Raw genomic sequence first — 56,937 nt, forward strand, 5'->3', positions numbered from 1 at the left:
TTGAAATATGGATCTATTTTCATTACTTCGAGGCGCCCCTGCACATGCTTCAACTGTGGAAGCAGGGGCATCTCATGCGCTCGTCTTATAGCTGGGTGCCGGTGCGGTCTCCACGGTATTTGTCCTGCTTGGAACGGGACTGAAGCACCTCCCCGGTCATTGGATCGACATAGAGTTTGACTGATTCACCGTTGGGGCCGATAGCCTTGATTTTGTAGCCATAGTGCTCACGCTCGATTTCGTAGATATCATTAAAGCCGGCGGCGGTCACCTTGGCGTGGATCGCGGGTATTCCCAGCCAAGTGTCAGTCACTGCGGCTGGCATCTTAGCGCTATCGGTTGCTGATTGGGCAAAGGCGATCCCGCCAAAGGTTGCGGCGGTCAGGGTAATGGCTAAAATCGCATGTGATGCTTTCATGATTAAATCTCCAGTTGGGTAGTGTGTATGGCGATCGAAGTATCGACCGTGAGCACAGTATTAAATAACGCAGCTGAATTGATCCTGAAAAAAACTACCCAAGTTAAGGCAACATGGAAATAGCCGTTCAAGTTTGTTTAGGAAAAATGGGGTTGCCCTGAAATATACCGATCTATCGAGTCTGCCCCATTGAAACCATAAGAGCCGGCCACGGTGTATCAGCTGATCCAGCGCCGCCTGACGTTGCCCAGGCTGATGGCGAACAGCCCCAGACAGAAGCCGCCCAGGATGATCAGGTCGAGGGCGACCGGCATGGCGTGGCCGCCGTGCACCGCGCCATGTAGCACGTCGGCGCCATAGGTGAGGGGCAGCAGGTAAGCGAGGGGCTGCAGGAGCGCGGGCAGATCGGCGATGGGAAAGAACAGCCCGCAGAGAAAGATCATCGGGAAGCGGAAAAAATTGGAGAAGGTCTGGGCCTCGAACACCTCGCTGACCGCCACGGCGATGAACAGGCCGAGAAAGGTGGAGGCCACGGCAATCAGGAAAACGGCGCTGATGAATGGACCCCAGTTGACCTGGGAGAGGTCGGCCAGAAAGGCGGCCATGATAACCGGAACGAAGGCGTTGGCCACGCCGAACAGGATGGCGCCCCCAGTCTTCGCCAGCATCAGCAACTCCAGCGGGATGGGGGCGAGCAGCAGCCGCTCGAAGGAGCGGTGCTTCTTCTCGAAGGTCACCGTCACCGCCAGCATGGAGGTGGTGCCGAACAGGATGGAGATCGCCACCACCCCCGGCAGCAATGCCAGGATACCTTCCAGGCCGCTACCGGACTTGATGAAGAACATGCCGGTCCAGGCCAGGGGAAAGATGAGGCCCCAGCTGATGTTGGGCGGTTTCAGGTAGTAGGTCCGCATATCCTTGAGCAGGATGTTCCAGAAGGCGATCCAGGGTTTCATGGCTTGCCCCGCTCCCGCTGCATCACATCGGCCTCGATCCCGGTGACGCGAACGAATATCTCCTCAAGCGACGGCCGGATCCGGCGTGCCTCGGCCACCTCGATCCCCCGCTCTTCCAGGAAGCGGACGATGGCGCCCACCCGAACGGGTCCATCCGCCTCGACGCGGATCACGCCCGGCTCCGGGCAGGTGAATGCCCGGCCGGGAAAGGCGCCATCAAGTCCGTTCTCGATGCCGTTCAATGGCGTGTCGCAGGCAATCCGCACCACCTGTCTCGCCTGCAACGGCTTGAGCAGCTGCTCCAGCGTATCGATCCGCACGATACGCCCGGAGACAATGAAGGCGATGCGATCGCACAGCCGTTCCGCCTCCTCGATGTAATGGGTGGTGAGGAAAATGGTGGTGCCGCCGCGGTGCAGATCGGCAATGAGCTGGCGCACCTGCCGGGCACTGGCCACATCGATGCCGGTGGTGGGTTCATCCAGGAACAGGATGGCGGGCCGGTGGATGATCCCGGCGGCGATGGTGAGCTTGCGCTTCATGCCCTTGGACCAGCCGCCGAAGCGGCGCCCCGCCGCCTCACTCAGGCCGAATTCAGCGAGCAGCTCCCGCGCCCGGGCCTCCCGTTCACGTTTTGCCATCCCATAGAGCGCCGCGCAAAAGCAGAGGTTGTCGAAACCGCTCAGCTCTGGATAGAGATTGCTCTCGTCCGGCACCACGCCGATGAGATGCTGGGCGGCGCCGGTAAGATGCTGGGCGGCGCCGGGACGGTAGCGACAATCGATGCCGCCGATGCGGATGGCGCCCGCATCCGGACGGGCCAGGCCGGTGAGCAGGTTGATGGTGGTGCTCTTGCCCGAACCGTTGGGTCCGAGAAAACCGAACAGCTCGCCCTGGCGCACCCGGAAGGAGATCCCCGCGACCGCTTCAACCTCGGCGAAGCGTTTGGCGAGCCCTTCGACAATAATGGCGTCGCTCATCCGCGCCACCCTGTTCGCGCTACTCCCACTCCATCTCCTGGAAAACCTGCTGGGCGTTGCGTCCCTTGAGCAGCTCGTAGCCGGCCAGGTGGGCGAACGCCGACTGGTCGAGCCGGCCGATATCGGCAATGCCGCCCCCCGCCGCCATGAAGGCGCCGACCGCCTGGCGCAGGAAAACCAGATAGTCCCGGGTATCCCTGCCGGCCTGCGCCAGGTCGGTGGCCGGGCCGTGGCCGGGGATCACCACCCTGGGCTCCAGCGCGGCCATGGCGTCGAAGGCTGCGATCCAGCCGCGGCTGCTGGAGTGCTCCAGCACCCCGAGCATGCGCTCGACGAAGACCAGGTCACCGGCGAACACAATGCCCTCCCCGGGCAGCCAGACCAGGCTGTCGCCGGGGGTATGGGCGGGACCGGCAAGCTTGAGTTCGAAGGTGATGCCGCCCAGCTTGAAGCTCGTGTGCTCGGCGAAGGTCTCATCGGCGAAGACGGCCTGCGTGCCGGCCATTCCCTTTTCGCCCACCAGGTTGTCCAGCAGGAACAGCTGATCCCGCAGCCGTTTGCGTTGATCCGCCACCGCCGCCTCGCTGGCGATGATGCGCGCGCCGCGCTCCTTGAAGTAGCCGTTGCCGAGCCAGCGGTGATCCTGTCCGCCGCTGTTGATGACGATCCTGACCGGCTTGTCGGTCACCTGTTTGATCAGCGCGGCAATCGCCTGCGCGCCCCGATAGCTGCCACCCGGATCGATCAGCACCACGCCCTCATCGGTTACCACGAAACCGGAGGTGGAGTTGTTGCCGAGATTCTCCGCGGTGCGATTGCCCAGCGGGCCGACCACGGCATAGACGTGCCCGTCGACCTGTTGCAGTCGCGGCATCTCATCGGCTTGCGTAGCGTGGAGACCGGTCAGCAGGAGAGCCAGCAAGCCGACCAAAGATTTCAGGATGTAATTACTTCGCATGATCTTCCCATGGATTTGAATATGATTTGAATTCGGTCGCCCCGATGTTAGTCAGGAACGGGTGGGCGGGTTATGATTTGAGTCATATCCGAATGGCACTTACTTAAGCCAAGAACCACCGTCATCCCGGCGCAGGCCAGAGGAGTGGTGCAGGAGGAGTGGTACAGGGATGTACCGTTTACGGAGCCGAGGATGCCATGCACCGTTTACGGACCTAAGGATGGAATGACGAAAATCCTGCAATTCGCCTTAACTTAAGTAGTGTCCATCCAGCAACGCACGAAATTTAAATTGTCGTCACCCCGGCGAAGGCCGGGGTCCAGGGGATTCAACAAGTTACTGGATTCCGGCCTTCGCCGGAATGACGATTTCTGTAGTTTCTGGATAGGCACTAAGTAAGTGTCATTCGAGTCGTATCCAATCGTGACACGAGACGACTCTTACATAAGGAGAGCTAACGGCATGACGATTAACTGGGAAACAGTGGTCGGCGAACAGCCTGCCCTGGCAATACTCCCCACCCGGCTGCGCGAGATCGCCCGCCAGCGGCCGTTCGCCAAGGGAGAGACGCTTTTCCGGCAGGGGCAAAGGCCCGAGGTGATGTGGTGCGTACTGACGGGCGAGGTGCGTCTGGTCCGCCACTCGACGGAGGGCACCGAGATCATCCTGCAGCGTTGCTGCGGCGGTTTCATGGCGGAGGCGAGCCTGGATGCCGAGGCCTACCATTGCGATGCGATCGCCGCCGCCGACGGCCGGCTGCTCTGCTTTGCCCGGTCCGCCTTCCGTGCCGCGCTGGACGACGAACCGGTGTTCAATCGATCCTGGATCCAGTTGCTCGCCCGCGAGGTGCGCAGGCTGCGCGCCCGCAGTGAACGGCTCAGCCTGAACAGCGCCGCCGATCGGGTCCTGCACTATATCGAAGCGGAGGGCACTGACGGCGTGGTGGCATTGAACCAGCCGCGCAAGGTCTGGGCCGCGGAGCTGGGGCTCACCCACGAAACGCTCTACCGCACCCTGCGCCAGCTGCGGGAGGGTGGCTTTCTGGTGATCGACGAACAGCGGATCGCCCTATCCGCTCAAAAGAAATAGCGCGCCCGCAGTTCCACCCGCCAGTCGTTCTGGCGTTCGCCGAAGTCGCTGTTCCGCCCGCCGGTCAACAGGGCGGCCCGCCCGCGCAGCTCCAGGTTGTCGATCCCGGTGTAGCTGACCTCGGGGGTCAGGGAGGCGCTGTGGTCATGCGGATTGATAATTGCGGTGAGACCGGCGTTCCAATACAGGGCGTCGAAGGGCTCCTTCTGCGTCACCCGCAGATAGAGATAGTCGCGCATCGGTTGCGGCGTACCGAAGCCGGCCTTCTGGGCGGCTCCGGCGGCGGCGCGTAATGCCGGATCGCCGGCGGCCGCCCGCCCCAGATCATAAAAACCGCGCATCTCGCCGCCGCTGTAGCCGGCGCCGTTATGGTAGTACTCGACAATCCAGGTGGTCTCGTCCTCGGTGAGGTAGCGCAACCCGAGCAGCCAGTCCAGCGGCCGGGCGTCGCGCGTGCCGAGGCTGTTGTCGTCGTTCAGCACCGACACCGGGCGATCCTCGAACCAGGCAAGCTCGCCGTGAATCTCGAAGTTGCTGCTCAGGTTGCGCGAGAAGTCCAGGCCCAGGGCATCGGGGCGGCTGTCGCCGCTGCGCAGCAGGATGTCGATATCGGTGTCGCGGTAGAGCAGATAGAGTTTCAGGGCGATATTCAGGTCTTCGCGGCCGCCAAACTCATCATTGGTCTGGCCGTCGACCGGCAGCAGCACGGTGCTGAACGCCAGGGTCCTGAGCGCCCCGTCGAAGCTGCGCACGTAGTCCAGGCTGGCGAGGCTGAAGCCCTCCCGTGACAGGTCGGGATCGTTGGGGTCTTTCGGCCGTTCGAGAAAGGCCACCGGATTGAAGGCGTAGCCCTTGCCCCAGCGCAGGGCGCGCTTGCCGATCTCCAGGTTGCTGTACTCACCGGGCTGGGCCGCCAGATAGACCTCGTGGAAAGCGGCGTCATCTCGCGAAGAGATCACATCGTCAACGCTCTCCACCTGCAGCCGACCGTTCAGGCTGATCCGCTCCCAGCGGTAGAGCCCGGACAGCTCCAGCACGCCACGGTAGCGTTCGGCGGTGTCGGGGACACCGGCCGGGAAGCGCAGGGTGGCAAAGACCGCATCCCGATCCAGTCCCAGCCGTTCGGCGCCGAGCTCCAGGTAGCCGCTCAACTCCCAGGATTTCTTGCCGTACTGGCCGATGTCGAAGTCAAACTCCTCGGCCGCCAGCGGTGCGGCGGCCAGCAGCGCCGTCAGGCAGAGCGCCCTCCCCGGCCGCAGGATGTTCATTGGCGAAGCTCGCCCACCCGCGGCAGGAAGTTCAGGGTGAACACCTCGTCGGAAAATTCCCGCGGCTGGATACCGGAGAACAGCATCACCGACTGGTAGTCCTTGTAGAGCGGGCTGTCGGTAACCAGTTGCGCCGGGCGCACGATGCCGTTACCGAAATCCTGGAGCTTGCTGTAACGCAGGGTCTTGATCAGCAGGCCGCTGGCGGCGTAGGCCTCGATGGTCAGCGGCGTGCGGCTGGCCTTGTCCACCCACATCTTGAGTCGGTCATAAGCCACCGCCGTGCCGCGGGCCTTGAGCTCGAGGATGTACTGGTTATCCTCCTCACCGGCAGCACTCGCCGTGTATTCGGTGCTGAAGTCCAATTGCAGGATATCCGAGTTATTGAACACCCCGCCCACCACCGACTGCAGGCTGGTGATGCGGATCGGCTTGCCCACATTGGGGATGTAGAGCCACATGTTGTCGTCCAGGCGCAAGGTGGAGCGGCCCCGCTCGCTGGGTGGATCGAGAAACAGCGCAATCATCGCCGCCTCGCCCTTCTTGACCGTATAGAGCACGAACTCCTTGCGGCTGCCGTCCGGCTCGATATTGATCAGCTTGCGGTACATCTCGTAGGAGGCCGGCGCCATGCGCGAATCCACCTCGCGCAACACCTGTTCCGCGTCATAACTCCAGGCGGGCACAACCACGGCGCAGAGCGCGGTTAACAACAGCATCAGCGCGGCATTTTTTTTCATCATTCATCTCCGTTTTCAATCGAGAGGGGTCAGAGTCGAATGGCACTTACTTAACTCAAGAATCACCGTCATCCCGGCGCAGGCCGGGATCCAGACTGCTTAATGTTGGCAGTATTCCTGGATTCCGGCCTGCGCCGGAATGACGAAAATCCTGCAATTCGTCTTAAGTAAGTACCATTCTGGTCAGAGTCAAACCGGGTTAATTACTCAAGTTTCGGAGTTCATTTCACGAAGCCTGAATCGCTGAATCCTACAAGTACTACTCACCCAGTCTGTAAGTGATTGGTCTGCCTTGTTGGCCGATCTCGATGGCGCCTCGAATCCGGCCCCTTTTTCAGATTCAAGCCTGCCCTTGTTTGAGCGAAGCGAGTTTGGGCAGGCGCTGAAAATGGGGCCGGATTCGAGGAGACAAGCCATCGTGTGAGGCCGGCAAGGCAGAACAATCACCCCGCGAGTAATTACCTTGGCGCTTACTTCAGCCACCGTTTCAAACATGCCGCAGGGCGGTGATCGGGTCCATGCGCGAGGCCTTCCAGGCCGGTTGCAGGCTGGCGATCACCGCGACCAGCACCACGATAAGGCCGATCCACAGCACCTCGCCGACGGCGATGGCCGGGGCCAGCACCACCACCTCGCGGCCAAAGGCGAAACTCACCGGCCACAGGTTCAACGCATAGACCAGCAGCAGGCTCAGCGCGGTGCCGATCAGGGTGCCGACCAGGCCGAGCAGCAATCCCTCGGCGAGGAACAGCCCCAGGATGCGGTGTGGCGGCGTGCCGATGGCGGCAATGGTACCGATCTCGCGGATACGCTCGTACACCGCCATGATCATCACATTCATGATGGCAATCAGCACGATCCCCACCAGCATGATGCGGATGAACAGATCCAGCAGATCGATCATGCGCGCGATATTGGCGAACGGCGAGAGTTGGTCCCAGCTGTGTACGTCGAGCAGTGCCTGGCCCTGGGGATTGACCACCCCGGCCAGCGCGGCGCGCAGTTGCGCGGCGGTGCGCTGGAGGGTGTCGATATCCTTCAGCCGCACGGCGATCTCGTTGACCTCATTGTCCGCCAGGCGCAACAGGGTGCGGGCATCGTCCATGTGCAGATAGCCGTCGCGCCCGCCAGGGCCGGTCACCGCCTCCAGTATCCCCTGCACCACGAAAGTCTGCCCATTCACCGAGCCGTCGATATTGGTGGCGACCAGCACCACGGTATCCCCCGGATTGACCTTCATGCCCTTGGCCAGCAGTTCCGGGATCAGCAACTTGCCCGGCTCCACCAGGCCGTCGGCCATGCTGCCGGCCACCAGGCGCTCGGCCAGCAACGGCATCGCCGCCATCTCCCGTTCCGGAAGGATGCCATTCAGGCGGATGCTGGTGGTCTCGGTAAAGTTGCTGAACATGGCGCCGAACTTGAGCCGGGGCGAAACCGCCTCGACCTCGGGCAGGGCCTGGAGCGCCTGCTCTATCTTCTCCAGCGCCTTGGGCTTGATATTCAGATTGAGCGGCAGATTGTCAATGGAGGCGACGTAACCCTTGCGGTGCACCTGCAGATGGCCGAGCATCGAGTCGGTGATCTGACCCACCATGACCGCCTTGAAGGAACCGGACACCGAAACGAACAGCAGCACCGCGACAATGCCGAGGATAATCAGCCCGGAGGTAAGCAGGGTGCGGCGCCAGTAGCGCGCCAGATTGCGCGCGGCGAGTTTGAGTATCCGGTTCATCAGGCGTCTCCCCGGTGGTTGGTCAGGCGGCCGTCCTCGAGGGTAAACGTCACCTCGGCCTCGGCCATGATCTTGGGGTCGTGGGTGGAGAAGATAAAGGTGGTGCCGAATTCGTCGCGCATCCGCTTCATCAATTCGAGAATCCGGTAGGCGGTGTCGTGGTCCAGATTGGCGGTCGGCTCATCGGCCAATACCAGCTTGGCATGGGTGGCCAGCGCCCGTGCCACCGCCACCCGCTGTTTCTGTCCGCCGGAGAGCTGGTCGGGACGCTTGTCGGCCTGTTCGGTCATACCCACCGCTTCAAGCAGTTCGTCGACCCGCGCATGGCGTTTGTCGGCCGGCCACGCCTGCACCATCAACAACGGGTATTCGATATTTTCCGCCACCGAGAGCACCGGAATCAGGTTGAAGTCCTGGAAGATGAAGCCGATGTGTTCGCCACGAAAACGCGCCGCCGCGCGCCGGTCCAGACGGGCGATATCGGTGTCGAGTACCCGGAGGGTGCCGCCCGTGGGGTGGTCGAGACAGCCCACCATGTTGAGCAGCGTACTCTTGCCGCTGCCCGAGGGGCCGACAAAGGCGACCAGGGAGGCGGGCTCAATGGTAAAATCCACCCCCTTGATCGCCTGCACATCCACATCGCCGGCCCGATAGGTCTTGGTGAGATTTTCGGCATGCACCAGACTCATGATACTGCTCCCTTGATTGGTATATACCGCCGTTCAATTCACCGCCGATGCGCCGCCGCGTGCCATGATGACAGGTGAAAATTGCCACCTCCGAGTTTACACTCCTGGCTCTGGATTCCCTTGACCGGGATCATGACCCGAGCTGGTCCTACAGCTCACTACCGTTCTCCCGAACCATTAACTCAAGTTTCGGAGTTAAGTTCCATACGTCGGGCGGGCCACCCCCTTGCCGGGACACGCTGTAAATACGTCCCTGTAAGCTCGGCGTCGGCATCCCTGCCCCCGACGGTCCCGGCAAGGGCTAGCCCGCCCTGAACAACGCCTTTTGAACTCCGAAACTTTAGCATTAAGATTTGCTGTCTAGCGGTCGCCGGCACAAATCCCAATCAAGTTACCTCATGGTAACGCCGGCGTGCGTACTGTTAGTTCTCAATTACCGGCAGCGGGTGGCCGGCCTCGACAGCACTGTGATAACCTTGCCTCGTGGCCCATCTCAATCAGTCGTCCGCAGGAAAATTGAACCGCGAATGAAGGCGAACCCGCTGCGGCTCCGGTACCGGCAGAGCGTACACGCAGGACTGCCACCCAGCTTCACGGTGTTCGGCAGGGCATGCCTGGTAAAGAAGGAAACCTCTGACGCGGATATTGCTGAGGTAATAGGATGAACTGCACAGCGGATCAACAGGTCTGTACTTCAAACAGCGACAACGGAAAAATTACCATGGCAAGTTACAGTTTCAGCGAAGACCCAAAAGGCGGCGTGGGCCTGGAGGTCATCGCCCGGGATCATAACGAGATGTTCAATGCGGCCTCCGCCGCGCTCTGTCTCTACATGTGGGACCAGGAGACCGTGGAGGAGCGGGAGGAGATCCCGATCAGCTGGTATGGTTTCGATATACCGACCACCGTGGTCGGCCTGCTCTCGGAACTGCTGTTCCAGATGGACAACGGTTGGGTGTTCAAGCGCTTCGTCACCCAGTCGCTGGAGGAGGTCGACGACCTCGATGAACGCCATCGCAAAAAACAGTTGAAGATCAGCGGTGTCGCCTATGGCGAGCGCTTTCGCCCGGACCATCACCAGGCCCGTTTTCCGGTGCAGGCGGTGCTGCTGCCCCGGCTCAAGGTGAGGGAGATCGACGGCGGCGTAAGACTCTACTGCGTACTGGACGCCTGACGGGGTTGATTCAGGCTAAAGTTGCAGGGCAGTCGGACGCTGTAGTGGGCTAGATAGCATAATTGGATTTAGTTAGGCTGCGTTGGCGCCGCGGGAGGTCGCCAATGGCTCGACGCGGTGACCGTGCAGCGGAAGACCTGACTGGCGGCATGGAAACGAGATTCCTGTACGCCGGTCATAAGGGCAAAAAGCGTGGAGTGGGTATGCATCTGATCAAGAAATTCCTGAATACCATCACATCGCGATTGCTTGTGGATATATCCGGTAGCGACCTCTCGTTCCTTGTACGCACGTCCATGCATTCCCGCCTGCTGACCAGATATCGCGCGGGAATGATCATCTCGCGGGTGCGCCTGGTGTCGGCGATGTTTGCGGTGCTGACGCCGCTGTGGATCATAGTGGATTTCCTGGTGTTCGATGCTCCGCTGTCTGTGATGCTGGGCGGCGGACGGCTGGCCACCACGCTGGCCTTCGTGATGCTGGCATTGGCCTACGAGAGTTCTCCGTACATGAAGGATGCCTACCGTTCGCTTGCCATCATGTTCATTATCCCGACGGCATTCTTCATCTATTCCCACCTGCTGCTTGCCGATTTCGATAACGAAGGCGGGGCGGCCGTCATCGCCGCCGGTTATGCCTTCCTGCCGTTCGTGCTGGTGGCGGGGCTGAGCGTATTTCCGTTGACCGCGCTGGAAGGCATCGTGTTCTCCCTGCCGGTACTGCTTTCCTCGGCGCTGGTGGCGATAATGCAGATGGACCAGATCAACTGGAGCACGCACCTCGGCGCGTTCTGGCTGCTGCTGCTGATCGCCGCTACTGCGACGCTGGCCGGCATGAGCCAGTTGGCCTTCGTGTCGGCGCTGGTGCGCCAGGCCAACCATGACCCCCTCACTCACTGCTTCAACCGTGCCAGCGGGGAGGAACTGTTCAACCTTCAATTCAGCAATGCCGAGCGCAACGAATTACCGCTGACGGTGGTGTTCGCCGATCTTGACAATTTCAAGTCGATCAACGACGGCTATGGGCACGATACCGGTGACCGGGTGCTGATCGCCGCCGTGGAGGCGATACGCGGCACACTGCGCGGTGGTGACGCGCTGGTGCGCTGGGGCGGCGAAGAATTCCTGATCGTGCTGCCCAATACCGACTGCCTCTCCGCCGTCGCCATGCTGGCACGGCTGCGCGCCAACGGCCTGGGAGCGCGCCCGGACGGCAGCCCGGTGACGGCAAGCTACGGAATCGCGGAAAAGTCGGCGGATCGCGCCAGGGACAGCCGGCACCTGCTCGAGATAGCCGACCAGCGCATGTACCAGGTCAAGGCGAGCGGTAAAAACCGCTGGATGGGATGCGACCGGATCGAGTGTGACAGCGCGGACGTGCGCTGCCGCAATCCCGATGCGCAGGCGTTGTGATGCTCAAGGCATAGGACCCTGCTACGTAGTTGACGCCTGACGGCGTCTAATGTGCCCCGAGAGATTCAACCGCCCCGACAGTCTCCTACTCCGGCTGCGAGATCCCGTAGCGCTTCATCTTCTCCCACAGGTTCTTGCGGCTGATGCCAATACTCTCCGCGGTCTCGGCGATACGCCATTCATGGTGTTGCAGCGTCTCCCGCAGCAGGCGCGCTTCGTAATGCTCCATCGCCTCTTTCAGCGACAGCTGCTCCGAGGCCGGCAGCGACTCTTCGCCGGTGGCGCCAAACTCGCGCGGCCCCAACACCTCCTGCGGCGAGAGGATGCAGGCGCGTTCCACGGCATTGGCCAGTTCACGCAGGTTGCCGGGCCAGGGCTGGGCTTCGAGATAGCGTTCGGTCAGCGGCAGGATCAGGCGCCGCGCCTTGTGTTCACGGAAATAATTCTCCACGATGCGATGGGTGAGCCAGAGGATGTCCTCCTTGCGCTCGCGCAGGGGCGGGATGTGCACATGGGCCACGTTGACCCTGAAATAGAGGTCCTCGCGGAACTCACCCCGGTCGACCATCGCCTTCAGATCCCGGTTGGTCGCGTAGACCAGGCGCACATCCACCGGAATGATCTGCTCGCTGCCGATCGGCTGCACCACCCGTTCCTGGATGGTGCGCAGCAGCTTGGCCTGCATGCGCGGCGAGGTCTCCCCCACCTCGTCAAGAAACAGCACCCCGCCGCTGGCCTGCTCGAACATCCCGCGCCGGCTCCTGGTCGCCCCGGTGAAGGCGCCCTTCTCGTGGCCGAACAGCTCGGCCTCGAGCAGGTCCTCCGGCAGCGCGGCGCAGTTGATGGCGATGAAAGGCCCGGCGTCGCCCTTGTTGCAACGCCTGGCGAAATAGCGCGCAGCATACTCCTTGCCGACGCCGGATTCACCGGTAATCAACAGATCGACCCGGTGCGCCGCCAGCCGGTCGAGGGTATTTTTCAGCTGTCGCATCACTAACGACACACCCAGCTCGGCACTCCCCTCGTGCATATCCTCGAACAGGGAGGGCGAGACCTCGCGCAGCTTGAGCAGCAGATCGTCGAGATCAAAGGGCTTGGTGATGTAGTCGCTGGCCCCCAGCTTGAGCAGGCGCACCGCCTGGTCGATGGTCCCGTAACCGGTAATGAATATGGTCGGCGGCGGCAGCTGGCCGGCTTCGAGGAGCCGGGCATAGAGTTGCTCGCCACTCATGTCCGGGAGGCGGATATCGCTGATCAGCGCCGCGTAGTCGCGCTGCGCCAGCGCGTCCACCGCCTCGCCGGCGTGGATAAAGCAGTCACAGTCGATGCTCTCGAGCTTGAAGCGCTGACACAGCGAGGCGCGCATGATCGCATCATCTTCAACAAGGCACAGGCGCGGGGACTCGGTCATTGCGGTTCCTTTATCGGCAGTTCCACGGCGAATTGCGTCTTCCCATCCCGGGATTTTACCTCAATATTACCCTCCAGCTGATGCACCAGCTGATAGGTCACCCAAAGCCCCAGACCGTTGCCCGTGGCGTTCTCCGAGAAGGGTTCGAACAGGCTCAGCAGGCGCTCCCGGGAGATGGTCGGACCATCGTTGATCACACAGATGCGCAGCAGGCCCTGCTGGCTATCCACCGAACAGTGCACCGCGCCGCCATCGGGCGAGGCCTGCACCGCATTCAGCGACAGGTTGATCAGCACCTGCCGGATCGGCGTCGAGGGCAGTGCGATCTCCGCGTTCAGCCGGTTATGCCACACCAGGCTGATCTGTTTGCGGCTGACGTCCGCCAGCAGCAGCATGCGCACATCATTGATATCCTTGGGACTCAGGCTGTGGCTGCGCGGATTGGCCTCCACCAGCAGCGCGGAGACGGTTTCGCGTATCTGCTGCAGGCCGCGCTCGATGAGGTCGAAGGTCTCCCGGCCGAGTTCGTCCGTCTCGCTGTAGCGCCGAAAGGTATTGAGCGCATTGAGCATGCCGCCCAGGGGGTTGTTGATCTCGTGCGCCACCCCGGCGGCCAGCCGGCCCACGGCGGCCAGCCGCTCCGAGGCCAGCATGCCGGACTCCAGGCGCTCCTTTTCGTCCAGCTCCCTGAGCATCTGCTGGAAACTGATCCCCAGTTGGCCGATCTCGTCCTTGCCCTGGCGCAGGTCGCAGACGATCTCCTCGGAACTGCCACGCCCCACCTTGGACATGCAGCGGGCCAGGTGGCCGAGCGGTTTCACCATGCGATTGCCCAGATACCAGCCCAGCGGCAGCAGCAGCACCGTCACCAGCAGGGCGGAGAGCACCACCCGCTCGACAATGTCCGCAAATCGCGGCCAGAACAGCGCCCGGTCGTAACCGATCACCAGGGTGCCTATGGCGACACCGTCGCTCAGCATCGGCAGGATCACGTAGAGGCGCCGGTCATTAGGATACTCATAGGGTCGCGGATTCAGATTGCCGGTCAGTCGCAACACCTCCGCCTCGACCCGCGCCAGTTCCGCCCCGTGGACCCGCAGCGGCGTGGTCACCGCCAGCTCCTTGGGACTGTTGGAGACATAGATGCGGCCATCCCGGTCGAGCACCACCAGCAGCCGGCTGGAGGTCTCCCCGGACCACCCCTCGGCCGCCTGCACCAGCCGGTAGGCCCCCCACAGGTCGTCGTGCCGCATGGTATTGGGCAGGCTGTTGGAGAGCACGCTGCCGATCTCCACCGCATTATTGAACACCTCTTCGCGCAGCTCCTCGTAGGCGCGCCAGGTAAGTGCCAATGTCACCACGCTGGCGGTGATGAGGATCACCAGGGTGAACATCAGGGGCACCTTTAGGCGGTAGCTGATATCGCCGATCTTCATTCTATTCCATCCAGTATTCGCACCGACGCGGCCACGCCGTTGAACAGGGCATCCTCACCCTCACTGAAGCCGTCGAGGTTCAGCCGCTGCAACAGCCGTCTCCCTTCGCTATCGGATGACATGTGCAGCAGGGCGTTTCTCAAGGCGTAAAAGTGTTCCGGCAAGAAATCCTTGCGCACCACCAGGGGAGGAAAGCCAAACAGTGGCGACTTGCTCACCACCCGGGTGCCGGCGGTCAGTGCCGGTTCATGCCTGGACAGCGTCTCCCACACATAACCGTCCACCGAACCACCCTGCGCCACCCCGTCGGCCACCGCCTTGACCACATCCCGGTGCGCCCAGGTGAAGAAGCTCTTGGAGAAGAAGTGTCGCGGATCAATCCCCTCGCCGATCAGGCTGACCTGGGGATAGAGAAATCCGGAGTTGGAATCCGGGTCGGAGTAGGCGAATACCTTGCGCTTGAGATCGCCTATTTCCCGGGTCGAGGTATCCGTCGCGGGCACGATCAGGTAGGAACGATACAGCGGCGCACCGTTGAACAGGGGTACGCCGAGCAGTTTCAGTTGATCCCGGTGACGCACGTAGGGATAGCCGCAGGTCCAGGCCGCGTCCAGGTCACCGCTCAGCAGCAGCTCCGTCACCTCCTGATAGGTCTGGCGCTGGACGAACTGCACCGGGTGTTGCAACCGGTCGGAGAGATAATCCTGCCACTCTTTCAGGAACGAGGTCTGGTCGGTGAGGATCACCGCCGTCAGCCCGATGCGATAGGTCTTCGCCGCATCGGCCAGCAGGTTCCCCGCCAGCAGCAGGCAGGCGAGGAACAGAAAACCCCGTACTGTTTTTCGACTATTGGTCATCTTGCGATCAGCCTTGCCGCATGGGCACAAAAACCGTGTGCAGCCGTGGTACCTTTCGCGCCGGAGGCGCTCCTACAGTCACAACACCCACCCAGGAAGGCGCCTATGGCACCGTCCGGAATGCCAGCGGCCTAGTCTCGTCCACCAGCACCCGCTGATCGGGATCGGCCCTGTCCAGCCCGCCGGCCCGGAAGCGGTAGATCAGCTTAGCACGAATCACCCCGGCGGCTTCATGCAGCGGCACCTCGACCACCTTGCCGACGCCCGGCGGCAGGCTGTTCTCCCGCCATCCGGCCGTTGAGGAATGCAGCCAGCCAAAGCGGTATTGGCGCTCGGCCACCACCCGTCCCCCGGCATCGCGCTGCTCAACCAGCAGCCAGACCGCGCGCCCGGTGGTACCCCCCGGCAGGGCGTGGCCGGCCCGGTGGCGGATCCGCAGCAGTGCGGTATCGCCGGCCGGTTCGCGCCGGAAGGCGATGGTCAGGGTGGCGATCCCCTGCAGAAATCCGCGCCGCTTCGGCCCACGGAAATCGTGGCTGAACCCCTCGCCGGGCAGATGGCAGGAGAGGCAATCCTCGCCGCGGCGTGCCGCCGGCGAGTCGCGAAAGCTGCGCAGGGTGAGCTCGCCCGGGGCATCGTGGCAGGGTGCGCAAACCGCCGGCAGCGACAGCCTCGGATAGGGGTGACCGGCGGTGCCGTGACAATCGGTGCAGGCCACGCCCGCGCCGCGGCTGGGCGCGTGACAGGCGAAACAGGTATCCGGCCGCCCCTTGCGCCGCCACTCTTCGAGGAAGGCGGGCGCGCGCGCAGCCATGGCCATGTGGCTGCGCTGAAACTCGGCCTGTTGGCGGGGGTGGCAATCGCCACAGGGGGCCGTTTCATCACCGGGATAACCCGTCCCCCCCCAGGCCGGCAACGGGGCAATAAACAGTACGGCGACAAGCAGCGGGGTAACCATGTATGCAGGCGTGTTACCTCCCGCGGAGGGACGCCGTAAGCCCTTCCTTGGGCGGCCCTCCCTGGCCGCGGACACCCTCTGCAGCAGGTGACAGGCCCGCTTCCAGACTATTCCGGGGTAGTTAACCAGGCCTGGGAACGACATCATCAATCGAACACCTGTGAGGGTTCGCCCCCCTCGCACAGACCCCTCGGTATCAGGAACGGGACGCTGCCGGGCCGGGTATAGCTGAATTCCGGTACTTCCGTCGTACCGCCGGCCTCGATCCACGCCGCAAGCCCGCCCTCCAGTATCCACACCCGATGGCCGGCATTGGCGAGGCGCGCGAACCAGGCATCGGTGACCCGTTCGTCGGCACCCTCCGGCAACAACAGCACCAAGCGTCCGCCGTTGCCATCCGCCAGATAACCCCGGGGGTCCATGCCGCCATCCAGCGCCCCGGCAATGGTCCCGGCACGGTAGTCGGCGCGCCCACGTACATCCAGAATCAGCGGCGGATCGATCGCATCCAACCAGGCGCGCAACTGTTGCGCGCTAACGGTCGGCCAGCGCGCCGACACATCGCCTGATCCCAGTAGGGCGAGCAGCACGCCGATCAGGATAAGGAACCGCACAAGATTACGTTCCTGCATTCGGCCGCCCCTGGACCACGGAGTTATTCCTGCGCGAGCCCTAATCGTCAGCCTCACACCTGTCCTGCTTCGGCTTCCCTGGTTGCGATCTGAATCGGAAAATCCTGCAGGGGAACCGACGGTATCAGCGCCTGCCTCAGGCTCTCCACGCCGGATTCACGCACCAGCGTATCGGCCACCACCACCGCCGCCGCGCCGCCGGCCCTGGCCAGGTTGCGCAGGTAGCGCCGCTCGGGAACGCCGCCGGAGATCCAGATCTCCAGCGGACCGCCACGCGCCTTGTCCAGCATCTCCAGATCCAGCCCCTTGCCCCGGGTCTCGGCCTGCTCGGAATGGAGCCAGAGATTGGCAAAACCCAGTTCGGTGGCGAGGGTGATCGCCTCGGCCAGCGAACGATCCGCATCGGTCACCCGCCAGCCCTGGATCGCCGCCGTGTCCGGCATGTAGAAGGAGAACCCCTCACCGATCGCCGGACCAGAAAAGCGGTAGCTGGTGGCCGCCTTGAACACCGTCAGTTGCGGCACCCAGTTCAGCTCCGGCCAGCGCTCGCGCCGTCGGGCGGTCTCCGCCAGCCCCTCCGCGCAGACCCAGTAACAGTGGCCGTTTTCCAGCCAGCCCGCATCCCGCTCCGGATCACCACCCAGCAACAGGGCCGTCTCCACCGACAGTTCGGCGAAGCGATCCGGGGTGCAACCGCAGGGGTTTATCACCAGGGCATCGGCACCGGTCATCCAGGCGGGTGTCTCCTGTTGCGTATCCGCGCTTTCAGGTTGGTACTGTACAAACAGTTTGGTCTCTTCACTCATAACCCTACCTCTATCGATTATTCCGCGGTTTTCCCGGATTGGTGGATGCGCCTACCGGCTTATCCACCCTACCAAGCTACATCACCTATTTGCGTTTATTCCATCCTTAGTTCGTAGGTTAGGGTGAGCCTGCGAACCCCAACGGGTTTCCTGCGTACGCGCCATGATGTTGGGGTTCGTTCCTCACCCCAACCTACGAGCTATTTCCGTTTAGTAACTACTCATGGGGTGATTGGTTTGCCTTGTCGGGCGATCTGGATGGCGCCTCGAATCCGGCCCCTTTTTCAGATTCAAGCCTGCCCTTGTTTGAGCGCAGCGAGTTGGGGCAGGCGCTGAAAGAGGGGCCGGATTCGAGGAGACAAGCCATCCCGTGAGGCCGGCAAGGTAAACCAATCACTCGTAGACCGGGTGAGTAGTTACTGCGTTTATTCGCGTTCATTCCATCCTCAGGTCCGTAAACGGTGCATCCTTGCACCACTTCTCGTGGCTAAAACTCCTGCTTTCCCATATCAATCATCGAGCAGATTTTCCCAGAAGGCCTCATGCTCGGCGCGCATCTGTTCGTTGCTGTCCCGCGCCCGGAAGGCGCGCTCGCGCTCGACCGCACTCGCCAGCTCAGCCGCGACACCGACAAACAGCTGCGCGACCGTCCCTTGCGGACGGCTCACCACCAGTGGCGTACCGCTATCGGCGAGCAGCTGCCCTTCCGGGTCGAGCGGGATGCCGCCGAGGAACTTCACCGATTTGCGCTGCGCCAGCGACTCCGCCGCGCCGTCCGGAAACAGCGCCTGCGCCTCGCCACAACAGGGGCAGATATAGCTGTTCATGTTCTCCACCAGGCCGAACACCGGGATGTCGAGATCATGAAACATGGCGATGCCGCGGGCGGCGTCGACGATCGACAGTTTCTGCGGCGTGGTCACCAGCACCGCCCCGCTGACCGGAATCTGTTCCAGGATGGTCAGCGGCACATCGCCGGTGCCCGGCGGCAAGTCCACCAGCAGGATATCCAGCTCCGGCCAGGCGATATCGTGGAACATCTGGGTCAGGGCCTGGGTCACCAGCGGACCCTTCCACACCAGCGCCGCCTCGGGCGGCAGCACATTGCCCACCGACACCGTCCAGACGCCGTGATTCTCCACCGGCAGGGTGCGTCCCTCGTCATCGACCGGAAGCTCCCGGTCGGTACCCATCATGCGGGTGATCGACGGGCCGTACAGGTCGGCATCGAGTATGCCGACCCGTTTGCCGGCCTGGGCCAGGGCGCAGGCCAGGTTGACGGTGACAGTGGATTTACCCACCCCGCCCTTGCCGCTGGCCACCAGGACGATATCCTCGATCCCGGCGACCGCGGCCTGGGGTTCGGCATACCAGGCCGACTCATCCGCGGCGGACGCCGGATTGGCCTGTACCGGATTGACCTGTACAGGGATCGGAAATTCCGGCAAGCGGCTCATAGCACCACCTCCGTCTGTTGTTCCTGCACTTGTTCGAGTTTCAGGCCGGCGGCAATCCGCCCGGCCAGCTCATGAAACGGCGCCCCGACACCGGTGTGTTCCCGCGCCACCGGCGAGCCGTCATCCGAGCCCACCGCCACCCGCGGCATGAACGGCAGGCTGGCCAGCAGCGGCAGCCCGGTCAGGTCGGCGAGTTCCCTCGCCCCGCCCGCCCCGAACAACGCGCCCACATGTCCGCATTGGCGGCAGGCGACCCCGGCCATGTTTTCCACCAGCCCCAGGCAGGGGACCGCCAGATCGGCGAACATCTCCAGCCCGCGGCGCACATCGTCGATCGCCACCTGGCCGGGAGAGGTCACCGTGATCACCCCGGAGAGCGCCACGCTCTGCGCCACCGCGATATGCACATCGGAGGTCCCCGGCGGCAGATCCACCAGCAGGATATCCAGCTCGCCCCAGGCGACATCGTGGAACAGCTGCGGCAGCCCCTGGTCGATCAGGGAACCGCGCCAGATCAGCGCCTGCTCCTCGGGCAGCAGTAGTCCGATCGACATCATGCGCACGCCGAACGCCTCCCGGGGCTCGATCCGGTCACCCGCGGCCGTGGCCTCGGCGCGCCCGCTTACCCCCAGCAGGGTCGGTGCCGAGGGGCCGTAGACATCCGCGTCCAGCAATCCCACTGCGTAACCCTGTTGTGCCAGCGCCACGGCGAGATTGACCGTGAGGGTCGACTTACCCACCCCGCCCTTGCCGCTGTGCACCCCCACCACATGGCGGATGCCCGGCAGGGAGTCCCGCTGGGCGATGGAGCGCGGACGCGGCTTTACCACGGCACGCTCGACCCCCGGCAGGGATTCCACCAGCGGCGTGATCGCCTCGGCCAGCGCCTCCTGCTGATCCTCGGCAAGATGCTCCGGATCCAGCAGTATCCGCACCGCACCACCCGTGGCCACCACGTCATACACCTGGCCGGCACTTACCACGTCCGGCCCGCCATCGCTCAGGCAGACCCGGCTCAGGGCATCCAGAACCAACTCTTCGATACTCTGTATCGATTGATGGGATAGATTCATCGGCATTCAAACTCTTCCTTCATTTATCGGGTGGGGGTCGGAGTCGAATGGCGCTTACTTAAGCCAGAACCACCGTCATTCCGGCGCAGGCCGGAGGAGTGGTGCAGGGATGCACCGTTTTCGGACCTGAGGATGGAATCCAGGAATACTGCCACCATTGAGCGGTCTGGATCCCGGCCTGCGCCGGGATGACGAATATCCTGCAATTCACCTGAAGTAAGTGCCATTCGGGTCGGAGTCAATCTATGTAACGACCATGAGGTAAACGCTCGGGGTTGGATGGAGTGACTCCGACCCCGCTGCCTGGATTGATATGAATGGTGCCTGTTCATGGACATTGAAACTCTTCCTTCAGGTAGTGTTGTATCACCAGCGCCTCTGCTTCACTGACCACCTGATCCGCGCCATGTTCGCGGCGCATCACCTCGACGATGACGGGCCGCAACGCCGGCTCGAATTCACACAGGCGCTCGATCCGCAATTCGTGGCAGCTCGAACAGCGTGCCTTGAACAGCTCCTGCGGCGTGCGCGGCTGCATCCACCACCAGGCAAACGCCCCGGCCAGGAGGGTCAACAGCACGCCCGCCCCCGCCCCTGCCCAGCTAACCCGCATGGTCCATCATGGTGATGCTTCCAATCCCGGCTGGTGCGGTTCGTACCTCACCGGCACCCTACGATCGGTCTCGCCGCACCTGTAGGATGTGGTGAGTGAAACGAACCGCATCGATCGCACGCTGGACAGGCGCAGTCACTCCCTACCCGGACAGCATGTCGAGCCACTCGTCATCCAGCTCCTGTTCATTACCGCAGACCCGGCAGTTCTCCTCTGCCGGGTCTGCCGGAACAAAGGGGGTACCGCAGCGACCACAGGGCCGTTGCGGGAGGTGGAACAACAGCGAACGGCCCGCTTCCAGCTCATCCAGGGCGAGCGCGGAATGCGGCACTATCGCCCCTTCGGGGCAGATGCGCTCGCACAGCAGGCAGTCGGTGCAGAGCAGCGGGTCGAAGCTCAGCTCCCGCGCCTGGCCGCTCTCGCTGGCCTGCAGGGCACCCGTGGGGCAGCGTTCGCCGCACGCCAGACAGCCACTGCACAACGCATTGACCGAGCGCCGCTTCCAGGGCAGCGGCGCGCCATCACGCCAGGGCACCCGGCCGGCCCGGCTCGCCAGCACCTCCTGGTACTGGACCGTGCGTTGCGGAAACACACTGCTCTGGTAGAAAGGCAGGGCATCCGCGTCCGCCTCCTCCGGGCTGAGGCCGGGAACGATCCATTCCGCCGCCTGGGTCATCGCCTGGGCGCCGCCGAAGCGCAGGAAGGCGCGGCGACTCAGATGGGGTTGATCCTGGTATTCGCGCGCCGCCTTGCGCGCCCCGTCAGCAGGCGCCAGATCCAGCAGCGGCGCCGCCTCGCCCAGCCATTCGACCAGGGTTTCGGCGACCTGCCGGAGCGTGTCGCGGGCATCGCCGTAACGGCATCCGGCACAGTGATCCAGGCCATGCAGGGCCAGCGTCTCCACACCCTCGGCCCGGGCCGCGCTGATCAGCCGCGCATCGAGCACGCTGTGACAGGGGATGACCACGCCGCCGCCCGCCCCCGTGCTGGCGCGGCAGTGCAGATCGACCCGCTCCCGGCCCGCCAGGGCGGAGATGAAACGTTCCGGGACAAAGCCGCTGGAGCGCAGGGCGCCGGCCGGACAGCTCGGCAGGCAGCTGTTGCAACCGGTGCACTTCTGCTGGTCCAGATCCACGGCATCCGCCGACAGGCTGAGGGCGTCGGAGGGACAGACATCGCGGCAACGCGTGCAGTGCTCCAGGCGGCCGCGCAGATTGATACACAACTCCTCCTCGACGATCATTTCGGACAGCCGCAGGTAACCATCGGCCTGTTCGGAGGTGGTCAGTCGCATGCTGCGCTCTCCCTTGAATCGCCCGCCGCTGCCGGCGCGGCGATCTTGCGTCCCAGCCAGTAAGTCAGGGCGACGGCGCTGACCATGTTGGTCGCCAGGGGCACGTTGTTCAGATCGCAGGCGCGGTAGAAGGGGCTGATATCCGGCTCGTCGGCGGCCGGGTTCTCCGGGTCACGGATAAAGTAGACCGCCCGAATCGTGTTGGTGCAGACCAGGCCGCAGAGCTGGATCTCGCCGCCCTTTTTACCGGAAAACAGGTGTGTCACTTCCAGCGCCAGTTCGTGTTCGATCGCCTCGCCGGTCTCAGACGTCGCCAGCAGCCGGTATTCCTTGAATACCGGCTGCTGGATCTTCATCAGTTTGATCAGTTCCGGCAGCTTGCGCTCATGCGCAATCAGAATCACTGTCTGTCCCGCACCCGCCATCTTATGCACTCCTCAAGATTGTGTGGAAGTTTCGTAGGGTGGGTTAGCGGCGCACAGGCACCACCCTTCCCGACTACGACAACAGCCGGGCGCCGCGTAACCCACCGACTCCCCAACCGCCAAACGGTGGGTTACGGCGCGCGCACGGCGCAATGCAAACGGCCACCCCCTGTGCCAGGCGCGCCTAACCCACCCTACAAAACTTACGCTTCGTAGGTTGGGGTGAGCCTGCGAACCCCAACGGGGTTTCATGCGTGTGCGCCATGATGTTGGGGTTCGTTCCTCACCCCAACCTACGGGCTTCATAAGGCGCCTGGACCGCGAAAAAAAATGAAACGTCCCTGTCTCAAATGGGTACTGGAGTTCCGCAAAAGATCGGTTACGCATGGCTGATTCAGACCTCGGAAAGCGGTGCGAGAAAGGCCGGAAACCGATGCGCATCACTGCCCGGCAGGCATTCTTCACGGACTTTCAGGTAGAGCTGCCGGTGGCCCTCGGCGAGCCGGTCGATGGCCGCCAGGGGATCATCCATGGCCGCGAGATTGCCCCTCACCCCGGACAGCCAGTGGGTCTGCTTCAAGCGGCGCTCCATGGCCGCATGATCGTCATGGGAGAAGGTACAGCCGTGCACGTCCTCGCGAAAATCGGCGCCCTGCACCCGGTCGGAGCGCAGCACCGGCAGGCGCAACGCGGCGGCCAGATCAAGCAGCGGACTCTTGCACTGTTTGACATAGGGCATCAGCAGCAGGTCGGCATCCCGGAACAGGGCGGCCACCTCCCGGGGTGCCACATAGCGGTCGATCAGGGTGATGCGCGCGGCACGGCTGGCGGCATCAAGCAACCCGTCCGATATGCCGCTCAGCACCCCCTCGCCCGCCACCACCAGATGCATCGCCTCGGGCCAGTGGTTGCCGGCCACGGTTTCCAGCAGCCGGTCCAGCCCCTTGCGCCGGCAGCCGTGACCGAAAAACAGCAGTCGACGCTCACCCGCCACTTTTTTCGGAGCAGGTGAATCAGCCTGGCATTCCAGCGCCTGCAACGCCAGAAAGTTGGGACTGCCGGGCAGCAGCGTCAGCCGCTCCCCGGGGGTGTCCAGCAGCTCCTCCAGCGCCCAGGCCAGGTGCGCGTCACGCGCCACCACCCGGTCAATCATGCGATACAACAAGCGGTAGGCGGGCATCAGCAGCCAGCGCTTTTCGTGGGGCAGTATATTGTGCGGGGTATAGACCACCCGCACCCCCTGTTTGTGCGCCCAGCGCACGAAACGCAGGGCGCGGAAGGGATTGTCGACCCACTGCAGGTGGACGATGTCGGGGCGCTCTTCGGTAACCTGCCGGCGCACACAGCGCCAGCCGCGGCGGCCGCCGTCGAGGCAGGCCTGCTTGTGAAAGGGCACCGCCCAGCCTTCCAGCTCGTCGCGCCGGCCGGTCAGCAGCTGGGTCTCGATACCGGCCCGCTGCAGGCCGAGCGCCAGGGCGTGGCTGTAGTGGCTCAGGAAGCCGCGCCCGGAGCCCTCCACCAGCAGCACCCGTGGGGCACGCGTGTTCATAGCCCCGAGGCCTTACGGAAATCGGCGTCGTAATCCAGACGCTTGGGTTCACGCCGGTTCAGCTCCGCCAGTTCACGCAGGCGGCGCCGCTCAACCCGCTGTTCCAGCTCCGACCAGAGCGCCTGCTCGGCCATCCCCAGCAAGCGTTTGTAGAACGGCAACAGTGCGGCCTCGGCGGCGCGCTGGCACCAGCCCGGCGCCCACTCGGCCAGCTGCTCCAGCAGGAAGCTCTCGCGCTGTGTCTGGTACTGTTCGGCCCGTTCGCTATCCCCGGCAAGCCGCGCCGTCGCCTCGGCTTCGGCCAGCTTGGCATAAAAGCCCAGCATGGTGCCGATGTGGTCCGGGAACTCGCCGCTCAGGCGGTTGCGATAGTCCCAGCCCGCCTGGCGGTAGGCCGCGGCGGCACGATCCGCCGGCTCCTTGAACATGCAGCCGGTCTCGACCACCGAGGCATAGGGGCTGATGCAACCCGGTGCCACGAACAGTCCGGTGTATTCCTCGGCCAGGACCTCCACCAGGGTCGCGGTCGGGGTATGGTAAAACTCCTCGTCGAATCCGAGGCCGGCCGCGGCCAACGGCTCACGCAGTTCGCCGCGGATCAGATCGATCAGACCGGCGTCCGCCTCCTCTTCGATACAGCGGGACAGGAAGCCGAACAGCCCGGCCAGGGCCTGGGTCTCGGCTACCCGCTCATGTCCATGTTCAAAACCGTTTTCCATTATTGTTTCCGATGCCATAGTGGTTGTTGTCTGCATCTCTTCTCCTCCCAATCAACAAATACACCCCCGGCATCCAGGACACCGGGGGTGTGGCGGGTTAATGGCCGCCGCTGGGCAGCGCAGGTTCAGGGAGACTGTTCCAGTCGATATCCACCTCCTGGTGCTTGGAGCGGTGGATGTCGCCGGTGTAGGCGTAGCGCAGGGTCTCCTCGTAATCCTTCATCGAGGCCTCCAGGCTGACGTTGGTGTCGCCGTATTTATCCCCCGACTCCGCCTTGGAGACGGTGACCACCGTGTCATACCAGCCCTGGGAACCGCCGATGGGATCGACCGCCAGGCGAATGATCGGGTTGGGATGCACCCCCTTGTCATTCCACCAGACGTTGTTGGCGATATCCGCATCACCCCCCTGCACATAATCCGCCGCCTGCTCGCGCTGCTTGAGCTGGGCCAGCCGGCCGTAGGCGCTGTGGCCGCAGGCGGTGGAGATGGCCACCACATCCGGGTGGATCCCCTCGGTGACGTGGGCACGGGTCACGATGTAACCCAGCGAGGAGGTGACCCGGATCAGGTCCCCGTCGCTGAGCCCGCGCGCCGCCGCCGTCTTCGGATTGATCCAGGCCGGATTCTTGTGATAGAGCTCGGCCAGGTATTTCAGCGAGGCGGTGCGGCTCTGGGTGTGGACATTCACCTTGTAAGTGGTCAGTACCAGTTCATCCGCCTTCTTGTCCCGGGAGGGCAGGCGCTTGTAGACCGGTAACGGGTTGAAGCCGTACTTCCGGTAGCTCTCCTTGTAGAGCTCCATGCGCCGTGAGGGGGTGCCGAAGCCGACCATGTTCCGGCCATTGACCTGCACACCGATGGCCTGCCCATCCTTCTTGATGGTGCCATCATAATCGACCTCGGCACCGGCCATGTCGGACGCGGAAAGCTCCTTGGTGTAGAGGCCGTAATCGGGCTCCACCTCGTTACCGTTCTTGTCAACGAGCTTGGTGGTCTCCTTATCACACTCGCCATAGATCGGCCAGACACCCTTCTTCTTCATGAAGTCCCAGCCACCATCCTCCTTGAGGCCCGGGATCGCGTCGAAGTGGGCCCGCATCCAGTCTTCAACGCTGTTGAAGGCGAAATACTTCTTCATCCCCTTCGAACCATCCGGATCGACCTTGTGGACCACGTCGATCAGGGTCTGGCGGAACTCCTGGGTGCCGCCCAGGGGCTTGACCACCGGCTGGCGAATGGAGAGGCAGGGATAGAGCCCACCCGGCATCGACTCGGGATCGTGCCGTTCCAGGTAGGTGACATCGGGAATGATCAGGTCCGCCAGTTCGGTAGACTCCGACATGTAGGGACTGAAGGAGGCATAGAAGGGCACCGTTTTTTCGTCGCTCAGCATCTCCTTCCATACATGACTCGATGGATAGGTGTAGACCGGATTGTCGTAGTAGGTCATCCACACCGACACCTTGGCCTCGCCCTTCTTGATCATGTAGGGGGCGTGAGTCGATACATGGTGCGAGGCCAGAGGATAGAGCGGCGGCGCCGCGATCACGCTTGCGGTCTTGCCCTTGGGCGGCTCCGGCTGCGGCTGCGGCCAACCCATGCCCCGGGGCAGGCAGTAGCCGCCCTTCTTCTCCACGTTACCGGTGATGACGTTGAGCATGTTGATCGCCGCCTCCTGGTAGGAGCCCCAGACATGCTTGCAGGGTCCCCGGTAGGAGAAGGTGGTAGCCGGCTTGGTGGTGGCGAACTCACGGGCGATGCGGCGAATATCCTTCGCTGACATCCCCGACTCCTCCTCGGCGAACTCCGGCGTGTAGGGTTTCAGATGATCAATCAACTGCTTGGCGCTGACATTGGTCCAGTTGCTGATGAAGTCATCGTCGTACAACCCCTCGTTCATGATCACGTGGGCCATGGCCAGGGCGATGGCGCCGTCGGTACCCGGATAGGGGAAGAAGGCCTCATCGGCAAAGCCCGAGGTGTTGGACATACGCACATCGAAACTCACCAGCTTGGCCTTGTTGCCCACCACGCCGTCCACCAGGCGCTGGGCGTTGGGGTTCATGAAGTAGGCGGTCTCCAGGACATTGGAACCGAAGTTGAGGATGTACTTGGTATTGGCCCAGTCGCAGGACTCGATATCCGGCCCCCAGGTGGGCTCCAGCCCGACCTTCTTGGAGGACTCGCAGATATTGGTGTGGTTGAGCATGGCGTTGGAACCGAGGGCGTGCATGAAGCGGCCCACGGCGCCGCCGGTACGGTCGCGCCCCCACTTGAACACCATCTCGTTGAGGATTTCCGGCTTGTGCTCGGCATCGGCGCGATCGATCACCTCGCGCAGCTTGCTTGCCAACAGGGTGGTGGCCTCGTCATAAGAGATGCGTTTCCACTTGCCCTCGCCACGTTTGCCGGTGCGCAGCAGCGGCGTCATGATGCGGTCCGGATCGTAGACGTGGAGGAAGCCGGAATTACCCTTGGCGCACAGCTTGCCGCGGGTATTCGGATGATCCATGTTGCCTTCCAGCTTGACGATACGGCCGTTCTCCACGTAGGCGACACCGCCGTCCTCGATATTGCAGGCCATGCAGGTATAGGGCACCGCCTGGCGTTCCGCGCCGGTGGTCGGAGAATAGTCCTTGCCCCCCAGGTCCTGCTCCATGGCCACCAGGCGACTGCTGGCCAGGCCCAGGGCGCCGGCCGCGGTTCCCACCGCGCCGCCGAATTTCATAAAATCGCGGCGGGTGAATTTAATAGAGTCACTCATCTTTGTCTCCTCAGAAATTGATCTGGGTGAGCTGACCGGCATAGATCAGCACTTCCCTGAAGCTGTAGGCGCCCACCGCGCTCAGCACCGCCGCCAGGGTCAGGATTCTTGGATCACGCCCCAACTTGGGCATGGCCACCAGCACCAGGGGCGCCAGGATCCCGATCAGGAAGGTCATCCCCCAGTACTTGAAGCCGAACTGCTGGTTGATGATCTCCCAGGCCTGCTGTTTCTCACCGGTGCCGTAGTTGAGCACCACCCACTCGGCCAGGAACAGGGCGAAGGTGACCGCCAGGGCGAGATAGAGAAAGGCATGCAGAAACTCGACGGCCTGCGCATTGAGCTGGCCGCGCACCAGTTGGATGACCGCCACCACCGCGGTGCCGGAACTCATGGAGAGAATCACAAACAGCAGCGGGATGGTCGGGTTGCTCCACAACTCCCGGGTCTGGTTGACCATCAGGTCGAGCCCGGTATAGAGCGGCATGGAGAGCGCCAGCAGCGAGCCCAAAATACCCGTGACCCGCATCAGCCCCTGATTCCCCTTCACCAAGCCGAAGTAGAACCCGATGATGCAGAGGCCGAACAACGGCAGGAACAGCGACCCCCAGGAGAGCGGCGAGGTCCAGTGGAAATAGAGAATCGGATAGAGGAAGCGACTCGGCTGCCCCAGATCCATGATCAGCAGCGGTCCGCAGATAAGCAGCAGCACGAACGAAGCGATCAAGCCAACCTTCTGAAACGGCTCCATCGACTTCGCCACACCGCCGAAGACATTGCCGAACACCGCCGGCGCGGCGGCATAGACGAAGGTCATGGCGGCGACACCGATCAGGAAGAAGTAGATAACGATTTCGGCCCCCCAGGGGGCGATGTTGTATTCCATGTACTCAAACATGATGCATTCCCCTATAGGACACCGGAAAAGAACTTGCTGCCCCGATTGTGCCGGTAGAAAGCCTCGGCATCGGAACGGGCGGCATAGGAGTGCGGGGCACTGAACACCTGCTCGGTCTGGGCGCGGTCCGGCTTGATGTAGTACACCTGGGGACGCGTGCCCTTGTCGGGTTTCAACACCACCGTCTTGTGCCGCGCCACCAGGCGGGATACCTCGCTGTTGGGATCGTTCAGATCACCGAAGATGCGCGAACGGCCCAGACAGGTCTGCACGCAGGCGGGCTGCAGCCCCTTTTCCACCCGGTGGTTGCAGAAGGTACACTTGTCCACCACGCCACCGATCTTCACGCGGTCGCGATTCCTGGGCAGCACATGCCGGGCGTTGTAGGGACAGGCGGCGACACAGGTGCGGCAGGCGATACAGCGCTCATAGCGTTGCAGGACAAAGCCGTCCTCGTGCTTGTACGTGGCCTCGGTCGGACAGTTCCGAACACAGGGCGGGTTGTCGCAGTGATTGCACAAACGCGGCATGAAATGGCGTTTGGTATTGGGGTAGTGACCGGTGTCTTTGACCTTTACGATGGTACGCCATACGCCAAGCGGCACATCGTATTCAGCCTTGTCAGCACAAACGCAAGCCATACAGCCGATGCATCGACGCAAGTCGACCACCATGGCCCAACGTTTTTTACCGGGCACGCCCAGGGATGGTTCAGCCTGGAGACCAACGGGCATGGGGAATCCTCCTTATGATATTTATGTTGAAAGCGATTAAGGAACCTACAGCCGCCAGGAACGCCATGGCCATTTTTGGATATCTTTTTCGGCACCGTTCCTGAACGCCAATATCCAGAGCAGTTTTCATACCACAGTTTTTTTGTAGGTTTTCTATCTTGTTGTAATAACTGAATATTTTTCACATTGCGGGAGGGGGAACCGGGATTTAGCGGATCCACCGGCGCCGCTGGGTTACCCGATGGTAACCAGATCTCACCCGCAACAGGCTAACACGTTGTTTTATTTGGTTATTTCTAGACTCGACCGAAAAACATCCTGTGTTACGTCCCCGTAACCAAGGTCCGTCAGCCATCCCCGGACGGGGTCGTGAGGGCCGGCGCCACCGCCAAAGGCCGAACCGCCGGTACGGGCGAATCTCCACTCAACTCACTGACCATCGGCCCGATTCGAATCACCGGGTTACGGAATGGTAACTCCACCAGGGTTCAGCGCGACACGGGCCTACCTCCGCGCGCGGATCCGGGGTTTTTACAGCCCGGGGCGAGTACCTGGAAAAGTACCTCGACAAGGCCCTATACTGGTGGCAACCAGTGGCACAATACGGTTATCCGCCAGCACCCGAGGCCATCACAGCCCGGCATGGCGTTGTAAAAAATGGTCCGATGAGGGCCGTGGCGGGCCGGTGCCATCCGCGTCATTGAGAAACGTGCAGAGTAACTACTCACCCGGTCTGTGAGTGATTGGCCTGCCTTGTTGGCCGATCTTGATGGCGCCTCGAATCCGGCCCTTTTTTCAGATCAAGCCTGCCCTTGTTTGAGCGAAGCGAGTTTGGGCAGGCGCTGAAAATGGGGCCGGATTCGAGGAGACAAGCCATCGTGTGAGGCCGGCAAGGCAGGCCAATCACCCCGTGAGTATTTACCGTACAGGAACCTATGCAATGAAAACAAAGCCCTTCCGCCCCTTCTACCTGTTACTGGTACTGTTATTCTGTGTGGCGTCGCCACTACTGGCCGGCCAGCCGCTGGTGGATGGGGCCTGGCTGGCCGGCAATCTGGGCAAGCCGGATCTGCTGGTGCTGGATCTGCAAACACCGCCCGCCTACCAGAAATTCCATGTCCCCGGCGCCGTCCACAGCAATTACGCCGACTGGCGCAAACCCGATGCCAAGGGAACCCCGCAGATGCTGCCGCCGGTGGCGGAACTGGAACAGCTTATCGGCGGCCTGGGCATCGATAACCAAACCCAGGTGGTGCTGGTGGTGACCGGGCGTGGTGCCGGCGAACTGGCCTCCGCCACCCGGGTCTACTGGACGCTCAAGGCCCTGGGCCATGATGCCGTCTCCATCCTCGACGGCGGTCTCATCGCCTATGCCCAGGAGCGCGGCCACCCGCTGGAAAGCCGGCCCAATCCACCGGTTAAAAAAACCTTCAAGGCGCAACCCCGCACGGAGTACCTGGTCACGGCCGATCAGGTCAACGCCGCTCTGGGCAGCGTCACCCTGGTCGACAACCGCAGTGTCGGCGAGTACCTGGGGCTGCGCGGCGACCCCAAGGCACGCCCCGGCACCCTGCCCGGGGCGCTGAACCTGCCCTTCGACTGGCTCACCGTCAATGGCGGCGCGACCTTCCACAACCCGACAAACCTGCAACGCATCTATCAGGCCGCCGGGGTGCCGTTACAGGGTGAACAGATCTCCTTCTGCCATACCGGCCACCGCACCTCACTGGCCTGGTTCGTCTCCCATGAACTGCTGGGCAACGACCAGGCGCGTCTCTATGACGGCTCCGCCGCCGAGTGGGCGCTGAATCCGGCACTGCCGATGGAGCAGAAGATCAGGCTCGATTAGGCCCACTTTTTCAGATTGACTCGGACCGGCTTCCTCCCACCCGAAAGCTATCCGCCCCATATCGGAAACAGCACCAGAATCTGACAAAGTCGACAGGATAATCCGATGACCCAAACAGCCGATCTGAAGACCCTGTCACTCACCGCGCTGACCATGCTGGCCTTTGCCGCCAACTCCCTGTTATGCCGCCTGGCCCTGGGGGAACAGGCCATTGACGCGGCCAGCTTCACCACTGTCCGCCTGGCCTCAGGCGCGCTCATGCTGTGGCTGATCGTGCGGCTGCGCGGCGCCCTGCGGACCGATGCCGAGGCCGGGCCTCAGACCGATCCCCAGCACAGCGACTGGCTGGCCGCCGGCATGCTGTTCCTCTATGCGGCCGCCTTCTCCTTCGCCTACATCACCCTCAGCGCCGGCACCGGTGCGCTGATCCTGTTCGGCGTGGTGCAGCTAACCATGTTCTTCGCCGGCCTGCGCCGTGGCGAGCCGTTTTCCGGCCTCGCCTGGATCGGACTGACGCTGGCGATGGCCGGGCTGGTCTATCTGGTGTCGCCCGGGGTGACCGCGCCCGAGCCGGTCGGCGCCCTGCTGATGACTCTGGCGGGCCTCGGCTGGGGGATCTACTCGTTGCGCGGCCGCGGCGTCGCCAACCCGCTGCACTCCACCGCCCGCAACTTTCTGCTCACGCTACCCCTGGGGCTGCTGCTGAGCCTCGTCTTCCTCGACCACTTCCACTTCAATCCGCGCGGCCTGGCGATTGCCGTCACCTCGGGGGCCATCGCCTCGGGACTCGGCTATGTCCTCTGGTATGCCGCGCTACGCAGCCTGAGCGCGACCGGTGCCGCAACGGTGCAGCTGTCGGTGCCGGTGATCGCCGCCTTCGGCGGCGTGCTGCTGTTGTCCGAGGCGGTCACCCTGCGCCTGCTGGTTGCCTCCGTGGCCGTGCTCGGCGGCATTGCCATCGTGCTTACCCGGCGCCACCCCGCGCGGGCCTGAAGACCGGGGGCAGGCCTACCCCGCTCCCCTTGCAGTTTCCCGGGCCACTGCCTATACATTGACTAATGTCAGCTGCCGGTTTGCCATGATGGGCGAGCGCGAGACCCTCTTAGTCGTGGACGACGACACCCAGGTACGGGAGATGCTGGTCGACTATCTCTCCAGCCAGGGCTATCGGGTGCACGGGGCGGCCGATGGCGAGTCGATGCGCGCCCTGCTGCAGGCGGAGACCCCGGCCCTGGTGCTGCTGGATATCACCCTGCCCGGCGAGGATGGGCTCAGCCTGGCCCGCTACCTGCGCGAGCGTCACGATACCGGGATCATCATGGTCACCGCCTCGGGAGAGGTGATCGATCGCATCATCGGCCTGGAGATCGGTGCCGACGACTATGTCGCCAAACCGTTCGATACCCGGGAACTGCTGGCCCGCATCAAGAGTGTGTTGCGTCGCGCCCGGCCGGCCGTCGCCCCGACAGCACCGGCCGCTGAACCGGAGCAGATTCGCATTGGCCCCTGTCGCCTGCATCTCGACTCCCGGCGCCTGTTTGACGCAGACGGGATGGAGATCGCCCTCACCAGCATGGAGTTCGACCTGCTGAGGATATTCGGTACCCGACCCAACCGGGTGCTGAGCCGCGACCAGATACTGCAACTTACCCAGAACCGCGACTGGGATCCCTTCGACCGCAGTATCGACATCCGCATTGCACGGTTGCGCCGCAAGATCGAACCCGACCCGAGCAAACCCCAGGTGATTCGCACCGTGCGCGGCGCGGGCTATATGTTTGTTCCCACCGCTGCCGTTTGAATCTCTGGCATAAACGCCTTGCGCCAGGGTGACGCGGCCTTGGCCGGTCGTTGCCGACCGCCCAGGTTACCGTTGGGTTTCGATTGTTTCAGTTTTGTATCGGCGATCAGCGTCCGGATCGTTGCAGGCTAAACTTATCCGGAAACCGTCAGGTGCATTGAAGGAGACGCAGGTGGAATCCTATAAGATCGTGTATAGCGCCGCCGATCCGGCGTGCGAATCCTTTATCGTCCAGCTGCTTCGCAACTCCAACCTGATCATCGCCCTGCGCGACCCCCAGGGGTATTTCCTGCGGGTCAGCAAGCGGCTCGAACGTATCTTCGCCGCCACCGGCATCCAACCCCTGGGCAAGACGGTGTTTGAGGTGTTGCCGCCGGAGCTCGCCGAGCAGATCCATCTGCATGATCAACAGGTGCTGGCTAGCGGGCGACATTCCGAAACCGAGGAACAGCTGATTACCGGGGGGATACGGCGCACCTACCTCACCTCACGTATACCCCTGTTTGATGGCGACGGAAAAATCAATGCCCTCTGTACTATCGCCACCGACATCACCACCCGCAAGCGCACCGAGGACGCGTTGAGTAACGCCGCACTGGCGGTGTCGGGTGCCAAACGCAGCGAGGTCTTCGAACAGCTGGTGAAATATCTCGCCGTGACACTCGACACGGAATTTGCATTCATCGCCCGGTTGCACAGTGGGCGGCCGGGGAGCGCCCGCATTATCGCCGCCTATCTGCGCGGCGGTTTCTTCTATGATGTGGAGTATGCACTGGCCGGGACACCCTGTGAAAAGGTCTTCGGCAAGCATTTCGAGTTCATTCCCCGCGATCTGCAGCGACGGTTTCCCGCCGACCGGATGATGCGCGAATTCGACTTCGAGAGTTATGCCGCCTATCCCCTGTATGGCTCCGATGGCAGCCCGCTGGGACTGATCGGCGTGGCCCACGACAAGGCACTCAGCGACCGGCAGGTGACCGAGTCCATGTTACGGATCTACTCGGTACGGGCAGCGGCGGAGATCGAGCGCCAGCGCAGCGATCGGGCATTGCGCGTCTCGGAGGCCAACTATAGGGAGATTTTCGAAAACAGCGAAGACGCCATCTTCATTCATGATTTTGCTACCGGCGCCATTGTTGACGTCAATCCCAAGGCCTGCGCCAACTATGGTTACAGCCGCGAAGAGATGCGGCAGATCGATATCGGCATGCTCAGCTCCGGCGAGCCGCCGTATACCCCGGAAGATGCCCTGCGCCTGATTGAGTGCGCCAGACGGAATGAGACGGTACGTTTCGAATGGCACCGGCGCAACAAGGACGGCAGCCTGCACTGGGATGATGTGGTGCTGAAACCGGCGGTACTCGCCGGGCAGCAACGCATTCTCGCCTTCTCAAGGGATGTATCGGAACACAAGCAGGCACTGGAGGCGCTGCGCGCCAGCGAAGAGCAGTACCGCTCCATTTTCAATGCCTCGGTGGATGGGGTCACGCTGTGGAGCGCGGAGGGGCAGCTGGTGGATGTCAATACGGCCTTCATACGGATGTACGGCTATTCGAAAGAGGAACTGCTGGCGCTCGATCCACGCCTGCTGATTCATCCCGACCATCGCCAGGAGTTCGATCGATTCATCGAAACGGTAAAGGCCGACAAGCCATTTCATGTCGTCACCATCAACCGGCGTAAGAACGGCACGCTGTTTGACGTGGAGGTCAACGGTGTGCCGATGGAGTATCAAGGCCAACCGCATCTGCTGGCCTTTGTACGCGATATCTCGGAACGCAAGCTGCGCGAAAACGCGCTGCGCGCCAGCGAGGAGCAGTATCGCGCCATTTTCAAGGCGTCCGCTGACGGCATGGTGCTGTACAGTTCACAAGGCCGCATCGTCGACATCAATCCGGCCTTCATCAACCTCTACGGCTACTCCAAACAGGAGCTGCTCAATATGGATCCGCACCAGCGCTTTCACCCGGATGCCCACCCGGTACTGGAGCGTTTTATCAGCCGCGTGCGCAGCGGCTGGTACGCAGAACCGGCCAATGCCGGCAAGGACCATATTGAAGAGACCCGCGAGATCACCAAAGACGGACGGGGCCTGGACATGGAGGCCCATCTGGTGGCCATGGATTATCAAGGCACGCCCCATGTACTGGCGATCAAACGTGACATCACCGAGCGGAAACTGCGCGAGGCGGCAATACGCAAGAGTGAGGACCGGCTGCGCGCCACCGTGGAGGCGGCACTGGACTGCATCATCAGTATGGATTCCCAGGGCCGCATCATCGAGTTCAACCCGGCAGCGGAGCGCTGCTTCGGCCATCCGCGTGCGCAAGTCATTGGCAAACCGCTGGCGGAACTGCTGATCCCGCCGGCCCACCGCGAGGCGCACCAGCGGGGGCTGCAGCGCTACTGGGAATCCGGTGGCGGACCGTTTCTGGGTCGGCGTGTCGAGGTCAACGCGCTGCGCGCCGACGGCAGCGAATTCCCCGCCGAACTGGCCATCGCGGTCGCCCAGGGAGCGGATGGGGATATTTTCGTCATTCCGGCGCAGGCCGGACTAAAGCGCGAAGCGCGTTGAACGACTGAAAGTCGGCCCGAAGGGTGAGCGAAGCGAATAATCCAGGAATACCGCCACCATTAAGCACGTCTGGATGCCATCCTTTGGTCCGTAAACGGTGCATCCATGCACCACTCCTCCGGCCTGCGCCGGGATGACGGTGGTTCTTGGCTTAAGTAAGTGCCATTCCCCTCAGCCCATGATACCGGCCAACGCCTCGCCGATGCGTTGCATCTGCGCCTCGCTGATCAGGCTGCCCAGCCTGGCGGCGAATCGCGGATGCTGCACGCCGGAGACGATGTACTGCCAGCGGTACGCCTTGAGCACGGTATCCTCGATGCGTTGCCGCTGGTCAGTGCTGAACATACGACCGCTGACAGCGACAAAATATTCCGTGTCGGCCTTTGATTGCATCTGCAGGATGCCGTCCACGGCCCCCACCAGCGCGATCAGGCCGGTCACCGCCTGGTCACGCTCGGCCGCACTCAGCTTGTCATCCTCGCGTTGCCACTCCAGTTCATCGAGGGTCGCATGCTGGGCCTCCTCCATCCAGTGATAGCGGAACACATCCTTGAACAGGCCATCGACCTGGTGCACCGGATCGATGTTCTCCCGATAATGTGCCTGCACGAAGATTTCGATGTGGCAGGTGAGCGCCAGCACCGACCAGGTGGACTTGCTCAGCACCGCCCCGGCGACATCGTTCGGTTGTGGCCGGTAGGAGTAGCCCGCAGGCATGCCCTGCCCCACCATCCGTTCGATGCGGCGGAACAGCTCCTGGTGCTTCAGCTCCTCATTGCTAAAACGGACCAGCGCCTCCAGCGCGGTCTGGTCACCCAGCCAGTGATCACGGCTGACCTCCAGTACCTTGGCGCTGATGAAGCGTTCCACCAGGCCGAAGGTGTTGGCATAGGTGCGCCCCTGCACCTGGGTCATGAAGCGCTTCTCGTCCTCGCCCAGAAATTCCAGCTCATCGACCTTCGACAGGGTATCCGGCAGGAAGCGTTTGGAAAAATCGAATTCGCGTCCGCGAATCACATCCTTATCGATATCCCAATAGACCTTCTTCGATGCCGCGATACACTGTGCATAACGCCCGTTTTCAATCTGTTCTGCCACTGCGGTTTCCATGATGGATCTCCTCGTCACTCGATTATGGGCCTTCGCCCGTTTACAGATTCAGCGAGGAACAGGTTAACGCCGTGACGTTTCCGGCCGGTTGATATTGAGTTGTCGCTTTGTATCATTATGTTTCCGGCATGGCGCTCCGGTCAGCGGCGCCGATGGCCTGGATCCCTACACTCTGTTGCCTCATTGGCTGCACCCGCGATAACGGTTTGATCGGCCCATAACCGGACTATCGGTTTCGGCTCAGAAGCCGGGTGTAGAGGAATCGTATTGCTCGATGAAGCGCTCGATCATCCGCGCGGAGACCGCACCGGCCTGCCTGGCAACCACCTTGCCCCGGGGCGAGATCAGGAACGAAGTGGGGAATCCGGACAGCGGGCCCAACGCGGTCCGGGGTGAAGGGGTCGAGGTCCAGACGGGATAATTGATGCCCTGCTCGCGCATGAAGGTGGCCAGGGTCTCCGGGTCAAACCCCTCCAGGTTGACGCCGACGACCAGCGCATCCTTGTCCTGGTGTCGCGCATGGAAGCGGGCCAGCTCGGGGATCTCCTCCATGCAGGGCGCGCACCAGGTGGCCCAGTAGTTGACCAGCACCCACTTGTCCCGGAATTCGCCAAAATGGCGCTCGTTTCCCTGCAGGTCGTGGAGCGCCGGCTCCGCCGCCTGGCCGGCGTTCGCCAACACCAGGCCGGCCAACAGCAGGATGGTACAGCGGAAAATAGCTCGGACAGGTCTCATCACATAAACCTCGATCGGTTGAGACGCACGGGTGATACCGCGCGGCCTCTACCGGTCATAGCGACAATGCATACTGCAGGTTGAAACTCAGCCGCACCGGCAGCGCCAGGGCCGCCGGCAACTCGGGCAGCGGCAGCGCCTGCTGCAGGGCGCGCCGGGTCGCCTTGTTGAGCAGGTTGTGCCCGCCCTCAACCCGCAGGTCATCGATCCGGCCATTCGCCGACAGGGTGAAACTCACCTGGACCAGCCCCTCGATACCGCGCTTCCGCGCCGGCAGCGGATAGTGTTTGTATTTCTCAATATGCCGCAACAGCCGGGCGATGTAGTGCTCCCGCAACGCGGACGGATCGGGCCGGTCCGCGGCGGTCGGTGCCGGCGGCGCGGACCGGGCGGGCGGCGCCGCGTCCGCTGGGACACTCTCGACCAGCCGTGCCCGTTCCGCTGGCGGCTCCGGCTCCGCTTCAGGTTTGGGCTTCGGCTTCGGTTTTGGCTTCGGTTTTGGCTTCGGTTTTGGCTTCGGCTTCGGCTCGGGTTTTGGCTCGGGTTTTGGCTCGGGTTTCGGCTCGGGTTTCGGTTCTGGTTCTGGCTCGGGCTCTGGCTCTGGCTCTGGCTCGGCCGCCACCGGTTCCACAGCCGACTCCGCTGAGGCGAAACGGATTTTGACCGTGGTGGGCTCGGGCAGCGCGGACTTCTCCGGGGCGCTGATCACCTGGCTCCGCCACAGATCCCCAAACACCAGAAAATGGATCAGCAGGGAACCGGCAATAGCCAGCAACCGCCAGTTGACATCCCCCGCGATCACGGCTTCTCGGTCTGGATGTCCAGGGCCTCCGCCCCGGCCAGGCGGGCGGCATCGATAATCCCAACCGCCTGGCCGAAATCCGCCCGCCGGTCCCCCTTCAGCCGCACAAACTGCTTCCCCGGTGCGTGCAACGCCCCCCGCAGCACCTCCGTAAGCCCTGACATGTCGGTTGCGGTCCCATCCACCAGCAGTTGCCCGTCCGGCGCCAAGGTCACCGTCACGTAGCGCTCATCCGGCAGCGGATCGCTGCTGCTCGCTTGCGGCAAGCGGATATCGATTCGCTCCTCCTCGATGAAGTGGGCGGTCAGCATGAAGAACACCAGCAGCAGGAACACGATATCGATCAGCGGGGTCAGGTTGAGCACACCGCTGGAGTGGCGCCGCGGCTCATACGCCATCGGTGATGCCTTCCCAGTGATGCGGCTGTTCGCTGCTGGTTGCACCCGGCAACGCCTCTCCGCGGCGCTCCAGCAGCAGCGCGATGACTCGCTCCATGGACTGGTTGCGTCGCTCCACCGCGCCTTCCAGGAAATGTAGCAGGATCAGCAGCGGTATCGCCACCGCCAGCCCCACGCCGGTGGTGATCATCGCCTCCCAGATGCCCCCGGCCAGCGCCTGTGCATCCACCTTGCCGCCCGCCTGCTCGATCACCATGAAGGCCTTGATCATGCCGGTGATGGTACCGAGCAGTCCGAGCAGAGGCGCCGTGTTGCTGAGGATGCCCAGGGTGCGCAGGCCGAACTCCATCCGCTGCAACTCCTGGCCGCGTACGCGATTGCCGACGCTGCGCAGGTCGTCCACACCCTGGGCGTCGGCGAGCACGACCGCCTCGACGATCCGCGACTCAGGCCCTTGTCCGGCATCCGCGGCCACCCGATTCGCCACCAGTTCCGCCGGCTGTTCGAGCAGCCGTGGCAGCCGCTCCCGCAGCGGCCGCGGCAGGCCGCGCTGGCGCAGGAACAGCAGCGTCCGTTCCAGCACGATGGCCAGTCCAACGGCCGAGTAGGCGACCAGCACCCAGACCACCGGCCCGCCTCGGGTTAACAGTTCAGCCATGTTCATGGTGCGATCCACCCCAATGCCGTGCCCATGCCCATCAACAACAGCAGGCCGACGCTGGCATGCTCCAGCGCGCTGCCCCAGCGATTCATGTGCTGTGTCAGCTGTTGTCCGAAATGCGCCACCCCGAGGGCAAAGACCAGGGTGGGCACCAGTACCGCGCCGCTGCCGAAACCGAAGCCGAGCAGCAGGCCGGCCGACGCGCTGCCGCTGGTCGCCGCCGCCAGGATGACGGTAGTCAGCGGCGCGCAGGGATTGAGCGCCATGCCCGCCCCCATGAGGAACAGCCCGCCGGGAAGCAACGCCTGCGCCTGTCCGGATGTCGCCCCGGGGGACGCCCCGGTTGCCACCCCGTTTGTCATCCGGATTTCCGGCGGTGCGACCCGGGTCGGGGTGGCGCTCGCCGGGTCGGTGACGCACCCTCCCCCGCGGTGCCGGCGGCGCCACAACAGGGAGAGCGCCACCACCACGGTGGCCGCCCCCAGCAACCAGCGCACCCAGGGGGCGGCGATCCACTCCTGCACGATCAGGCCGAGCAGGCCCGCGCCTGTCCCCAGCAGGGTGTAGCCGGTGAGGCGCCCGGCGGTGAACGGCAGCAGGATACGCCAGGCGTTGCGCGGCCCGCTGCCGGTGGCCACGAACACCGGCCCCAGGTAGGGCAGACAGGCGATATTGCACGGCCCCGAGCCAAATCCCAGGCCGAGCAACAGCACCGCGCCAAAACTGAGCACCACCGGCTCCAGGGGCATCATGAGCCGCTCTCCCGGCGCGGTTTTTTCGCCGCCAGCAGGGCGCGCAGGTTGCCCTTCTCCCAGGCACCCTGCACCTTCTTGCGCTGCTTGAAGTAGTGCGGATCGGCGCGGAACAGCGGGATCCCGGCATACTTGAGTTGCAGCACCCCCCTGTCGGGGCAGAACTCCACGCAACGGCCGCACAGAGTGCAATCCTCGAAGGTGACGTCCCGCTTCTCCATCTCGGTGTGTATCTCGCGGATATCCATTGGACAGGCCTTGGCGCAGAGCCCGCATTTGCCGCAGCGTGGCGAGGCCTGCTTGACCAGCCGTAGCAGGCCGAGCTTCCTGAACACGGCATGCAGCGCCAGCATGGGGCAGACACGGCAAAACGGCTGGCGCAACGTCAGCGCCAGGGCCACCATCAGCCCGAACAGGAAGTCCGCGATCAGCGAGAGGATGAGGGTCGTGGTGCTCGCCGTATCCACCACCAGTTCGCTGGTGTCGCCGTTGGCCAGGGTGGTGAGGAGGCGGCTGGGGCAGATCCTGCAGTAGGGGTCTCCCAGGTCGTGGTTGAGATATCCCAGACCGGTCAGCAGCGGAAAGCCGAACACCAGCAGCCCGAGGATGGCCCATTTCACCGGTCGCATGCGCTGCACCACGCCGGGTGCCAGCGACTCGCTGCGGCGCAGCCCCAGTTTCTGTCCGGCGATCTGCAGCAGTTCCTGAAAGGTGCCGAGCGGACAGATCCAGCCGCAGAACGCCTTGTTCAGCACCACGAAAAAGATCAGGAAGGTACCCAGGGTGATCAGCGTCGGCAGCAGCCCCTGGAGAATCTCCCCGCCCTCGCTGATCACCGGCCCGAGGCGATGGTCCATCTGGTGCTGAAACGGGATCAGGGCGCAGATATCGGCACCGTTCATGTCGAAGGCGCAGCTCAGGGCCGGCAGCGCGCCGCTGAGCTTGTCGGCCAGGTAGAAGGTGCCCAGGGTACTGCCGTAGACCAGCAGCAGGAAGGCGCCGAGCTGGACCAGCTTGCGAATCACCGAGACATTTTTCAGCGGATTCATTTCGCACCCCCTTTCCGGTCACGCGTGAGCCGGCCGCTCAGCAGGCCGCCGAAGGCAAAACCGACACCAGCCACGGCAAGGCCCCAGCCCTGCGACTGCCAGTGCTCGGGCGAGACCCGGTACGCCGCGGTCAGGGCGCTTTGGTAGCGGACGCCCCCGGTCTGGTACTCCGTGGCAATGCTGAGTTCGGCGCTACGTCGATCCCGCTCACCGGGGACAATGTCGGGAAAATCGTCGGGTATGCGCAACACCACGCGTCCGTCGCCATCGGAAACCCCGTGCAGGGAGGTGCCGTTGCTGGTGGTCAGCTCGACCGTATGGCCGGGCAGCACCCGGTCCTGGTAACGCACGATGAATCCCGCCTCGGCCCGGGCGTAGTAGCGATGATGTTCCCGGGGTATCGGATCCGGCACGATCTCCAGCGGGGTCTTGACGGCCGCGGCAAGCTTGCCCGGGCTCTCCCCGCTGGGCTTGCCTCGCAGGTACTCGTAGCGCACGATGGCCTCGCGCACGTTGCCCCAGTCACGTTCCACCACGACGGCGTGGTAGTTGTCCACCCCGGTTGGCGGAATGCTGACCATGCCCATCTTCGGCACCAGTTCACGCCGGCTTAGATCGGGCTTCCAGAGGGTGACCAGCGCGCCCTCCGCGTTGGACAGCGCGAGTTTTTTGGGTCCGCGCCCGTGTTGCATGGCAGGAGCCGCTGGCTTGTTCGCTTCGACACCGGTCCGAGCTCTGGCCGGATCGCCGGTCTGCGCGCCGGCCAGCGCGGTAGCCGTGGCGCCTAACAGCAGCAGCGAACAGAGCCAGACACCCGGACGACGATAGAAACTGATCATGGACGCCCCTGCTCAAAAGCTGTAGGTGTAGGTCAGCATGGCGGCGCGTGGCGCCCCGGCGTAATAGGTCTTGGTGCCGCTGGTGTCCTTCTTCACCTCGGTGGCGTAACGCTTGTCGAACAGGTTGTCCACGTTCAGCGAGACGCTGTGGGGGCCGGATGCGTAGCCCAGCATCAGGCTGGTGAGGAAGTCGTAGCCGTCATACTTCTCCGTGTTGGCGTTGTCCATGTAATAACTTCCCCAGCTGTCGGCCTGCAGGCGCGCCCGGAAGCCCGAGGGGTGGTCGTAGTCCAGGCTCAGGCTGAACTGGTGATTGGGCACGAAGGGGGTCTGGTTGCCCGAACGGTCCACCGCGGTCAGGGTGGCACCGCTGCGCACCAGCTCCTCGAACTCCTCGAACCGGTAGTCGCTGTAGGCGTAGTTGGCGCCCAGCCAGAGGCGCCGGCCCAGGGCCACCTTGCCGCTCAGTTCGAGGCCCTTTTTCAGCGTCTCTCCCGCATTCTGAAATTCACTCTCGCCGCTGGGCTGGAGCACCGAGACGATCTCGTCGCTGACGCGGGTTTGGTAGAGCGACAGGTCGAGACTCCACTCCCGGGCCCGCGCCTTGAGCCCCACCTCCAGGTTGCGGGCGTTGGCCGCGTCCAGCTCCGGATTGCTCTGGATCTCCGATTCCGACGGCACCTGGCCGGACTGCGCCAGCATGCCGTAGAGGCTGAAGGTGTCGTTCAGGGCATAGCTGAGCCCGAGCTTGGGGGAAAACAGATCGAAGGTGGTATCGGTGCGGGTGGTGACCGGGGCCGCAAAGGTGTCGTAGCTCCTGGTGCCCCAGTCGTATTCTCCATAGGCAATCTCTTCGATATCGAAATTCATCCGGTCGAAGCGGAAGCCGGCGTCGATGGTCAGCCGATCGTTCGGTCGCAGCGTCTCCTGCAGGAACAGTCCGTACAGGGTGTTGGCGGCGTCCTCGGTGGAGAGCAGGTCGCCCTTGCGGTCGGAGAGGGTACGCACGATCCGGTTGACCGGCGGCGTGGGTCCGGGGGGATCAAACAGGGTCGTGGTGAGATCCGCGTATTGGTACTTTTCCGCCCCGTCGGTCTTGTCCAGGCGCGCGGTCACGCCACCCACCAGGGTACTGTCGCCCCACAGCCGGTGGCTGTAGGCGAATTCCAGGTCGCTGCCGAACACGTTGGTGCCGGGATTGTCGTTGATCGCGCCGGTGACCGGATGGTAGTGATCCCAGCGGTTGAAGTAGACGCGCGGCTTGAACACCAGGTCGCCGAACGCCTGCTCATAGCGGCTGTTGAAGAACCAGATGGTCGAGTAGCGCCCGCTGTGCTGCCACTGGCTGCTGGTATCGCGCTGCTTGCCGCTGTCGCGGTACGCCTCGAACTCGCTCTCGGTCAACGAGGCGGGCAGTTGCAGGTCCGCCCGGGAGTAGCTCAGCTCGGTCTCCAGCGTCGCGCCGCCATCCAGCAACAGACCGTGCTTCAGGCTCAGTTGCTGGGTATCGAATTCGTTCCATTCGCGCCAGCTGTTCTTGGCGGCCCGATGGGAGCCGGTCAGCAGCACGCTGTTGCTGTCGTTCAACTCCTGGCTGTAGCGGAAATGCAGATTCTCCTGCCCCTGTTCGCCGACGCCAACCTTGACCCGGTTGCCGTCCACATCGAATACCGACTTGGAGATGATCTGGATAGTGCCGCCGGCCGAACCGCTGCCATACAGCGACCCGGGCCCCTTGGTAATCTCGATACGCTCGATATCCTGGGTGTCGATGAAGTCGAAGCGCGAAAAACTGTCGGGGTCGGTCATGGGCACGCCATCGCGCAGGACCATGATCTCCCGCACCCCGTAGTTGGCCTTCTGTCCGGCGCCGCGGATGATCAGGCGCGCGTCATAACCGCCGTTTTTCGATTCGATCAGTACCCCGGGGGTGCCCCTGACCGCATCCTTGATGTTCTGCATTTTTTCGCTATCGATACGCTTGGCGTCGATCACGCTGATCGCCGCCGGCACCTCCCGGGTGCCGCGGGCGATACGCGAGGCGGTGACGCTGATGGTGTCGACCGGCTCGGCGGACACCGGCTCCGCCTCGCTGGCCGCGGGATCCGCCGCCAGCAGGCCGGGGCTGAAAATTAACAGGGAGGTGGTGAGGGTTGATCTGAGGGTACTGTTATATTTATTGAGATGCATAACTGCTTTGCAACCTGTCAGTCTGGGTAAAAGGAGAGGCCGGCAAGACATTCACCCCCGGCACATCAAAAGCCGCGAAACGGCGCTGGCGAAATTCCCTTTCAGATTGAGTGGTGAAATGGTATTCCCCGGCGCTGCGAATGTTCAGAGGCATGTGGATGCACAACCAGGGAATTAAGGTATTTATTACTTGATATTCATCAACTTACCCTAAAAGAGAGTGACCAGATCCACGCCCAGGCCGGGTTAAACACCACAATCAGTGTGTTAATTGACCCAAAAAATCGGCTATTGCCGCTGGCCCACCACATCGGTTCGTGGGGGGGCGGCCAGTGTTTCCCTGCGGGAAGCTGACCCATGCCTTCGAGCGGATCGGCGGCTTCCTGCCCTCCGGGTGACCGGCCTATACCCACAGGGTCCGCAGCTTGTTATCATCTCCGGGTCATCCAAGCCCTGGTCGAGATTGACAGCCAGGTCTGGCAACTTACCGCCCACCATCAATTGCAGCCATGAAGCCGTTACTCATCGTCAGCCACGTCGCCTGCAGTCGCCCCGGTTATCTGTGTGACTACCTGGACCGGCAGTCCGTGACCTATCGGCGCTTCAGCATCGAATCCGGCGAAGCGCTGCCCCCTGCCGACGAACTGTCCGGACTGGTGCTGCTGGGCGCCCCGGTCAGCGTCAACAGCGCGCAGGTGTGGATCGAACAGGAGATGGCGCTGGTGCGCGACTGCGCCGAGCGGGAGATACCGGTGTTCGGCATCTGCTTTGGCGGCCAGTTGATCAGCAAGGCGTTTGGCGGCGAGGTGTACGCCGCCCCCTCGATGCAGATCGGCTGGCACCCGATCACCATCACCGAGCAGACCCGGCGGTTGTTCAACGGCAACCCGGTGCCGGAACACTTCAGCGCCTTCGAGTGGCATGGTGAGACCTTCACCCTGCCCGCTGGCGCCGTACCCCTGTTCAACGGCGACTGCATCGGCAACCAGGGCTTCCTGCACCGGGGCTGCCTGGCGGTCCAGTTCCACCCGGAGGTCACCGAGGAGATCATCCGCGAGTGGGTGGCCCGCTACGAGGCCTGCGTCGACAAGCCGACCGTCTGCGTCCAGGACCACCACGAGATTCTGCTGGACGTGCCGCTGAAACTCGCCGCCATGCGCCACATGGCGGACAACCTGTTCGACTGGTGGCTCGGCCAGGTGGAACCGGTGAACACTCCCCGATAAGCTCCACGGACACTTTTTCCCGACGGGGCACACCGTAACGACGGTTTCGGTTAGAATGCGGCTTTGCCGCGCCGCCGCGTCTGCGAATCGGGATACCATCCCGGCGCCGGCCTACCCGATCACGTGATAACCACGCAGGACTACAGCTATGCAATTTCGCCCCTTCAACCCTCCCGTTCGCACCCTGATGGGCCCCGGCCCCTCCGATGTCCACCCGCGCATCCTGGAGGCCATGTCCCGGCCCACCATCGGCCACCTGGATCCCGCCTTCGTGCAGATGATGGAGGAGGTGAAGGCACTGCTGCAGTACGCCTTCCAGACCAAAAACGAGCTCACCATGCCGGTCTCCGCCCCCGGCTCCGCCGGTATGGAGACCTGCTTCGCCAACCTGGTGGAACCGGGTGACCAGGTAATCGTCTGCCAGAACGGCGTCTTCGGTGGGCGCATGAAGGAGAACGTGGAGCGCTGCGGCGGCAGCGCGATCATGGTGGAGGACACCTGGGGCGAGGCGATCGATCCGAACAAGCTGGAGGAGGCCCTGAAGGCCAACCCGGAGGCGCGCATCGTCGCCTTCGTCCAGGCCGAGACCTCCACCGGCGCCCAGTCGGACGCCGAAACCCTGGTGAAACTGGCCCACCAGTACGACTGCCTCACCATCGTCGACGCCGTCACCTCGCTCGGCGGCACCCCGGTGAAGGTGGATGAGTGGGGTATCGACGCCATCTACTCCGGCACCCAGAAGTGTCTCTCCTGCACCCCGGGTCTGTCGCCGGTCAGCTTCGGCGAGCGCGCCCTGGAGAAGATTCGCAACCGCAAGCAGAAGGTACAGAGCTGGTTCATGGACCTGAACCTGGTGATGGGCTACTGGGGCAGCCGCGCCAAGCGCGCCTACCACCACACCGCGCCGATCAACGCCCTGTACGGTCTGCACGAGGCGCTGCTGATGCTCAAGGAGGAGGGACTGGAGAATGCCTGGCAGCGGCACATGAACAACCACCTGGCGCTGCGCGCCCGTCTGGAAGCGCTGGGCCTGACCTTCATCGTCAAGGAGGCGGACCGCCTGCCCCAGCTCAACGCCGTCTCCATTCCGGCGGGCGTCGATGACGCCGAGGTGCGCAACCGCCTGCTCAACGAGTACAACCTGGAGATCGGCGCCGGCCTCGGTGCCCTGGCGGGCAAGGTGTGGCGCATCGGCCTGATGGGTCACGCCAGCCGCGCCGAGAACATCCTGCTCTGCGCCGGCGCCCTGGAGACCATCCTCTCCGACCTGGGCGCCGACACTGGCCGGGTGGCCCCCCAGGCCGCCCTGGAGGAGGCGCTGGCCTGACCACCACGCCCGTTGCTGCGGTTCGCTACGCCCACCACATCCCATAAAGTAGGGTGCTGGTGAGCCTGCGAACCGCACCAACCGCACCATGTAGGGTGCCGGTGAGCTTGCGAACCGCACCAATAATCAAGATACAGGGAGTATCAACCGATGACGGAATATCGAAGAGCGACTGTCGCTGGCGGAACCTATTTTTTCACGCTCAACTGCCTGCTACGCCAGCATAACCATCTGCTGACTGACCATATCGATACCCTGCGCAATGCCTTTCAATATGTGAAACAAAAACATCCATTCGATATGCCGGCCGTCGTCATTCTGCCGGATCACCTGCATTGCATCTGGCAATTACCCGACGGCGATATGGACTATAAAACCCGTTGGTCCCTGGTGAAGTCTCACTTTTCACGCTCCATCCCAATGGGCGAACAGCGCTCATTGAGTCGGCTCAAGCGAGGTGAACGGGGAATATGGCAAAGGCGTTACTGGGAACATCTGATACGGGACGAAATGGACTACGCCCATCACACCGACTATATCCATTGGAACCCGGTAAAACATGGCTGGGTACCACGGGTTTCCGATTGGCCATACTCGAGCTTCCACCGCCATGTCGAGAAAGGAGTGTATCTCATCGACTGGGCGGGCAGTTCATCGGAAGAAATGGAGACAGGGGAAGCTCATGAATGATGCGGTTCGCACCACTCACCGCATCCTACGACATCGGCGGTGATACGGCACAAACCACACCCCGATGCAGGGTGCCGGTGAGCCTGCGAACCGCACCAAGTAGGGTGCCGGCAAACCTCAAGCCGTGGCCGTGCTCTTCTCGAACGCGTCGCGATACTGGTTGATAAAGCGGATATCCTGGGAATAGGGGAACACATCGGCATGGATGCCGCGGCCGATATCCTGCTGCTGTTCGCGCCAGTAGCGGGCATCGAACAGCTCCGGATGCAGCTCCAGCAGGGTCTTGCGGATCAGCGGGCTGGCGCTGAGGAAGGTGAGGAACTCCTCGGGAAACACATCGTCATCGGCCACCGAGTACCAGGGCTCGCTGCTCATCTCATCCTCAGGGGTGCGCGGTGGCGGGATCTGGCGGAAGTTGCACTCGGTCATCTTGCAGATCTCGTCATAGTCATAGAACACCACCTTGCCCTGGTGGGTGACGCCGAAGTTCTTGAACAGCAGGTCGCCGGGGAAGATATTCGCCGCCATCAGCTGTTTGATCGCCAGCCCCCAGTCATCCAGCATGGTCCGCACCGTCTCCGGAGCGGCCTGCGCCAGACAGATATCCAGCGGCGTCATGCGGTGCTCTATGTAGAGGTGGTTGATAACCAGCTTGTCCCCGTCCCGCTCCAGCTGGGACGGAATCGCCTCCTCCAGCTCCGCCATCAGCTCGGGGGCGATGCGGTGGCGCGGGAAGGCGGTCTTGGAGAACTCCAGGGTGTCCGCCATGCGCCCCACCCGGTCGTGCAGCTTGACCTGCAGGTAGCGCTGCTTCACCTGGGCATGGGTGATGTTTTTCTGCGGCGCGAACTGGTCGCGGATCACCTTGAAGACGAACGGGTAGGAGGGGAGCGTGAATACCATCATCACCAGCCCGCGCACGCCCGGTGCCACGATAAAGCGATCATTGCTGTTGTTCAGGTGGCGCAGCAGGTCGCGGTAGAACTCGTTCTTCGCCTGCTTGTGGAAACCGATACTCATATAGAGCTCGGCGAGCGGCTTGTTGGGCATGATGCTCTGCAGAAAACTGACCGTGGCCGCCGGAATCGAGTTATTGGCCATGAAATAGGCGCGGGCGAAACTGAACAGCGCCTCCACCTCCTCGTGGCTGGTGAGCAGGCTGTCGACAAAGATGGTGCCGCGATAGTTCAGCAGCGGCAGCACCAGCGGCCGCACCCCCTCGTCGCTCACCACCCGGCCGATCAGGTAGGCTGCCTTGTTGCGATAGAAGGGCGCCTCCAGCACATCGATGCGCAGCTCGTCATCCGCCAGCCGGCCGAACGGGGAACGGGTGCGGAAGGCGTGGGCGACATGCCGGATATCGCGCTCCATATCCTGATAGGGGATTCGGAAATAGAAGCCCGACAGGATCTCCCGCAGACAGGTCTCCAGGCCGCCGTCCTTGAGATGAAAGGACATGAACACCCGGTCGCGCCGGGTCAGCTCCTCCCGATCCACCCCGGATTCGATAAAGATCTTGTCATTATCGAAATACTGGCGGGCGAACATCTTGCAGAAGACCGAGTTGTAGAAGGTCTCGGCCAGTTCCGGGCGCCGGTAGTTGACCAGATACTGCTGGTACTGCGCCTTCACCCGCTGCCACAGGGCATCATCCACCTGGGAGACATCAAAGGTGGAGCGGACCTTGTCGATCGCCTCCTGCACCCGTCGGTCGTAGAAACTGATCCGGTCTACCGAGGCCTGCCGGATCGCCTCCCAGTCAGCCTGCTCGTAACTCTGGCGCACCTGGCGGGTGATCTCCTGAAAAAAGGAGAAGTGACGTTCGAAGCCGGTAAAAATGGTGCGGGCAAGCTGCTGTGCCAGATCTGTCATGTACCCTTACTCCTGGAAACGCGGTCTCGGATCAATCTGATATAAATATAGCTTTCAAATTCAACACATTAACCTATCACCCCCCCGGTCCATGAAAAAACCGTGGCTCCAGGGGTAGCGCCCGGACGCCCATCCGGCTCGGTCAAGCCCGCCAGACTCCCTGGTAAATCACTGGATTGCCGATCTGAAAGAGAGATTGCACGGTGGTTACGGTTTTATTACTACCGCATTTTCTTCCGCATCGCAGCATAAATAATTTCAATACAAACTATTAAAGTATTTATGGTTCTTAATAGTTCACAATTGCGTATGCTCTATGCCGTTATAACCATCTATTTGCTTGTTATTTCTAAGGTTTTACCCGATTCCTCGGGTATTTCCCTAATAAGCATCCGGGGAGATACCACCATGACAGCCGTTCAGCTCAGCACCCAGACAACCGGTCAACGCATCAGAGTGAACGCCCCACTGGCCGAGGGCCACGAGCGGATTCTGCTCCCGGAGGCCCTCCAGTTGGTCGCCGACCTGGAGCGCCGCTTCGGCAAGCGACGCAAACAGCTGCTGGGGCTGCGCGCGGATCGGCAACGCCGGCTCAACGCCGGCGAGCTGCCCGGTTTCCGGGTGGAGACCGCGGAGCTGCGGGCAAGCGAATGGCGCGTAAAGCAGGCGCCGGCCGATCTGCAGGACCGCCGCGTGGAGATCACCGGAGCGGTGGAGCGCAAGTTGGTGCTCGACGCCCTCAACTCCGGGGCCAACTGTTTCATGGCCGATTTCGAGGATGCCCACTCCCCCACCTGGCGCGGCACGGTCGAGGGCCAGCTCAACCTGCACCAGGCGGTGCGTGGCAGCCTCGGCTACCCTGAGCCGGACCAGGAGCCGGACGGGCATCACTACCGGCTGGAGGAGCGGCGCGCCACCCTGATGGTGCGCCCCCGGGGCTGGCACCTGGAGGAGAAACACCTGGAGGTGGATGGCCAGCCGGTCTCCGCCAGCCTGTTCGACTTCGGCCTGTTCATGTTCCATAACGGCCTGCAACTGCTGGAACAGGGCAGCGGCCCCTATTTCTACCTGCCCAAGCTGGAGGGCTACATCGAGGCCCAGCTGTGGGCCGATGTCTTCGCCTATGCCGAAGAGAGCCTGGGCCTGAATCACGGCAGCATCTGCTGCACCCTGCTGATTGAGACCCTCCCGGCGGCCTTCGAGATGGAGGAGATGCTCTACACCTTGCGGGATTACGCGGTCGGGCTGGCCACCGGCCCCCGGGACTACCTGTTCAGCTGCATCAAACGACTCCACGCCCACCCCGAGTGGGTACTCCCGGAGCGCAGCCAGATCACCCTGGAATCGGACTTTTTGCGGGCCTGTTCGCAGCTGTTGATCAAGACCTGCCATCGCCGCGGCGCCCATGCCATCGGCGGCATGGCCGCCCGGATTCCGCTCAAGGATGACCCGGGTGCCGATGCCGAGGCCCGGAACCAGGCCAGCGCCGACACGGCGCGCGAGGCGAACGACGGCCACGACGGCATCCGGGTGGCCCACCCCGCCCTGGTCCTGCTGGCGAAGGCGGTATTCGACCGGATCATGCCGCGGGCGAATCAGCTGGACCGGCAGCTGCATGAACTGAGCGTCAGCGAAGCCGACCTGCTGGAGCCGCCGACGGGCCGCATCACCGCGGCGGGTCTTGACTACAATATCAGTGCTGGCCTGCGTTACCTGGCCGCCTGGCTGGACGGACGGGGTACCTTACCGCTCCACAATCTAATGGAAGACGCCGCCACCGCCGAGCTTGCCAGAGCCCAGATCTGGCAGTGGATACGCTACCCCAAAGGGATCCTGGAAGATGGACGCAACATCACCCTCGAGCTGTTTAACGAGGGCGTTGCGCAAGAACTGGAACAGATCCGCCAGGAGGTGGGGCCGGCGGCCTTTGCGGCCGGCCACTACCAGGCGGCAGCCAAGCTGTTCAGCGAGCTTATCGCCAATGATCGCTTTGTTGAGTTCCTTACACTGCCCGCATACCAAACGCTGGCCTGAGATAACCGTATAGCCAAAACCGTTGGTCCCCGGCCACCCGGCGGGAGGATTGAACGGAGGAGGTTCGATGAGAGCAATACTGAAGGAGTTTGTTATATGAACCGTAAACAACAGATAGAAGCCTTGGAAAAAGACTGGGCAGAGAATCCCCGCTGGGAAACCGTCAAGCGCGGCTACTCGGCGGAGGACGTGGTCCGTCTGCGTGGCTCGGTGCAGCCGGAATACACCTACGCCAAGCGTGGCGCCGACAAGCTGTGGGACCTGGTCCACGGCAGCGCCAAGAAAGGCTACGTCAACTGCATGGGCGCCATCACCGGCGGCCAGGCGATGCAGCAGGCTAAAGCGGGCATTGAAGCAATCTACCTCTCTGGCTGGCAGGTGGCCGCCGACGGCAATACCTCCGAGACCATGTACCCCGACCAGTCGCTGTACGCCTACGACTCGGTGCCCACCATGGTGCGGCGCATCAACAACGCCTTCAAGCGGGCCGACGAGATCCAGTGGTCGCGTGGCATCGGGCCGGAGGAGCAGGGCTATATCGACTACTTCCTGCCCGTCGTGGCTGATGCCGAGGCCGGTTTCGGCGGCGTACTCAACGCCTTCGAGCTGATGAAGAACATGATCACCAGTGGCGCCGCCGGCGTGCACTTTGAAGACCAGCTGGCGGCAGTGAAGAAGTGCGGCCACATGGGCGGCAAGGTACTGGTACCGACCCAGGAAGCTGTACAGAAGCTGATTGCCGCGCGTCTGGCGGCCGACGTCTGCGGTGTGCCCACCCTGCTGCTGGCACGTACCGATGCCGAGGCGGCCACCCTGCTGACCTCCGACTTCGATCCCAACGACAAGCCGTTCGTCACCGGCGAGCGCACCCCCGAAGGCTTCTACAACGTGAAGAACGGCCTGGAGCAGGCCATCTCCCGCGGTATCGCCTACGCCCCCTATGCCGACCTGGTATGGTGCGAGACCGGTACCCCGGATCTCGGTTTTGCCCGCGAGTTCGCCGAGGCGGTACTGGAAGCCAACCCCGGCAAGCTGCTGGCCTACAACTGTTCGCCCTCCTTCAACTGGAAGAAAAACCTGGACGACGCCACCATCGCCAAGTTCCAGGACGAGCTGTCCGACATGGGCTACAAGTACCAGTTCATCACTTTGGCCGGTATCCACAACATGTGGTACAACATGTTCGACCTGGCCTATGACTACGCCCGCGGCGAAGGCATGAAGCACTATGTCGAAAAGGTACAGGAACCCGAATTCGCGGCCCGCGAAAAGGGTTACACCTTCGTCTCCCATCAGCAGGAGGTGGGCGTCGGCTACTTCGACGACGTCACCACCACCATCCAGGGTGGCGCCTCCTCGGTGACCGCCCTCACCGGCTCCACCGAAGAGGAGCAGTTTGAAGGTTAAGCGACTTTCATGACCGCGCGACCGGCCACGCCCGCAAGGGTGTGGCCGTTTTTACTTAGGAATTGGGTAACTACTCACGAGGTGATTGGCCTGCTTTGTTGGCCGATCTTGATGGCGCCTCGAATCCGGCCCCTTTTTCAGATTCAAGCCTGCCCTTGTTTGAGCGAAGCGAGTTTGGGCAGGCGCTGAAAAAGGGGCCGGATTCGAGGACACAAGCCATCATGTGAGGCCGGCAAGGCAGGACAATCACTTACAGACCGAGTGAGTAATTACCAGGAGGAGAAAAACATGACTCAAGCGCCTACCACCTTGGAAAAAACCGCCGACATCTACGACCAGTTCGAGCAGCAGATACAGGTTTGCGAACCGATCTTCCGGGATTACGGCGGCAAGCGTCGCTTCAGCGGCCCAATCGCCACCCTCAAATGCCATGAGGACAACTCATTGGTCGGGCAGCGGCTGGGCGAGGCCGGCAACGGCCGGATACTGGTGGTCGATGCCGGCGGCTCGCTGCGCTGCGCCATGCTGGGCGATATCCTGGCGCAAAAAGGGGTCGATAATGGCTGGAACGGGGTGGTGATGTACGGTTGTATCCGCGATGCATGCGATATTGCCGAGATGTCCCTGGGGGTCAAGGCGCTGGCCACCCTACCGAAAAAGAGCGTGAAGCGAGGCGCCGGCGAGGCCGACATCCCCGTCACCTTCGCCCAGGTCACCTTCAACCCCGGCGACTGGCTGTATGCCGATGAAGACGGGGTGGTGGTACTGCCGGCCGGGGTGTGACCCGGCCACCGGTTCAGATTTTGGGTCAGTGTAAAAATTAACTTCTCGCCATGGAACCACCATGCGATGTTCGACCAGGTTGCCAAGCAGTAACGGACACCCATGTATGTACTCTGCTGCCCAGGTTTTCTGTTCACGTGTAGCAAGGGTCATAGATCGAACTGCTGGCGATCTCTCAGTCTACTGTATATCCACACCCAAGACGAAATCCGGGGAGTTATCCCAAACCCCGGATTCCATTACACTCCATACGGGCTGGCTGCGTAAGCGAGCGGCGTGTCCGTCAAGATTTATAATTCCATTATAGATGCGCTGTCGCTTGCCCCCCTCTAAGACGTAGATTTTGCTACAGCCTCGTTATCTGGATTGTGGATTGCGTGATGAACGAAGAAGAAATTGTTATTCGGAAAGGAACTATCGCCGATGCAAATGCGGTGCATGATTTTGCTTTTCCAATTATGCAGTCGTTCGGTTTAATGCTTGACCCCGATGGCATGGACTTTGAGCTATGTCACTTTGGTGAACATCGAACTGGAACCATCACCCAGCTCGTTGCTTGTCGTGGAGGTGATGTCATAGGTTGTGTTTCTTTAATAAGGAAAACTGATTCTGTAGCTAAGTTGACGGGGTTTTATGTAAGCCCGGAACACCGAGGTTTAGGGGCGGGTAATAGACTATTACAGCATACGATAATGAGTGCATATCGGGCTGGCATGGCGGGCATATACCTGGAGACATGGGATGCGATGGTTTCGGCCGTTAATCTCTACAAATCGTTTGGTTGGGACTATCTTTCGTGTCTGCCAGAGGGTAGCGGAGCTCAAAGCAGCTATTACTTGAATCTTCATGCCTGCGGATAAACAAGTCCAGACGATTGAAGAGGAAGGCGAGGATTCTACTGATCCTCCATCGACAGGTACACCTGGGCTTGATTCAACAGCTGATAGGCGATTTCACCGAAGGTGAATGGGCCGGTGATATCCGCCGTCCGTTTCCCTTCCAGTCCCAGGTGGAGAAAGTTGAGTATGTGGCCAGGTAGCATGCCTACCCTGCCACAAGACTGGCATATAGAGCGGTCACCGACAGCCACAATATCACCCAAAAGGAGCAATCCGGATGTTGTCCTTTTGAGTGCGCAGCCTCTGGGATTAACCAGTATCCGCCAGTCAGCGGATTGGGCTGATCAGATCGGCATCAACCATTAACTCCCGTATCCTGCTGGCGGCATAGTCTCCACCACCGCAGGCCTGCCATTCGATATAGCGGGAACAGACGGCGGCCACTTCGACTTTGCCGTTCAATGCACGCAAGTCCTCCGCATTGCGGACGCCAAAACCGACTGCCAGCGGCAGCGTGCAATGCTGGCGAATCCGTCGAAGGTACTGGTCGAACTCCTGGTTCCACAGGGTCTGGTGGCCAGTAACGCCAAGTCGGGCCACCACATACAGCAGGCGCCGGCTGGCCTGACAGATACGTTTCAGGCGTACATCGCCGATGTTGGGTGCCACCATCAGTATCGGCGCCAGTTCCAGCTCATCCAGCAGGGGCAGACAGGGCTCAACCTGTTCCACCAGCCAGTCCGGAATAATCAGGCCTTTGATTCCGGCGTCGGCGGCGTCCCGGAATAGTGTTTCCAGGCCATATTGATAAAGTGGATTCAGATAGCTCATCAGGATGAAAGTGGTCTGTGGATGACGGGCGCTGACCTCCCGGGCCAGTGCCAGCGTGGCTCTGACCGAGCCACCGTTGGCCAGCCCCTGGTAACAGGCGTTGACCAGGGTGGGGCCGTCCGCCACCGGATCGGTGAAGGGGACCTGCAGTTCGATGAGATTGACCCCCGCCGCGACCAGGCCGTTAATAGCGCCCAGGTTTTCCTCCAGGCTGGGAAACCCGATCACGGCATGGGACATGACCTGTAAAGGCGCTTCAGACGGCTTCATGGCTGCTCTCCCCGGCTGGCGAAGTTGACTCAGGTTGACGTTCCAGTTCCCGGCGTAAAAAAGCGGTCCACTCCGGCTGGGGAAAGGCCCGGGCAACATTGAAGATATCCTTGTCACCGCGGCCGCTGAGGTTGATCACCAGATTTTGGTCAGGATTCATCCGGGCGGCATGGCGGAACCCGCCGGCCAGGGCATGCGAGGATTCCAGCGCAGGAATAATGCCTTCCGTCTGCAACAGGCGTCTGAAGGCCGCCAGCACTTCCTCGTCGGTGGCTGAATCGGCGGTCAGGCGACCACTTTGGCTCAGGTGGGCAATGATCGGAGAGACGCCCACATAATCCAGACCGGCGGCGATACTATGGGTATGCCCCAGCTGTCCATCGGCATTCTGCAGAAACAGGGTCTTGAAGCCCTGGGCGATGCCGGCATGAGCAATACCCGCTTTAAGCCGAACCGAATGTTCGCCTGCTTCAAGGCTGTGCCCGCCGGCTTCCACGCCGATCAGTTTGACTTCGGTGCAATCGATATAGGGCGCAAAAACCCCCATCGCATTACTGCCGCCGCCGACACAAGCGACAATGGCGTCAGGATCGTGGCCGAAGGCGGCCCTGGCCTGGGCCCGCAACTCCTGGCCGATCACGCTCTGGAAATAGGTTACCAGTTCCGGGAACGGTGCCGGGCCGCAAGCCGTACCCAGCACGTAGTGGGTGTTCTCCGAGTTGGCCGCCCAGTCCCGTAGCGCCTCATCCATGGCTTCCTTGAGGGTCCGCGCACCGGTACTGACCGGGACCACGTCCGCCCCCAGCTGGCGCATCCAAAACACATTGCTGTATTGCCGCTCGATATCGTCGGCGCCCATGTAGATGGTGGCCCGCAGTCCCAGGCGGGCGGCCATGATGGCGGTGGCCAGGCCGTGCTGGCCGGCACCGGTTTCGGCGATTACCCGCTTTTTGCCCATCCGCTGTACCAGCAACCCCTGGCCCAGCACGTTATTGATTTTGTGGGCGCCGGAATGGTTGAGATCTTCCCGTTTGAGCCAGATGCGGGCTCCGCCGATCTGGCCACTGAGGCGATGGCAGGGTGTCAACGGAGTCGGACGCCCGCTGAACTGCTGGGTGAGGGTGAGGTACTCCTGCCAGAAGGCACCGTCCTCACGCAGGGTCATAAACGTCTCCTCCAACTCCAGCAACGTGGGGAGCAGGATTTCCGGGACGAAACGACCACCGAATTTGCCGAACAGGCCTTGTTGGCTGCGGATCATGGCTATTGCCTCCATTCTCTTGGATAATGCAGGTTGGATTTCAATATAAACTAAACGGTATAGTATAATTACAGCGAACCAGTTGAAATGGCAAGAGCATCGAAAAAAGATTTTATTGTCGAGACAGCCACTGGGGTGTTTCTGGCGAACGGCTATAAGGGAACCTCCATCGATAGGGTGGTAGCGGCCTGTCAGGTCTCCAAACCGACCGTTTACAACCATTTTCCAGACAAATCCGTGCTGATCGCCGCGGTGATGACAAATTGGCTGGCCAGTCATGCGGTGCCGGCTATTGGGGTCAGCGACGAAGACGCTTTCTGGGCGTTCCTGGTGCGCCATTGGTGGACGCCGGAAACGGTGGCGATGTACCGGATGGTGATCGGCGAGGGCAAGCGTTTTGCCGAGTCGGCACAGCAGTTTTGGCGGCAGTTCGATGAACAATGGCGGTCTGAAGCATTGACCGCTTATGCCTGTCTTCAGTTAAGCACGCTTGATAGCGATGGTATCAATGCCATGATCAGTCATCGGTTGTGGTTGAGTGTGCGTGGGTAGTGCATGTTTGGATCGTGACGCAGCCAGCCATGCCGGGGA

General features: G+C 62.4%; 52 protein-coding genes. 15 read left to right on the forward strand and 37 right to left on the reverse strand.

Annotation, left to right across the window (positions count from 1 at the left end):
- Window positions 1-85: 85 nt before the first annotated feature.
- From O9K64_RS09710 to O9K64_RS09725, 4 genes are all read right to left on the reverse strand, one after another.
- The gene (locus tag O9K64_RS09710; RefSeq protein ID WP_275097865.1) at window positions 86-418 is read right to left on the reverse strand and encodes a PepSY domain-containing protein; all 333 of its coding nucleotides are present in this window, start codon (window positions 416-418) and stop codon (window positions 86-88) included.
- A gap of 218 nt (window positions 419-636) precedes the next feature.
- Window positions 637-1,374, reverse strand: coding sequence for an ABC transporter permease (locus O9K64_RS09715; RefSeq protein ID WP_275097866.1), 738 nt, complete (start codon window positions 1,372-1,374; stop codon window positions 637-639).
- A complete protein-coding gene (locus O9K64_RS09720) occupies window positions 1,371-2,354 on the reverse strand; it encodes an ABC transporter ATP-binding protein (RefSeq protein ID WP_275097867.1) in 984 nt (327 codons plus the stop codon). Before O9K64_RS09720 ends, O9K64_RS09715 begins: the two co-directional genes overlap by 4 nt.
- Before the next feature lie 19 nt (window positions 2,355-2,373).
- The gene (locus O9K64_RS09725; protein WP_275097868.1) at window positions 2,374-3,312 is read right to left on the reverse strand and encodes an MBL fold metallo-hydrolase; all 939 of its coding nucleotides are present in this window, start codon (window positions 3,310-3,312) and stop codon (window positions 2,374-2,376) included.
- A gap of 462 nt (window positions 3,313-3,774) precedes the next feature.
- On the opposite strand from O9K64_RS09725, the gene O9K64_RS09730 reads away from it, so the two are divergent.
- Window positions 3,775-4,401 (forward strand): Crp/Fnr family transcriptional regulator, encoded by a 627-nt coding sequence (locus tag O9K64_RS09730; RefSeq protein WP_275097869.1) that lies wholly within the window; start codon window positions 3,775-3,777, stop codon window positions 4,399-4,401.
- Here O9K64_RS09730 and O9K64_RS09735 read toward each other — a convergent pair.
- The 4 genes from O9K64_RS09735 to O9K64_RS09750 form a co-directional block, all read right to left on the reverse strand.
- A complete protein-coding gene (locus O9K64_RS09735) occupies window positions 4,389-5,669 on the reverse strand; it encodes a hypothetical protein (RefSeq protein WP_275097870.1) in 1,281 nt (426 codons plus the stop codon). The genes O9K64_RS09730 and O9K64_RS09735 overlap by 13 nt on opposite strands.
- Window positions 5,666-6,412, reverse strand: coding sequence for an outer membrane lipoprotein-sorting protein (locus O9K64_RS09740; RefSeq protein WP_275097871.1), 747 nt, complete (start codon window positions 6,410-6,412; stop codon window positions 5,666-5,668). Before O9K64_RS09740 ends, O9K64_RS09735 begins: the two co-directional genes overlap by 4 nt.
- 484 nt (window positions 6,413-6,896) lie before the next feature.
- Window positions 6,897-8,141: an ABC transporter permease gene (locus O9K64_RS09745; RefSeq protein ID WP_275097872.1), complete on the reverse strand. Its 1,245-nt coding sequence runs from the start codon at window positions 8,139-8,141 to the stop codon at window positions 6,897-6,899.
- A complete protein-coding gene (locus O9K64_RS09750) occupies window positions 8,141-8,830 on the reverse strand; it encodes an ABC transporter ATP-binding protein (RefSeq protein ID WP_275097873.1) in 690 nt (229 codons plus the stop codon). Before O9K64_RS09750 ends, O9K64_RS09745 begins: the two co-directional genes overlap by 1 nt.
- 721 nt (window positions 8,831-9,551) lie before the next feature.
- On the opposite strand from O9K64_RS09750, the gene O9K64_RS09755 reads away from it, so the two are divergent.
- Window positions 9,552-10,004, forward strand: a complete 453-nt coding sequence (locus O9K64_RS09755; protein ID WP_275097874.1) for an archease — start codon at window positions 9,552-9,554, stop codon at window positions 10,002-10,004.
- Window positions 10,005-10,207: 203 nt separating this feature from the next.
- Complete coding sequence (locus tag O9K64_RS09760; protein ID WP_275097875.1) at window positions 10,208-11,416, forward strand: sensor domain-containing diguanylate cyclase; 1,209 nt, start codon at window positions 10,208-10,210, stop codon at window positions 11,414-11,416.
- 85 nt (window positions 11,417-11,501) lie between these two features.
- On the opposite strand, the gene O9K64_RS09765 is transcribed toward O9K64_RS09760, so the two are convergent.
- From O9K64_RS09765 to dsrO, 16 genes are all read right to left on the reverse strand, one after another.
- Window positions 11,502-12,827, reverse strand: a complete 1,326-nt coding sequence (locus tag O9K64_RS09765) for a sigma-54-dependent transcriptional regulator (protein WP_275097876.1) — start codon at window positions 12,825-12,827, stop codon at window positions 11,502-11,504.
- Window positions 12,824-14,263 carry a HAMP domain-containing sensor histidine kinase gene (locus O9K64_RS09770; protein WP_275097877.1) on the reverse strand — a complete coding sequence of 480 codons (1,440 nt, stop codon included), beginning with the start codon at window positions 14,261-14,263 and terminating at the stop codon, window positions 12,824-12,826. Before O9K64_RS09770 ends, O9K64_RS09765 begins: the two co-directional genes overlap by 4 nt.
- Window positions 14,260-15,120: a PhnD/SsuA/transferrin family substrate-binding protein gene (locus tag O9K64_RS09775; protein ID WP_275097878.1), complete on the reverse strand. Its 861-nt coding sequence runs from the start codon at window positions 15,118-15,120 to the stop codon at window positions 14,260-14,262. The genes O9K64_RS09770 and O9K64_RS09775 overlap by 4 nt, the downstream gene beginning before the upstream one ends.
- Window positions 15,121-15,223: 103 nt before the next feature.
- Window positions 15,224-16,078 (reverse strand): hypothetical protein, encoded by an 855-nt coding sequence (locus O9K64_RS09780; RefSeq protein ID WP_275097879.1) that lies wholly within the window; start codon window positions 16,076-16,078, stop codon window positions 15,224-15,226.
- 146 nt (window positions 16,079-16,224) lie between these two features.
- Entirely contained in the window at window positions 16,225-16,692 is a 468-nt protein-coding gene (locus O9K64_RS09785; RefSeq protein ID WP_275097880.1) for a rhodanese-like domain-containing protein, read from the reverse strand.
- Between the two features lie 71 nt (window positions 16,693-16,763).
- The gene (locus O9K64_RS09790) at window positions 16,764-17,516 is read right to left on the reverse strand and encodes a hypothetical protein (RefSeq protein ID WP_275097881.1); all 753 of its coding nucleotides are present in this window, start codon (window positions 17,514-17,516) and stop codon (window positions 16,764-16,766) included.
- Window positions 17,517-18,025: 509 nt separating this feature from the next.
- Window positions 18,026-18,973, reverse strand: coding sequence for an Mrp/NBP35 family ATP-binding protein (locus tag O9K64_RS09795; protein WP_275097882.1), 948 nt, complete (start codon window positions 18,971-18,973; stop codon window positions 18,026-18,028).
- Window positions 18,970-20,052: an Mrp/NBP35 family ATP-binding protein gene (locus tag O9K64_RS09800; protein WP_275097883.1), complete on the reverse strand. Its 1,083-nt coding sequence runs from the start codon at window positions 20,050-20,052 to the stop codon at window positions 18,970-18,972. Before O9K64_RS09800 ends, O9K64_RS09795 begins: the two co-directional genes overlap by 4 nt.
- Before the next feature lie 322 nt (window positions 20,053-20,374).
- Window positions 20,375-20,659, reverse strand: a complete 285-nt coding sequence (locus O9K64_RS09805; RefSeq protein WP_275097884.1) for a hypothetical protein — start codon at window positions 20,657-20,659, stop codon at window positions 20,375-20,377.
- A gap of 142 nt (window positions 20,660-20,801) precedes the next feature.
- Window positions 20,802-21,953 (reverse strand): 4Fe-4S dicluster domain-containing protein, encoded by a 1,152-nt coding sequence (locus O9K64_RS09810; RefSeq protein WP_275097885.1) that lies wholly within the window; start codon window positions 21,951-21,953, stop codon window positions 20,802-20,804.
- Entirely contained in the window at window positions 21,944-22,378 is a 435-nt protein-coding gene (locus O9K64_RS09815) for a methylglyoxal synthase (RefSeq protein WP_275097886.1), read from the reverse strand. The genes O9K64_RS09810 and O9K64_RS09815 overlap by 10 nt, the downstream gene beginning before the upstream one ends.
- Before the next feature lie 394 nt (window positions 22,379-22,772).
- Window positions 22,773-23,927, reverse strand: coding sequence for a glycosyltransferase (locus tag O9K64_RS09820; RefSeq protein WP_275097887.1), 1,155 nt, complete (start codon window positions 23,925-23,927; stop codon window positions 22,773-22,775).
- Entirely contained in the window at window positions 23,924-24,646 is a 723-nt protein-coding gene (locus tag O9K64_RS09825; RefSeq protein ID WP_275097888.1) for a TorD/DmsD family molecular chaperone, read from the reverse strand. Before O9K64_RS09825 ends, O9K64_RS09820 begins: the two co-directional genes overlap by 4 nt.
- Before the next feature lie 97 nt (window positions 24,647-24,743).
- On the reverse strand, window positions 24,744-27,413 hold the full coding sequence (locus O9K64_RS09830) for a molybdopterin-containing oxidoreductase family protein (protein WP_275097889.1): 2,670 nt from the start codon (window positions 27,411-27,413) through the stop codon (window positions 24,744-24,746).
- A 10-nt stretch (window positions 27,414-27,423) separates the two neighbouring features.
- Entirely contained in the window at window positions 27,424-28,311 is an 888-nt protein-coding gene (gene nrfD / locus O9K64_RS09835; protein ID WP_275097890.1) for an NrfD/PsrC family molybdoenzyme membrane anchor subunit, read from the reverse strand.
- Between the two features lie 11 nt (window positions 28,312-28,322).
- Window positions 28,323-29,045: a sulfate reduction electron transfer complex DsrMKJOP subunit DsrO gene (gene dsrO, locus O9K64_RS09840; RefSeq protein ID WP_275097891.1), complete on the reverse strand. Its 723-nt coding sequence runs from the start codon at window positions 29,043-29,045 to the stop codon at window positions 28,323-28,325.
- 940 nt (window positions 29,046-29,985) lie between these two features.
- On the opposite strand from dsrO, the gene O9K64_RS09845 reads away from it, so the two are divergent.
- The 4 genes from O9K64_RS09845 to O9K64_RS09860 all read left to right on the forward strand — a co-directional run bounded on the left by O9K64_RS09845 (window position 29,986) and on the right by O9K64_RS09860 (window position 35,270).
- Window positions 29,986-30,894 (forward strand): sulfurtransferase, encoded by a 909-nt coding sequence (locus O9K64_RS09845; RefSeq protein ID WP_275097892.1) that lies wholly within the window; start codon window positions 29,986-29,988, stop codon window positions 30,892-30,894.
- A gap of 105 nt (window positions 30,895-30,999) precedes the next feature.
- Window positions 31,000-31,887 carry a DMT family transporter gene (locus tag O9K64_RS09850; protein WP_275097893.1) on the forward strand — a complete coding sequence of 296 codons (888 nt, stop codon included), beginning with the start codon at window positions 31,000-31,002 and terminating at the stop codon, window positions 31,885-31,887.
- A 58-nt stretch (window positions 31,888-31,945) separates the two neighbouring features.
- A complete protein-coding gene (locus O9K64_RS09855) occupies window positions 31,946-32,695 on the forward strand; it encodes a response regulator (protein ID WP_335342269.1) in 750 nt (249 codons plus the stop codon).
- Between the two features lie 172 nt (window positions 32,696-32,867).
- Window positions 32,868-35,270, forward strand: coding sequence for a PAS domain S-box protein (locus tag O9K64_RS09860; protein ID WP_275097894.1), 2,403 nt, complete (start codon window positions 32,868-32,870; stop codon window positions 35,268-35,270).
- A 171-nt stretch (window positions 35,271-35,441) separates the two neighbouring features.
- Here O9K64_RS09860 and O9K64_RS09865 read toward each other — a convergent pair whose 3' ends face one another.
- From O9K64_RS09865 to O9K64_RS09905, 9 genes are all read right to left on the reverse strand, one after another.
- A complete protein-coding gene (locus O9K64_RS09865; RefSeq protein ID WP_275097895.1) occupies window positions 35,442-36,380 on the reverse strand; it encodes a hypothetical protein in 939 nt (312 codons plus the stop codon).
- A gap of 240 nt (window positions 36,381-36,620) precedes the next feature.
- Window positions 36,621-37,115 (reverse strand): TlpA family protein disulfide reductase, encoded by a 495-nt coding sequence (locus O9K64_RS09870; protein ID WP_275097896.1) that lies wholly within the window; start codon window positions 37,113-37,115, stop codon window positions 36,621-36,623.
- A 55-nt stretch (window positions 37,116-37,170) separates the two neighbouring features.
- Complete coding sequence (locus tag O9K64_RS23660) at window positions 37,171-37,917, reverse strand: energy transducer TonB (RefSeq protein WP_275097897.1); 747 nt, start codon at window positions 37,915-37,917, stop codon at window positions 37,171-37,173.
- Entirely contained in the window at window positions 37,914-38,315 is a 402-nt protein-coding gene (locus tag O9K64_RS09880) for an ExbD/TolR family protein (RefSeq protein WP_275097898.1), read from the reverse strand. Before O9K64_RS09880 ends, O9K64_RS23660 begins: the two co-directional genes overlap by 4 nt.
- Entirely contained in the window at window positions 38,305-38,979 is a 675-nt protein-coding gene (locus O9K64_RS09885) for a MotA/TolQ/ExbB proton channel family protein (RefSeq protein WP_275097899.1), read from the reverse strand. The genes O9K64_RS09880 and O9K64_RS09885 overlap by 11 nt, the downstream gene beginning before the upstream one ends.
- Complete coding sequence (locus tag O9K64_RS09890) at window positions 38,976-39,728, reverse strand: sulfite exporter TauE/SafE family protein (protein WP_275097900.1); 753 nt, start codon at window positions 39,726-39,728, stop codon at window positions 38,976-38,978. The genes O9K64_RS09885 and O9K64_RS09890 overlap by 4 nt, the downstream gene beginning before the upstream one ends.
- On the reverse strand, window positions 39,725-40,777 hold the full coding sequence (locus tag O9K64_RS09895) for a 4Fe-4S binding protein (protein WP_275097901.1): 1,053 nt from the start codon (window positions 40,775-40,777) through the stop codon (window positions 39,725-39,727). Before O9K64_RS09895 ends, O9K64_RS09890 begins: the two co-directional genes overlap by 4 nt.
- On the reverse strand, window positions 40,774-41,616 hold the full coding sequence (locus tag O9K64_RS09900) for a hypothetical protein (RefSeq protein ID WP_275097902.1): 843 nt from the start codon (window positions 41,614-41,616) through the stop codon (window positions 40,774-40,776). Before O9K64_RS09900 ends, O9K64_RS09895 begins: the two co-directional genes overlap by 4 nt.
- A gap of 12 nt (window positions 41,617-41,628) precedes the next feature.
- Window positions 41,629-43,806 carry a TonB-dependent receptor gene (locus O9K64_RS09905; RefSeq protein WP_275097903.1) on the reverse strand — a complete coding sequence of 726 codons (2,178 nt, stop codon included), beginning with the start codon at window positions 43,804-43,806 and terminating at the stop codon, window positions 41,629-41,631.
- 509 nt (window positions 43,807-44,315) lie between these two features.
- Here O9K64_RS09905 and O9K64_RS09910 point away from each other — a divergent pair.
- The 3 genes from O9K64_RS09910 (at window position 44,316) to O9K64_RS09920 (ending at window position 47,049) form a co-directional block, all read left to right on the forward strand.
- Entirely contained in the window at window positions 44,316-45,032 is a 717-nt protein-coding gene (locus O9K64_RS09910) for a type 1 glutamine amidotransferase (protein WP_275097904.1), read from the forward strand.
- Window positions 45,033-45,180: 148 nt separating this feature from the next.
- Window positions 45,181-46,359, forward strand: a complete 1,179-nt coding sequence (locus tag O9K64_RS09915; RefSeq protein ID WP_275097905.1) for a pyridoxal-phosphate-dependent aminotransferase family protein — start codon at window positions 45,181-45,183, stop codon at window positions 46,357-46,359.
- A gap of 150 nt (window positions 46,360-46,509) precedes the next feature.
- Window positions 46,510-47,049: an REP-associated tyrosine transposase gene (locus O9K64_RS09920; protein ID WP_275097906.1), complete on the forward strand. Its 540-nt coding sequence runs from the start codon at window positions 46,510-46,512 to the stop codon at window positions 47,047-47,049.
- Between the two features lie 117 nt (window positions 47,050-47,166).
- On the opposite strand, the gene aceK is transcribed toward O9K64_RS09920, so the two are convergent.
- Entirely contained in the window at window positions 47,167-48,921 is a 1,755-nt protein-coding gene (gene aceK / locus O9K64_RS09925) for a bifunctional isocitrate dehydrogenase kinase/phosphatase (RefSeq protein ID WP_275097907.1), read from the reverse strand.
- A gap of 408 nt (window positions 48,922-49,329) precedes the next feature.
- Between aceK and aceB the strand changes: the two genes are divergently transcribed.
- From aceB to O9K64_RS09945, 4 genes are all read left to right on the forward strand, one after another.
- Window positions 49,330-50,955 carry a malate synthase A gene (gene aceB, locus O9K64_RS09930; RefSeq protein ID WP_275097908.1) on the forward strand — a complete coding sequence of 542 codons (1,626 nt, stop codon included), beginning with the start codon at window positions 49,330-49,332 and terminating at the stop codon, window positions 50,953-50,955.
- Window positions 50,956-51,051: 96 nt separating this feature from the next.
- A complete protein-coding gene (gene aceA / locus O9K64_RS09935; RefSeq protein ID WP_275097909.1) occupies window positions 51,052-52,362 on the forward strand; it encodes an isocitrate lyase in 1,311 nt (436 codons plus the stop codon).
- Between the two features lie 288 nt (window positions 52,363-52,650).
- On the forward strand, window positions 52,651-53,145 hold the full coding sequence (rraA, locus tag O9K64_RS09940) for a ribonuclease E activity regulator RraA (protein ID WP_275097910.1): 495 nt from the start codon (window positions 52,651-52,653) through the stop codon (window positions 53,143-53,145).
- Between the two features lie 380 nt (window positions 53,146-53,525).
- Entirely contained in the window at window positions 53,526-54,005 is a 480-nt protein-coding gene (locus O9K64_RS09945) for a GNAT family N-acetyltransferase (protein WP_275097911.1), read from the forward strand.
- A 35-nt stretch (window positions 54,006-54,040) separates the two neighbouring features.
- On the opposite strand, the gene O9K64_RS09950 is transcribed toward O9K64_RS09945, so the two are convergent.
- The 3 genes from O9K64_RS09950 to trpB all read right to left on the reverse strand — a co-directional run bounded on the left by O9K64_RS09950 (window position 54,041) and on the right by trpB (window position 56,346).
- A complete protein-coding gene (locus O9K64_RS09950) occupies window positions 54,041-54,187 on the reverse strand; it encodes a DUF6976 family protein (protein ID WP_275097979.1) in 147 nt (48 codons plus the stop codon).
- A 124-nt stretch (window positions 54,188-54,311) separates the two neighbouring features.
- A complete protein-coding gene (gene trpA / locus O9K64_RS09955) occupies window positions 54,312-55,085 on the reverse strand; it encodes a tryptophan synthase subunit alpha (protein ID WP_275097912.1) in 774 nt (257 codons plus the stop codon).
- The gene (trpB, locus tag O9K64_RS09960; protein ID WP_275097913.1) at window positions 55,072-56,346 is read right to left on the reverse strand and encodes a tryptophan synthase subunit beta; all 1,275 of its coding nucleotides are present in this window, start codon (window positions 56,344-56,346) and stop codon (window positions 55,072-55,074) included. Before trpB ends, trpA begins: the two co-directional genes overlap by 14 nt.
- An 87-nt stretch (window positions 56,347-56,433) precedes the next feature.
- Here trpB and O9K64_RS09965 point away from each other — a divergent pair, with 87 nt between their 5' ends.
- Complete coding sequence (locus O9K64_RS09965) at window positions 56,434-56,898, forward strand: TetR/AcrR family transcriptional regulator (protein ID WP_275097914.1); 465 nt, start codon at window positions 56,434-56,436, stop codon at window positions 56,896-56,898.
- Window positions 56,899-56,937: the final 39 nt, after the last annotated feature.

It is taken from the genome of Sedimenticola hydrogenitrophicus, from assembly GCF_029017505.1.
Taxonomy (GTDB): domain Bacteria; phylum Pseudomonadota; class Gammaproteobacteria; order Chromatiales; family Chromatiaceae; genus Sedimenticola; species Sedimenticola hydrogenitrophicus_A.

Coding starts and splice junctions, on each gene's coding strand:
- O9K64_RS09710 (WP_275097865.1), bottom strand. CDS start 418: ATGAAAGCATCACATGCGATTTTAGCCATTACCCTGACCGCCGCAACC.
- O9K64_RS09715 (WP_275097866.1), bottom strand. CDS start 1,374: ATGAAACCCTGGATCGCCTTCTGGAACATCCTGCTCAAGGATATGCGG.
- O9K64_RS09720 (WP_275097867.1), bottom strand. CDS start 2,354: ATGAGCGACGCCATTATTGTCGAAGGGCTCGCCAAACGCTTCGCCGAG.
- O9K64_RS09725 (WP_275097868.1), bottom strand. CDS start 3,312: ATGCGAAGTAATTACATCCTGAAATCTTTGGTCGGCTTGCTGGCTCTC.
- O9K64_RS09730 (WP_275097869.1), top strand. CDS start 3,775: ATGACGATTAACTGGGAAACAGTGGTCGGCGAACAGCCTGCCCTGGCA.
- O9K64_RS09735 (WP_275097870.1), bottom strand. CDS start 5,669: ATGAACATCCTGCGGCCGGGGAGGGCGCTCTGCCTGACGGCGCTGCTG.
- O9K64_RS09740 (WP_275097871.1), bottom strand. CDS start 6,412: ATGATGAAAAAAAATGCCGCGCTGATGCTGTTGTTAACCGCGCTCTGC.
- O9K64_RS09745 (WP_275097872.1), bottom strand. CDS start 8,141: ATGAACCGGATACTCAAACTCGCCGCGCGCAATCTGGCGCGCTACTGG.
- O9K64_RS09750 (WP_275097873.1), bottom strand. CDS start 8,830: ATGAGTCTGGTGCATGCCGAAAATCTCACCAAGACCTATCGGGCCGGC.
- O9K64_RS09755 (WP_275097874.1), top strand. CDS start 9,552: ATGGCAAGTTACAGTTTCAGCGAAGACCCAAAAGGCGGCGTGGGCCTG.
- O9K64_RS09760 (WP_275097875.1), top strand. CDS start 10,208: ATGCATCTGATCAAGAAATTCCTGAATACCATCACATCGCGATTGCTT.
- O9K64_RS09765 (WP_275097876.1), bottom strand. CDS start 12,827: ATGACCGAGTCCCCGCGCCTGTGCCTTGTTGAAGATGATGCGATCATG.
- O9K64_RS09770 (WP_275097877.1), bottom strand. CDS start 14,263: ATGAAGATCGGCGATATCAGCTACCGCCTAAAGGTGCCCCTGATGTTC.
- O9K64_RS09775 (WP_275097878.1), bottom strand. CDS start 15,120: ATGACCAATAGTCGAAAAACAGTACGGGGTTTTCTGTTCCTCGCCTGC.
- O9K64_RS09780 (WP_275097879.1), bottom strand. CDS start 16,078: ATGGTTACCCCGCTGCTTGTCGCCGTACTGTTTATTGCCCCGTTGCCG.
- O9K64_RS09790 (WP_275097881.1), bottom strand. CDS start 17,516: ATGAGTGAAGAGACCAAACTGTTTGTACAGTACCAACCTGAAAGCGCG.
- O9K64_RS09795 (WP_275097882.1), bottom strand. CDS start 18,973: ATGAGCCGCTTGCCGGAATTTCCGATCCCTGTACAGGTCAATCCGGTA.
- O9K64_RS09800 (WP_275097883.1), bottom strand. CDS start 20,052: ATGCCGATGAATCTATCCCATCAATCGATACAGAGTATCGAAGAGTTG.
- O9K64_RS09805 (WP_275097884.1), bottom strand. CDS start 20,659: ATGCGGGTTAGCTGGGCAGGGGCGGGGGCGGGCGTGCTGTTGACCCTC.
- O9K64_RS09810 (WP_275097885.1), bottom strand. CDS start 21,953: ATGCGACTGACCACCTCCGAACAGGCCGATGGTTACCTGCGGCTGTCC.
- O9K64_RS09815 (WP_275097886.1), bottom strand. CDS start 22,378: ATGGCGGGTGCGGGACAGACAGTGATTCTGATTGCGCATGAGCGCAAG.
- O9K64_RS09820 (WP_275097887.1), bottom strand. CDS start 23,927: ATGAACACGCGTGCCCCACGGGTGCTGCTGGTGGAGGGCTCCGGGCGC.
- O9K64_RS09825 (WP_275097888.1), bottom strand. CDS start 24,646: ATGGAAAACGGTTTTGAACATGGACATGAGCGGGTAGCCGAGACCCAG.
- O9K64_RS09830 (WP_275097889.1), bottom strand. CDS start 27,413: ATGAGTGACTCTATTAAATTCACCCGCCGCGATTTTATGAAATTCGGC.
- nrfD (WP_275097890.1), bottom strand. CDS start 28,311: ATGTTTGAGTACATGGAATACAACATCGCCCCCTGGGGGGCCGAAATC.
- dsrO (WP_275097891.1), bottom strand. CDS start 29,045: ATGCCCGTTGGTCTCCAGGCTGAACCATCCCTGGGCGTGCCCGGTAAA.
- O9K64_RS09845 (WP_275097892.1), top strand. CDS start 29,986: ATGAAAACAAAGCCCTTCCGCCCCTTCTACCTGTTACTGGTACTGTTA.
- O9K64_RS09850 (WP_275097893.1), top strand. CDS start 31,000: ATGACCCAAACAGCCGATCTGAAGACCCTGTCACTCACCGCGCTGACC.
- O9K64_RS09865 (WP_275097895.1), bottom strand. CDS start 36,380: ATGGAAACCGCAGTGGCAGAACAGATTGAAAACGGGCGTTATGCACAG.
- O9K64_RS09870 (WP_275097896.1), bottom strand. CDS start 37,115: ATGAGACCTGTCCGAGCTATTTTCCGCTGTACCATCCTGCTGTTGGCC.
- O9K64_RS09880 (WP_275097898.1), bottom strand. CDS start 38,315: ATGGCGTATGAGCCGCGGCGCCACTCCAGCGGTGTGCTCAACCTGACC.
- O9K64_RS09885 (WP_275097899.1), bottom strand. CDS start 38,979: ATGAACATGGCTGAACTGTTAACCCGAGGCGGGCCGGTGGTCTGGGTG.
- O9K64_RS09890 (WP_275097900.1), bottom strand. CDS start 39,728: ATGATGCCCCTGGAGCCGGTGGTGCTCAGTTTTGGCGCGGTGCTGTTG.
- O9K64_RS09895 (WP_275097901.1), bottom strand. CDS start 40,777: ATGAATCCGCTGAAAAATGTCTCGGTGATTCGCAAGCTGGTCCAGCTC.
- O9K64_RS09900 (WP_275097902.1), bottom strand. CDS start 41,616: ATGATCAGTTTCTATCGTCGTCCGGGTGTCTGGCTCTGTTCGCTGCTG.
- O9K64_RS09905 (WP_275097903.1), bottom strand. CDS start 43,806: ATGCATCTCAATAAATATAACAGTACCCTCAGATCAACCCTCACCACC.
- O9K64_RS09910 (WP_275097904.1), top strand. CDS start 44,316: ATGAAGCCGTTACTCATCGTCAGCCACGTCGCCTGCAGTCGCCCCGGT.
- O9K64_RS09915 (WP_275097905.1), top strand. CDS start 45,181: ATGCAATTTCGCCCCTTCAACCCTCCCGTTCGCACCCTGATGGGCCCC.
- O9K64_RS09920 (WP_275097906.1), top strand. CDS start 46,510: ATGACGGAATATCGAAGAGCGACTGTCGCTGGCGGAACCTATTTTTTC.
- aceK (WP_275097907.1), bottom strand. CDS start 48,921: ATGACAGATCTGGCACAGCAGCTTGCCCGCACCATTTTTACCGGCTTC.
- aceB (WP_275097908.1), top strand. CDS start 49,330: ATGACAGCCGTTCAGCTCAGCACCCAGACAACCGGTCAACGCATCAGA.
- aceA (WP_275097909.1), top strand. CDS start 51,052: ATGAACCGTAAACAACAGATAGAAGCCTTGGAAAAAGACTGGGCAGAG.
- rraA (WP_275097910.1), top strand. CDS start 52,651: ATGACTCAAGCGCCTACCACCTTGGAAAAAACCGCCGACATCTACGAC.
- O9K64_RS09945 (WP_275097911.1), top strand. CDS start 53,526: ATGAACGAAGAAGAAATTGTTATTCGGAAAGGAACTATCGCCGATGCA.
- O9K64_RS09950 (WP_275097979.1), bottom strand. CDS start 54,187: ATGCTACCTGGCCACATACTCAACTTTCTCCACCTGGGACTGGAAGGG.
- trpA (WP_275097912.1), bottom strand. CDS start 55,085: ATGAAGCCGTCTGAAGCGCCTTTACAGGTCATGTCCCATGCCGTGATC.
- trpB (WP_275097913.1), bottom strand. CDS start 56,346: ATGATCCGCAGCCAACAAGGCCTGTTCGGCAAATTCGGTGGTCGTTTC.
- O9K64_RS09965 (WP_275097914.1), top strand. CDS start 56,434: ATGGCAAGAGCATCGAAAAAAGATTTTATTGTCGAGACAGCCACTGGG.